Source organism: Leptolyngbya sp. PL-A3 (assembly GCF_039962325.1).
In the GTDB taxonomy this organism is placed as follows: domain Bacteria; phylum Cyanobacteriota; class Cyanobacteriia; order Elainellales; family Elainellaceae; genus Vacuolonema.
In genome coordinates this window covers 288,358-346,028 of record NZ_JAMPLB010000001.1, presented here as the reverse complement: position 1 = coordinate 346,028, position 57,671 = coordinate 288,358, and the positions used below count along the sequence as shown (strand labels likewise).

The 57,671-nt window shown below is 50.5% G+C and carries 46 protein-coding genes and 1 pseudogene (2 of these 47 only partly in view); 23 read left to right on the top strand and 24 right to left on the bottom strand.

The window, feature by feature from the left end:
- Nucleotides 1-226 carry the 5' end (the start) of a hypothetical protein gene (locus tag NDI52_RS01445; protein WP_190774044.1) on the bottom strand. Its footprint begins 1,367 nt before the window's first position, so 226 of the gene's 1,593 nt are visible here — the first part of the coding sequence; it begins with the start codon at nt 224-226; the stop codon falls past the left edge of the window.
- Between the two features lie 89 nt (nt 227-315).
- On the bottom strand, nt 316-1,269 hold the full coding sequence (locus NDI52_RS01440; RefSeq protein WP_190774043.1) for a glycosyltransferase family 2 protein: 954 nt from the start codon (nt 1,267-1,269) through the stop codon (nt 316-318).
- Nucleotides 1,270-1,475: 206 nt separating this feature from the next.
- Between NDI52_RS01440 and NDI52_RS01435 the strand changes: the two genes are divergently transcribed.
- The 4 genes from NDI52_RS01435 to NDI52_RS01420 are packed head-to-tail and all read left to right on the top strand — an operon-like array spanning nt 1,476 to nt 5,502.
- Nucleotides 1,476-2,081, top strand: coding sequence for a DUF4129 domain-containing protein (locus NDI52_RS01435; protein ID WP_190774042.1), 606 nt, complete (start codon nt 1,476-1,478; stop codon nt 2,079-2,081).
- A complete protein-coding gene (locus tag NDI52_RS01430) occupies nt 2,078-3,187 on the top strand; it encodes a DUF4350 domain-containing protein (protein ID WP_190774041.1) in 1,110 nt (369 codons plus the stop codon). The genes NDI52_RS01435 and NDI52_RS01430 overlap by 4 nt, the downstream gene beginning before the upstream one ends.
- A gap of 21 nt (nt 3,188-3,208) precedes the next feature.
- A complete protein-coding gene (locus NDI52_RS01425; RefSeq protein ID WP_190774040.1) occupies nt 3,209-4,159 on the top strand; it encodes a MoxR family ATPase in 951 nt (316 codons plus the stop codon).
- A 14-nt stretch (nt 4,160-4,173) separates the two neighbouring features.
- Nucleotides 4,174-5,502 carry a DUF58 domain-containing protein gene (locus NDI52_RS01420; protein ID WP_190774039.1) on the top strand — a complete coding sequence of 443 codons (1,329 nt, stop codon included), beginning with the start codon at nt 4,174-4,176 and terminating at the stop codon, nt 5,500-5,502.
- 144 nt (nt 5,503-5,646) lie between these two features.
- Here the strand turns inward: NDI52_RS01420 and NDI52_RS01415 are convergent, their stop codons facing one another.
- The 3 genes from NDI52_RS01415 to NDI52_RS01405 form a co-directional block, all read right to left on the bottom strand.
- Entirely contained in the window at nt 5,647-5,880 is a 234-nt protein-coding gene (locus NDI52_RS01415) for a chlorophyll a/b-binding protein (protein ID WP_190774038.1), read from the bottom strand.
- A gap of 12 nt (nt 5,881-5,892) precedes the next feature.
- Nucleotides 5,893-6,906 carry a succinate dehydrogenase/fumarate reductase iron-sulfur subunit gene (locus NDI52_RS01410; RefSeq protein ID WP_190774037.1) on the bottom strand — a complete coding sequence of 338 codons (1,014 nt, stop codon included), beginning with the start codon at nt 6,904-6,906 and terminating at the stop codon, nt 5,893-5,895.
- A gap of 180 nt (nt 6,907-7,086) precedes the next feature.
- Nucleotides 7,087-7,245 (bottom strand): hypothetical protein, encoded by a 159-nt coding sequence (locus tag NDI52_RS01405; protein ID WP_190774036.1) that lies wholly within the window; start codon nt 7,243-7,245, stop codon nt 7,087-7,089.
- A gap of 1,127 nt (nt 7,246-8,372) precedes the next feature.
- Between NDI52_RS01405 and NDI52_RS01400 the strand changes: the two genes are divergently transcribed.
- The gene (locus NDI52_RS01400; protein ID WP_190774035.1) at nt 8,373-8,804 is read left to right on the top strand and encodes an AbrB family transcriptional regulator; all 432 of its coding nucleotides are present in this window, start codon (nt 8,373-8,375) and stop codon (nt 8,802-8,804) included.
- Between the two features lie 595 nt (nt 8,805-9,399).
- Here the strand turns inward: NDI52_RS01400 and cbiE are convergent.
- Both cbiE and NDI52_RS01390 read right to left on the bottom strand, forming a co-directional pair.
- Complete coding sequence (gene cbiE, locus NDI52_RS01395) at nt 9,400-10,713, bottom strand: precorrin-6y C5,15-methyltransferase (decarboxylating) subunit CbiE (protein ID WP_347280092.1); 1,314 nt, start codon at nt 10,711-10,713, stop codon at nt 9,400-9,402.
- Complete coding sequence (locus tag NDI52_RS01390; RefSeq protein WP_190774034.1) at nt 10,710-11,354, bottom strand: precorrin-8X methylmutase; 645 nt, start codon at nt 11,352-11,354, stop codon at nt 10,710-10,712. Before NDI52_RS01390 ends, cbiE begins: the two co-directional genes overlap by 4 nt.
- A gap of 363 nt (nt 11,355-11,717) precedes the next feature.
- Between NDI52_RS01390 and NDI52_RS01385 the strand changes: the two genes are divergently transcribed.
- The 4 genes from NDI52_RS01385 to folK all read left to right on the top strand — a co-directional run bounded on the left by NDI52_RS01385 (nt 11,718) and on the right by folK (nt 14,973).
- Nucleotides 11,718-12,128 (top strand): Npun_F0494 family protein, encoded by a 411-nt coding sequence (locus tag NDI52_RS01385; RefSeq protein WP_190774033.1) that lies wholly within the window; start codon nt 11,718-11,720, stop codon nt 12,126-12,128.
- Nucleotides 12,129-12,207: 79 nt separating this feature from the next.
- A complete protein-coding gene (cobQ, locus tag NDI52_RS01380; RefSeq protein WP_190774032.1) occupies nt 12,208-13,701 on the top strand; it encodes a cobyric acid synthase CobQ in 1,494 nt (497 codons plus the stop codon).
- Nucleotides 13,702-14,097: 396 nt separating this feature from the next.
- Nucleotides 14,098-14,337 carry a 2Fe-2S iron-sulfur cluster-binding protein gene (locus NDI52_RS01375; protein ID WP_190774109.1) on the top strand — a complete coding sequence of 80 codons (240 nt, stop codon included), beginning with the start codon at nt 14,098-14,100 and terminating at the stop codon, nt 14,335-14,337.
- A 96-nt stretch (nt 14,338-14,433) separates the two neighbouring features.
- The gene (folK, locus tag NDI52_RS01370) at nt 14,434-14,973 is read left to right on the top strand and encodes a 2-amino-4-hydroxy-6-hydroxymethyldihydropteridine diphosphokinase (RefSeq protein ID WP_190774031.1); all 540 of its coding nucleotides are present in this window, start codon (nt 14,434-14,436) and stop codon (nt 14,971-14,973) included.
- A gap of 175 nt (nt 14,974-15,148) precedes the next feature.
- Here the strand turns inward: folK and NDI52_RS01365 are convergent, their stop codons facing one another.
- A complete protein-coding gene (locus tag NDI52_RS01365; RefSeq protein ID WP_190774030.1) occupies nt 15,149-15,445 on the bottom strand; it encodes a hypothetical protein in 297 nt (98 codons plus the stop codon).
- A gap of 18 nt (nt 15,446-15,463) precedes the next feature.
- Entirely contained in the window at nt 15,464-16,435 is a 972-nt protein-coding gene (locus NDI52_RS01360; protein ID WP_190774029.1) for a DnaJ C-terminal domain-containing protein, read from the bottom strand.
- 774 nt (nt 16,436-17,209) lie between these two features.
- Between NDI52_RS01360 and gpmI the strand changes: the two genes are divergently transcribed.
- The 6 genes and pseudogenes from gpmI (at nt 17,210) to NDI52_RS01330 (ending at nt 24,746) form a co-directional block, all read left to right on the top strand.
- Complete coding sequence (gpmI, locus tag NDI52_RS01355; RefSeq protein ID WP_190774028.1) at nt 17,210-18,808, top strand: 2,3-bisphosphoglycerate-independent phosphoglycerate mutase; 1,599 nt, start codon at nt 17,210-17,212, stop codon at nt 18,806-18,808.
- A gap of 110 nt (nt 18,809-18,918) precedes the next feature.
- Nucleotides 18,919-19,143, top strand: a pseudogene (secG, locus tag NDI52_RS01350) (preprotein translocase subunit SecG); the annotation flags it as partial.
- A gap of 853 nt (nt 19,144-19,996) precedes the next feature.
- Nucleotides 19,997-21,040: a D-Ala-D-Ala carboxypeptidase family metallohydrolase gene (locus tag NDI52_RS01345; protein WP_190774026.1), complete on the top strand. Its 1,044-nt coding sequence runs from the start codon at nt 19,997-19,999 to the stop codon at nt 21,038-21,040.
- Nucleotides 21,041-21,288: 248 nt separating this feature from the next.
- A complete protein-coding gene (locus NDI52_RS01340; protein WP_190774025.1) occupies nt 21,289-23,058 on the top strand; it encodes an ABC transporter transmembrane domain-containing protein in 1,770 nt (589 codons plus the stop codon).
- A 313-nt stretch (nt 23,059-23,371) separates the two neighbouring features.
- Nucleotides 23,372-24,064, top strand: coding sequence for an AIM24 family protein (locus NDI52_RS01335; protein ID WP_190774307.1), 693 nt, complete (start codon nt 23,372-23,374; stop codon nt 24,062-24,064).
- Between the two features lie 181 nt (nt 24,065-24,245).
- Nucleotides 24,246-24,746, top strand: a complete 501-nt coding sequence (locus NDI52_RS01330; RefSeq protein WP_206754980.1) for a sterol desaturase family protein — start codon at nt 24,246-24,248, stop codon at nt 24,744-24,746.
- 44 nt (nt 24,747-24,790) lie between these two features.
- Here the strand turns inward: NDI52_RS01330 and NDI52_RS01325 are convergent, their stop codons facing one another.
- The 6 genes from NDI52_RS01325 to NDI52_RS01300 form a co-directional block, all read right to left on the bottom strand.
- Nucleotides 24,791-25,405 carry a hypothetical protein gene (locus NDI52_RS01325; RefSeq protein ID WP_190774308.1) on the bottom strand — a complete coding sequence of 205 codons (615 nt, stop codon included), beginning with the start codon at nt 25,403-25,405 and terminating at the stop codon, nt 24,791-24,793.
- A 9-nt stretch (nt 25,406-25,414) separates the two neighbouring features.
- Nucleotides 25,415-26,503 (bottom strand): chorismate synthase, encoded by a 1,089-nt coding sequence (aroC, locus tag NDI52_RS01320; protein ID WP_190774309.1) that lies wholly within the window; start codon nt 26,501-26,503, stop codon nt 25,415-25,417.
- A gap of 365 nt (nt 26,504-26,868) precedes the next feature.
- On the bottom strand, nt 26,869-27,273 hold the full coding sequence (locus NDI52_RS01315; protein WP_190774310.1) for a polymer-forming cytoskeletal protein: 405 nt from the start codon (nt 27,271-27,273) through the stop codon (nt 26,869-26,871).
- Between the two features lie 39 nt (nt 27,274-27,312).
- Nucleotides 27,313-28,149, bottom strand: coding sequence for a M23 family metallopeptidase (locus NDI52_RS01310; RefSeq protein WP_190774311.1), 837 nt, complete (start codon nt 28,147-28,149; stop codon nt 27,313-27,315).
- Nucleotides 28,150-28,323: 174 nt separating this feature from the next.
- A complete protein-coding gene (locus NDI52_RS01305) occupies nt 28,324-28,458 on the bottom strand; it encodes a hypothetical protein (RefSeq protein ID WP_277874872.1) in 135 nt (44 codons plus the stop codon).
- 62 nt (nt 28,459-28,520) lie between these two features.
- Entirely contained in the window at nt 28,521-30,134 is a 1,614-nt protein-coding gene (locus tag NDI52_RS01300) for a Ppx/GppA phosphatase family protein (RefSeq protein WP_242036027.1), read from the bottom strand.
- A 673-nt stretch (nt 30,135-30,807) separates the two neighbouring features.
- Between NDI52_RS01300 and hslO the strand changes: the two genes are divergently transcribed.
- From hslO to NDI52_RS01285, 3 genes are all read left to right on the top strand, one after another.
- Nucleotides 30,808-31,710, top strand: coding sequence for an Hsp33 family molecular chaperone HslO (gene hslO / locus NDI52_RS01295; protein WP_190774313.1), 903 nt, complete (start codon nt 30,808-30,810; stop codon nt 31,708-31,710).
- A 198-nt stretch (nt 31,711-31,908) separates the two neighbouring features.
- Nucleotides 31,909-33,273 carry a S8 family serine peptidase gene (locus NDI52_RS01290; protein WP_190774314.1) on the top strand — a complete coding sequence of 455 codons (1,365 nt, stop codon included), beginning with the start codon at nt 31,909-31,911 and terminating at the stop codon, nt 33,271-33,273.
- A gap of 465 nt (nt 33,274-33,738) precedes the next feature.
- Nucleotides 33,739-35,610 (top strand): diguanylate cyclase, encoded by a 1,872-nt coding sequence (locus NDI52_RS01285; RefSeq protein ID WP_190774315.1) that lies wholly within the window; start codon nt 33,739-33,741, stop codon nt 35,608-35,610.
- Between the two features lie 114 nt (nt 35,611-35,724).
- Here the strand turns inward: NDI52_RS01285 and malQ (NDI52_RS01280) are convergent, their stop codons facing one another.
- The 6 genes from malQ (NDI52_RS01280) to treS all read right to left on the bottom strand — a co-directional run bounded on the left by malQ (NDI52_RS01280) (nt 35,725) and on the right by treS (nt 49,075).
- The gene (malQ, locus tag NDI52_RS01280) at nt 35,725-37,230 is read right to left on the bottom strand and encodes a 4-alpha-glucanotransferase (RefSeq protein ID WP_190774326.1); all 1,506 of its coding nucleotides are present in this window, start codon (nt 37,228-37,230) and stop codon (nt 35,725-35,727) included.
- Between the two features lie 30 nt (nt 37,231-37,260).
- Nucleotides 37,261-38,244, bottom strand: a complete 984-nt coding sequence (locus NDI52_RS01275) for a TIGR03885 family FMN-dependent LLM class oxidoreductase (protein ID WP_190774316.1) — start codon at nt 38,242-38,244, stop codon at nt 37,261-37,263.
- Between the two features lie 18 nt (nt 38,245-38,262).
- Complete coding sequence (gene treY / locus NDI52_RS01270; protein WP_190774317.1) at nt 38,263-41,067, bottom strand: malto-oligosyltrehalose synthase; 2,805 nt, start codon at nt 41,065-41,067, stop codon at nt 38,263-38,265.
- 34 nt (nt 41,068-41,101) lie between these two features.
- The gene (treZ, locus tag NDI52_RS01265) at nt 41,102-42,961 is read right to left on the bottom strand and encodes a malto-oligosyltrehalose trehalohydrolase (RefSeq protein WP_190774318.1); all 1,860 of its coding nucleotides are present in this window, start codon (nt 42,959-42,961) and stop codon (nt 41,102-41,104) included.
- 67 nt (nt 42,962-43,028) lie between these two features.
- Nucleotides 43,029-45,152, bottom strand: a complete 2,124-nt coding sequence (gene glgX / locus NDI52_RS01260; RefSeq protein ID WP_190774319.1) for a glycogen debranching protein GlgX — start codon at nt 45,150-45,152, stop codon at nt 43,029-43,031.
- 557 nt (nt 45,153-45,709) lie between these two features.
- Complete coding sequence (gene treS / locus NDI52_RS01255; RefSeq protein WP_190774320.1) at nt 45,710-49,075, bottom strand: maltose alpha-D-glucosyltransferase; 3,366 nt, start codon at nt 49,073-49,075, stop codon at nt 45,710-45,712.
- 306 nt (nt 49,076-49,381) lie between these two features.
- Between treS and malQ (NDI52_RS01250) the strand changes: the two genes are divergently transcribed.
- The 3 genes from malQ (NDI52_RS01250) to NDI52_RS01240 all read left to right on the top strand — a co-directional run bounded on the left by malQ (NDI52_RS01250) (nt 49,382) and on the right by NDI52_RS01240 (nt 53,181).
- The gene (malQ, locus tag NDI52_RS01250; RefSeq protein WP_190774321.1) at nt 49,382-50,890 is read left to right on the top strand and encodes a 4-alpha-glucanotransferase; all 1,509 of its coding nucleotides are present in this window, start codon (nt 49,382-49,384) and stop codon (nt 50,888-50,890) included.
- 432 nt (nt 50,891-51,322) lie between these two features.
- On the top strand, nt 51,323-51,562 hold the full coding sequence (locus NDI52_RS01245) for a ketohydroxyglutarate aldolase (protein ID WP_190774322.1): 240 nt from the start codon (nt 51,323-51,325) through the stop codon (nt 51,560-51,562).
- 452 nt (nt 51,563-52,014) lie between these two features.
- On the top strand, nt 52,015-53,181 hold the full coding sequence (locus NDI52_RS01240) for a site-specific integrase (protein ID WP_190772768.1): 1,167 nt from the start codon (nt 52,015-52,017) through the stop codon (nt 53,179-53,181).
- 135 nt (nt 53,182-53,316) lie between these two features.
- Here NDI52_RS01240 and NDI52_RS01235 read toward each other — a convergent pair whose 3' ends face one another.
- Nucleotides 53,317-54,261, bottom strand: coding sequence for a glycosyltransferase (locus NDI52_RS01235; protein WP_190772769.1), 945 nt, complete (start codon nt 54,259-54,261; stop codon nt 53,317-53,319).
- A 5-nt stretch (nt 54,262-54,266) separates the two neighbouring features.
- Entirely contained in the window at nt 54,267-54,800 is a 534-nt protein-coding gene (locus tag NDI52_RS01230) for a DUF4330 domain-containing protein (protein ID WP_190772770.1), read from the bottom strand.
- 247 nt (nt 54,801-55,047) lie between these two features.
- Here NDI52_RS01230 and NDI52_RS01225 point away from each other — a divergent pair, with 247 nt between their 5' ends.
- Complete coding sequence (locus NDI52_RS01225; RefSeq protein ID WP_190772771.1) at nt 55,048-55,899, top strand: M48 family metallopeptidase; 852 nt, start codon at nt 55,048-55,050, stop codon at nt 55,897-55,899.
- Nucleotides 55,900-56,049: 150 nt separating this feature from the next.
- Here the strand turns inward: NDI52_RS01225 and NDI52_RS01220 are convergent, their stop codons facing one another.
- On the bottom strand, nt 56,050-57,003 hold the full coding sequence (locus NDI52_RS01220; protein WP_190772772.1) for a stage II sporulation protein M: 954 nt from the start codon (nt 57,001-57,003) through the stop codon (nt 56,050-56,052).
- Between the two features lie 109 nt (nt 57,004-57,112).
- On the opposite strand from NDI52_RS01220, the gene NDI52_RS01215 reads away from it, so the two are divergent.
- Nucleotides 57,113-57,671, top strand: partial view of a glycerophosphoryl diester phosphodiesterase membrane domain-containing protein gene (locus NDI52_RS01215; protein WP_190772773.1) — the 5' portion only. 431 nt of this gene lie beyond the right edge of the window; 559 of the gene's 990 nt are visible here — the first part of the coding sequence; the start codon lies at nt 57,113-57,115; the stop codon falls past the right edge of the window.

Below are 57,671 nucleotides of genomic sequence, written 5' to 3'. Positions count from 1 at the left end.
TAACATCTTGTTGGTAGAAGGGGTTGCTGGGTAAATCGGTCTGATAAGCCAGGGTCAGGGGAAGGACGAACTCCTGCGCCATGCCACTGGGGAAGTCGATGATTTTGTAATGCCAGAAGTTGCGATCAAAACAGCCGTAAGTGGGGCTGTGGGGGTTGCGATCGCACAAGGTCAAAATAATCGGGATCTGAGCCAGGGCTTCGCGGGCAAAAAGGTCTCGCAACATGGCGTTTATTATCGTTACCAAAAATTCAGACTTTATCTTAAAGCATCATCGAAAACCCGTTTCGGGAAGCTCAACCCACGCAAGGGGGCTTACTCGTGCTGATCGAGGTCGCGACGACGGAGCCGTAGCTGAGTCTCTTCAAGCAGTCGGCGGTTGGCTGAGAGCAAGTCTGCGATCAGGCCAAACATCCAGAGCTGAAAGCCTATCAGAATCAGAACGGCAGCCAGAATCAAGCTAGGTGCACGGGAACGGGTTGGGTCTACTAAAAAGAATAAGAGCAACCAGCGTAACCCCAGAGCACCCCCTAGAAAGAGGGGTACGGTGCCCAACCAGGTAAAGAACCGGAGGGGCTTGTAGAGCATAAAGATCCGCAGAATTGTGACGGCGGAGCGGAAGACGTAGGAGGGGATGCTGCGAACGAGACGGGATTTCCGTAACTGACTATTGGTTCGAATGGGCACGGAAACCACAGCCATCCCTCGCCGTCCAGCCTGGATGATGGTTTCCAGGGTATAGGTGTAATTGTTGAAAACGTTTACCTGAATGGCAGCTTCCCGACTAAGAGCGCGGAAGCCGCTGGGAGCATCGGGAATTTTTGTGTTGCTGGCAAGTTGAACCATCCAGCTACCGAGGTTTTGGAGCAGCTTTTTAATAAAGGAAAAGTGCTGAGTATCCCAGATGGGACGTTCCCCGATGACAATGTCTGCCTGCTTACGCAGAATGGGTTGAATGAGGGTGGGAATATCATCGGCACAATACTGGTTATCGGCATCCGTGTTGACGATGATATCGGCCCCAGCCTTGAGACAAGCTTCGAGCCCTGCCATGAAGCCTCGTGCTAACCCCTGGTTCGTTGAGAAACGAACAATATGGTCGACACCATAAGTCTTGGCCACTTCGACGGTGCGATCGCGGCTTCCATCATCAATGACAAGCCATTCCACCTTATCCACACCCGGTACATGGCGGGGCAGTGCTGATAGGGTAATTCCCAGAGTTTGTTCCTCGTTGTAACAGGGAATTTGGATGATGAGCTTTGTCATAGGGAAAGGGCAGGGTTGATCGAGCCCAGCCAGTGGCTAGCCGGGGAATACTGTGTAACACTCTACCGTGAAGTGCGAAGTTCCGTATTCTGTTATGTGCACTGCGCTTGGATATACCCAAATAGTTATGCTTTGATGGGCACAGTGCTCTGTCAGAACGCACCTCCCTTTGATCTGTCCGATCGCCCATGTTCTCCCCAATCGCAATGCTTCCGATCTCCCTGGCGACCGAATTTCAACGCATCAACCCCGGGTGGGTGATCCAACGAGAAACGCGACGGGTGAGTGAATGGCTGAATTTGATCTTGTTTGGGGGCGATCGCAACCCGAATGACTATATTCCCAACTGGGCAATCCCAGAATGGCTTCTACGAACCATCTTCTGGACCTTCACGGTAACGTTGGCGACCTGGGCAGGTTGGCAGCTCTATCGCTTATTGGCTCCCTATATTAATGAATTGCGATTAGCCCGTACGGATTATGTCGTTGTAGGAGCTACAGCACCGGAGGTCGGAACGCCTGTCGAGGAGTGGTTGCGGCGATCGCACGCCGCCCAACAGCAGGGCAACTATCGGGAAGCCTGCCGTACCCTCTACATGGCCGCTCTGCAAAAACTCAGCGATGCCGACCTGATCCGCCAGCAATCCAGCCGTACCGATGGCGAATACCTATCGCTCTTATCGGAGCTACCCCAGCCCCAGCCCTATGAGGAACTGGTGCGGGTGCATGAGCTGTTGTGTTTTGGCGATCGCCCCATCACTGCCGAAACCTACCAGCGCTGCCAGCGGGCATTTCAGGAGATCAGTGCATGAAAAAGCGGCGCAATTGGATTGTCGCTATCGTTCTGGCGAGTCTCATCGGCCTGACCTTATTAGCTCCCCGCAATGCCTTACAGCAGCAGGGTTCTACCTACAATCGTGCCCCCAATGGATACGGAGCCTGGTATGCCTACCTGGAAGAACAAGGGATTCCAGTCCGTCGATGGCAACGTCCGGTCGAGGAGTTAGGGCTGGCAACCGAAGACCCAACGGATGCAACGGCACCTGTAACGCGATCCATCACCTTTGTGCAGATTAACCCTGTCCCCAGGTCTCCTTCCCCAATCGAGCAGGAATGGGCCAGGGTTGGGCATACGGTTGTGCTGGTGGGAATTCAAACTCCGGTCACAGCAGCCCCTTTTTCCTCGGTACTGGATAGCCCTCAGGGTAAGGTGCGGATTGAAACCCGTCGCCGCTATCCCGAAGCGGGAGGTGCAGATAAAAGCCGCTTAGGGGATGACGAGGGCAGTGTGGTCTGGGAACAAGCGGTTGGAAAAGGGCAAGTCATCTACATTAATACCCCTTACTTTGCTGCCAATGCCTACCAGGATGAAGCGGGGAATATTCCATTCCTGGCAGCTCTGGTAGCAGAGCCCGGCCATCCCGTTTGGGTAGACGAATATCTGCATGGTTACCGTGACCCCGACATTCTCGCCGAGGAGAAACGGGGAAATGCCTTCGCCTATTTGGTGCGCACGCCGGTGCTGCTTGTGGCGATTCAAGCCTTGGTATTGCTGTTATTGGCCGTTTGGGGCGATCGCCGCCTTGGCCCTCCCCTCCGAGTAGAACCTGCTAAGACGGACAGCAACGCCACTTATATTGGTGCGTTGGGAAGTGTACTCAACAAAGCCAAGAGCAGTGAGTTTGTGATGGAAACGGTGGGGCGTCATGAGCAGGAGCAGATTCAGCGATCGCTCGGCCTGGGTGTTGACCCAGTTGAACCGGATCAACTGCTAGAAGCCTGGACTCAGCAGACCGGACAACCCGCCACTGAATTGCAATCCCTCCTGGCGCCTGTTGTACAAAAACGTCGTCTCCGCGAACGAGAGTTGCTACTCTGGTTGGAGAACTTGCGCCAGGTGCGCCGTCATCTACCCTGATGCCCTATCGTCTCCCCTCTTATGACTTCCTCTAAAGCTGCATTTGTGGATTTGGCCCAGGCTCTTGGTACTGTCATTGTGGGGCAGACAACCCTGGTGCGGCAATTGCTGGTGGCCTTACTCAGCGGTGGACACGTCATTCTGGAAGGAGTGCCGGGGACGGGAAAAACCTTGCTGGTCAAGGTCATGGCTCAGTTGATGCAAGCCGACTTTCGCCGGATTCAACTGACGCCTGATATTCTCCCCTCAGACATCCTGGGCACTAATATTTTTGACCTCAACAGCCGCAATTTCACCCTCCGCAAAGGCCCCATCTTCACCGAAATTCTGCTCGCAGATGAAATCAACCGCACCCCTTCTAAAACGCAGGCGGCTTTGCTAGAGGCGATGGAGGAACAACAGGTGACGATTGACGGAGATAGCTTGCCATTACCAGAGCTGTTTTGGGCGATCGCCACGCAAAACCCACTGGAGTTCGAAGGCACCTATCCCCTGCCTGAAGCTCAGTTGGATCGGTTTTTGTTCAAGCTGGTGGTCGATTATCCCGACAGTAAGGCAGAGCGGCAAATGTTGCTGAATGCGCAATCTGGCCTACAAACTCGGCGGCAAGATCTCGCCCATCTCAAGCCCATTCTCACGGTGGCCCAGGTTCTCGCCGCCCGCCAAGAAGCCCGCCAGGTAAAGATGACCGATGCGCTACTAGATTACCTGCTGAGTTTGGTTCACCGCACGCGCCAGCATCCTGATCTGGATCTGGGGGCATCTCCTCGTTCTGCAGTGGCCTGGATGCACGCCAGTAAGGCACATGCCTGGTTGAGCGATCGCGACTATGTCACCCCTGACGATATTAAAACGGTTGCTTCACCTCTGTTGCGTCATCGCCTCATTCTTCGCCCCGAAGCCCAATTAGACGGTATGAAAATTGATGGCGTGATTACCGGATTGCTGGGACAGGTGGCAGTGCCCAGGTAAGGGAAATAGAGATTATGGTACCTGCAGCTCGGCTTTATCAATTGGTGTTACTGGGTACGGCGTTGGGGATGGCGATCGCCCTCTACAACACCGACAACCTACTACTGTTGCAGGGGGCGATCGCCTTCACCCTATTCTTCGATCTGATACTCCTGGGGTTGGGATTGGTGGATGTTCGACGGGGGCGATCGCAGCGCCTTCAGATCACACGAGATGTGGCCCAGAAGTTATCTATTGGGCGGCATAACCCTGTAAACCTGCATCTGCAAACCACCCATACAAAACAGCCTCTTCGAGTCCAAATTCGGGATCATTTTCCAGCTCAATTTCAGGCCAGCTCGCCCCTGCTCAAGTTGTCATTGCCACCAGATACAGAAGAAACAGTCAACTACACGGTCTTCCCGGCTGAGCGTGGAGAGTATCCATGGGGTGACTTATATATTAGACAGTTGGGACCATGGGGTTTGGCCTGGCAGGAATGGCGCGTTCCCCAATCCACAAAAGTTTCTGTCTATCCTGATTTGATGGGGTTGCAGGAACTTTCGATTCGGCTGGCCGTACAAACTACGGGCAATATTCGTAAAACCCGTCGCGCTGGCATGGGAACTGAGTTTACCGAATTGCGCGAATACTATACAGGTGATGATCCACGGCTGATTGATTGGAAAGCAACCGCTCGCCGCAGCCGTCTTCTGGTGCGTGTGCTGGAGCCAGAGCAAGAACAAACGGTGATTGTGCTGCTTGATCGGGGACGGTTGATGACCGCTCAGGTAGCAGGCATCAGCCGTTTTAACTGGGGATTAAATGCAACGCTTTCTCTCGCATTGGCGGGGTTGAATCGGGGCGATCGCGTGGGGGTTGGCGTCTTCGATCGCGATATGCAAGTATGGATTCCCCCGGAACGTGGTCAGCATCACCTGACCAAGCTCATTGAACGGCTTACCCCTCTACAACCCGCTCTTCTGGAACCGGATTACTTAGGAGCCATCACAACAGCGACAACTCAGCAACACCGTCGTGCCCTAGTGGTGATGTTGACAGATTTAGTGGATGAAACCGCCTCAGGGGAACTGCTTTTGGCAATGCAGCGGCTCACTCCGCGTTATTTGCCATTCTGCGTCGTGTTGCGCGATCCAGCGGTGGATGCGATCGCCCACACCCCCAGCACTGACATTTCCGAAACCTATAACCGCGCGGTTGCGTTGGATCTGATGAATCAACGCAAAGTAGCCCTTGCCAAACTCAAGCAACGGGGTGTCCTAGTACTGGATGCTCCTGCCAACCAAATCAGCGAAGCTCTAGTGGAACGCTACCTTCAAGTGAAAGCTCGCAATTTGCTGTAATCGGGCGAATGCTTAAATTGTGGGATGCGAGACACCCGGTGTTTTCAAAACACCAGGTGTCTAAATTTCGGCGATCGCTCCGTAACACGAAATCCCCAGTTTTTTAGGAAAAACCGGGGATTTAGACCTATTCAGGAAAACGGATTAGCGCAAACCCAACCAGGTAAAGAAGTCTTGACCTGAAAATAATTCCAACAGTAGCAGGGCCACAAAGCCGATCATGGCGAAGCGCCCGTTGATAATTTCTGCGTACCGTGTCCAGCCAAAAGCAGGTTCTGCTTCGGGGACTGAGGGCGTCCCCACAGGAGTTGCCGTTGGGGTAGGAGCCTTGGCTTCAGGCGAGGATTGGGGGGCGGTATCTGGAGAATCTGAAGGCATAGCAAATTCGCGTTATTGCGTATCTAATTTTATCGCTTTCACGGATTCGATGAGCGATCGCACTTCCGCCGCCCCCTCCGACGGCTCGAAGGTGAGGGGGAACTTGCCATGCACCAGCATCCGCACACCTAAAGGCCCCAGGCTAGCAAGACCCCGCAAATCCCGGAAGTTGTTGCCTACAACCCGTAGACCAAACTTGCGTTCGTCCACCCAACCGCCTTCCTTCACCAATTCCACCAGGGTCTTGCGGTGACGGATAGAACGGCTAGCCGTGGCTTCCTTGCGATCGAGGATTTCTTGCTTAATTTTGCTAATCTGATCCATCGGCGCAACATCCATAGGGCACACGGAGTTGCAGTAGTAGCAACGGGTACATCCCCAAGCACCAGCCGTACCTTCGTTATATTTTTCCAGGCGGTCTTCGGTGCGAGCATCCCGTGAATCAGCCACCATGCGGTAGGCTTTCGCTAGAGCATGGGGACCGACAAAATCAGGATTCGTTTCGCGGGCATTACATTCTGAGTAGCAGGCTCCACACAGGATGCAGTTGCCCATCTGATTGAGGCGATCGCGCTCCTCAGGGGTCTGCAAAAACTCCCGCTCGGGCACTTGGCGTGACTGAGTGCTGACGTAGGGATCCACAGCTTCCAGGTTGTCCCAGAAGCTTTTCATGTTGACAACGAGATCTTTGACTACGGGCATGTTGCCCATAGGGGCAATAGTGATAGTGGGAATGTCTGAAAGGGTGCCATCAGGAGTAGTCGCGGCGATCGCCTCCAAGCGAGCTACCTCGTCCGCTACCTTTTCTTTACACGCTAAAGTGGAGCGGCCATTGATTCGCATAGAACAGCTACCGCAAATGGTGTTTCGACAGTTCTTACGAAAGGCTAGAGTGCCATCCTGTTCCCACTTGATGCGATTGAGACAATCCAGAATGGTATTACCGGGGTCAGCATCCAAGAGATACTCTTGTATATGAGGAGCTGAACCAGCGGTTTGCCGAACAATCTTAAATTGAAGTTGCATCAGATTGGTCTTTCTAGGAGATATAAAAGCCAGAAAACCCTATATCTCATTATTACAGGCGATCCCAAACGCATGTGCTGAAAAAGATAAGGTTTTTAAACCATTTTGCGAATTTCATTTCATACGTAGCAGGAGATTTATTGTTGCTAAGGAACTCAACTTGCAACGCTTTTTAAGCGCTTAAAATCTGGTTGTTTTTGTGAGAGCCGCGCGGAGCGTGGCTCTCACAAAAACAATCGTGGCTGATTCAAGCGCAAAGCGCTGTAATGAAAGATAAAACTGAAAATGCTGTGCCGTCCGTTTCATGAGCAGCACAGCATTTTCAGTTTTATCTTTCATTATGCCCACCTCCTGATAAACACAGCATACACAACATTAACCTTGTGCATAACGCCATTTATGATAGCCAGTGAATCATTGCAATCAGGGACAATACAGCTCATTGCACAGCAACATCCCTAATTACAATGATTTACCTGAATAAAGTACGAGGTATAAAAATAAACAACTCGGGTCTCGGTCTCGGTCTATGAAGAGAAACTTACAATAGAACCCTCCTTTGTAACGAACCATTTTTGCCATTCTACTTCTGTAATGATGTCTACCTTCGACAGGTCCAGGGAGGAGGTTAGGCCTATGCAAGCTCTCTATATTTGGTGCATTTTTGTTGTGTATGGTGTGCTTCGTACACCATACACAACAAAAATGCGTCAGCCCCAAAATCCATCCATCATTTGCTGCGCTTGTCCTATCAATTAGACCGTTCAATTGCATTGTGGCAGGAAGGAGGAGAGACCAGGTCCGAACTCTCCTCTCACAACGAAACTGAGCGTGGCCCTACTCACGTCTTACGCCCAAACCTTAGATCTTGATTTTGCCATTCAAAGTAACAGCAGAATCAAGATTCTGGGTTTTAGTTTTGAATAAGTGCACAATATAAGCGCATCACTGGGAAGAACTATCCCGTAGTTTTGCCCGGTGAAATATAACAGGTGTGTTTGTTAGGCGTCCGTGAGGGAGTTGAGAGGAACCACTCTCAACTCTCCTATATACAAAAGAAACGGTGAGTTTCTTGAGAGTATATAGATTGACGAGTATGGAAGCATAAGCTCTTCCTGGAGGGCTATATTTTTCCCAAAATCCAAAAACGGTTTTACAATTTCTACCCATCGATTGAAAGAATAGATTTCAGACCCAATTGGGAGTAGCGATTAACCGATAAGTAGTACAGACAAAAATAAACAAAGAACTCGAAATCCCTATACTGCCCCCATACTAGATAGTGTGAAGATTCTGGATTCTTCACCAACGCAGAGGAGCTTACCTCGAATATTTACGCTCAACTTTGCGATTTTTTTTTCTGATTTCAGTTCTATAATTAGGAGCTATATTTCAAGGTATGGATGTCATCAGGTTGATCACCAACACTCAGAAATCCATTTGCAAGCAGGGGAATTTTTAGGGCAATGACGGATACTGCAAGCGCACCACTGACAGGGAAAGCATTATTGCAAAAAGTCAAGGAGCTTTCCGACCTAACTCCACGGGAAAAAGCCCGTCGTTGTGGCTATGAAACCGTTGGGAAAAATGGTCAGTCCCGGGTAAATCTGTCGGCTTTTTACGAAGCACTGTTGGCAGCTCGGGGTATTTCTCTTGGTAAAGAAGGTGACAAAGATGGCCGTGGCCGTGAACCGACCTATCGGGTGAGTGTCCATAAGAATGGCCAAATTGTAATCGGTTCTACTTACACCGAAAAGATGGGCTTGCAACCGGGAGACGAATTTGAGATTAAGCTCGGTTACAAGCATATTCATCTAATTCAAATTGATCGCGACCGGAACGGTAGTATTGATTTCATTGATGAGGATGAAGACGAAGATGAGGATGATGAGGAGTAAGCCTTTGAACCTTTTGTGGTTGCGACTCAGAGCGCTGAGCCTTCAAAGTCCTTTTATTTCTTCTATAGCTAGCTAACAAGTGCGACGGGCTTTGTGAGACTGTGTTTAGGTCATCGTCCAGCCTATCCCATAGGTAAAAATCATTTGAAGAATTGACTTTTCGTGCTCTTACGAAAAGTCAATTCTTCGCAAACTATTTCAAACAGCACTAAGAGCAGTTTGATTTTTCCAAAAAGGGATGTTTGAAGAAACATCCCTTTCGGCAAATCACTGGACTGAAACGCCGAATCTTACACGCGCAGTATTTTCATGAAGACCAGGGAAAAGGGTGAGCGCAAAATGCTCACCCTTTTCCCTGGTCTTTGCTTGTTAATACAAAAGCGTAGCGTAATGCACTTTATCCCTTGGGCTTTGTATTAACGAGTCTGGTGATACAGCATTTTGCGATTGGGCGAGGTACGAGGGATAGTGTGACCCTATCCATCTCTCGTACCTCACCCAATCGCTGAGCTCCTTAGAATCACAAATAAAACAACCTGTAATTCTTTGTATAAAAGGGGGTAAAACCGTCCTCTTTTATACAAAGAATTACAGGTTATTCAATGCATGATTCTGCGCGGGAGATGCGTTCTAAACGCACCAACGTGACTGGATTTAGGGGTTGCAACCGAGTGAGAGAGCCAACAGGAACCGAGCGAGCCAGTTGAGTTTGAAGGGTATGAGCATGCCATTGGTCGGCATGGTTAGAAGCTTTTAACCAGTGAATTAAAGTACTGAAGTGTTCCAACGTGGCGAATGCTGCCACAATGACCCCATCAGGTTTCAGTACAGGGGCGATCGCCTCCAAAATCTCCTCCAATTGCCCTCCGCTTCCCCCTAAATAAACCCGATCAGGGGCGGGGAGAGTATCCAGGCCTTCGGGAGCTTTGAACTGGCAAGGTATGACCGAAGGCGTCTGGAATCGCTGCACATTGTCTTGAATCAAGCTAATTCCCACAGCCGTCTGCTCAATAGCAAAGACTTGGGACGTCGGACAGAGACGAGCAATCTCTACAGAGACGGAACCCGTTCCAGCTCCCACATCCCACACGACCTGCCCTGGACGCAGGGCCAATTCCCCCAGAGCCAGCACTCGTATTTCCCGTTTAGTTAAGAGACCAGGGCGATCGCTAAAGCTTGCAAAGGCCGAATCAGGAACTCCTAACATCGGCAACTCAGATATATTTTGAAACCCAGTCTGGTGAGCCTGGCGCAGCAATACCAGGACATTGAGGGTCGTAAAGCGATGGTTGACCAGATCCTCGGGGGCAAACTCTCGGATCTGCTCCTGAACACTGCCCAAATTTTCGCAAACCCAGACCCGGTAGGTGACGGGCAGTTCTAACTCTTGTAGGAGAGTGGCGATCGCTCCTGGCGTATGGACCTCATCTGTCAATACGGCAATTTTTTCGACGCCCTGTTGAAGAGCCCGAATTAGGGTATCGGGGGATCGCCCGTGGACGCTCACCAAACAAGCATCCTGCCAGGGTACTTTAATGCGATTAAAGGCCAGTTGAATTGAGCAGAGGTGGGGGTGAAACGTCAATTGCTCTGCAGAAAACTGTTGCAGCAGTAAGCGCCCTAACCCAAAAAAGAGAGGATCACCAGACACCAAAATGACGACCGGAGTTTTGGCTTCAGCCGAGCTGAGATAAGAGCGAATTTTATCAAAGGTAGATTGAAAGTCTCCCAACCGCAGCTGCGGGGCCGGGTGATCGGGAAAATAACTGAGATGGCGATCGCTTCCGACCAGCAAGGCAGCTTGCTGAACCATCTGTTGAGTGGTTTGAGACAGGCCTACAGGCCCATCCATGCCGACCCCAACGACCTGAATAGGTGTGGGGTTCTCCTTTAAATATGGGGGGATCACAGGAAATTCTCTCCTTCGGGGCTCTCCCAGGCCAAGAGCAACAATGCATTTAAAATAGCTGCTGCCACGGCTGAACCGCCTTTGCGCCCCTCCACCCGAATTTGTGGGACGGGAGTTTCGGATAGAGCCGCCTTCGATTCCAACACTGAGACAAAACCAACGGGGGCTCCAATGATCAGGGCAGGAGCCGGGTTTCCTGCATTTTTAGCTTGCCGAGAATGGTTGCAAAGGGTCAGTAGAGCAGTGGGGGCATTGCCAATGGCATAAATTCCATGGGGTACTTTCTGCCAGCACTGATCCATTCCGGCTTCGGTGCGGGTTTTGTGAGAGGGTACCTCGCGAGGGGCTTGCTCAATAGCAACCCAGATGGGATTTTGAAAGGTTTGGGCTACCTTAGTCGCAATGCCCTGGCGCACCATGCTGACGTCGGTGATAATGGGTGTTCCCTGGCGGATCGCGGCGATCGCCCCCTCAATCGCTCCGGGACTGACCTTTAGTAATTGCAGAAAGTCAAAATCTGCAGTGCTATGAATAACGCGTCGTGCGATCGCATAAGCTTCAGGGGACAAATTGTGGGTACCAACCTCGCGATCAATCATCGCAAAGCTTTGCAGCACAATAGGGTGATCCAGCGAGGACATAATCAAGACTATATCGTGAGTGCAGATTGGGTCAGCCTGGCATTTTTAGAGCGTGCAACGGTAAAGTTAATGCTCTTGCCTCAAAAGTAGCTCCATTTCGTATGGAATTATTGTGAGCTTTGCGGTTGACATGGGTAATCTAAAGCCAATAGCAGCAGGTTAGCGTTGGCTTTCCTGCTTGACGGGCCTAGCATCTGTTTACGCACCTTCGTTTGAATTTTGACAAATTCTGCATCAGGATGAACCCGTACGATTTGTGAAGAATTGAGAAACAATCCACTACCATAGACCGTAGAGGAAAACACCGTCATCCTTATATTTGTATTGGTTCTTACGGGATTGTTCTCTTTATTCGGAATCATTATGTCCGCTGCTCAGTCCTCACACTCATCGATTACCTATCTGCCTCGAACCCTTCAACGGGCCGAGCAGGCTGTTCGTTGTGCTCCATTTCGCCCGCTGTTGTATGAGGCGATGGGGCAGGAAGGGGTTTCTTTGAAAGCGATCGCTGGTTCAGCCGGAGTAAACCATCAATTTACCCGTCGCGCTATCTCCGAGTTAGCCGTCGAGAATGATTTGCTCTGGCTGATTCAAGTCGGGGTTTTGCGGCGGGAAGTAGACGGGCAGGGGCTAACAGATAGCTTTCGCCTAACCCCTTTGGGGCGCGCATTGTTGCGTCAGTGGGAAAGGGATGGGTTTCCACGCCCGCCGTCCTGGTTGATGCGGCTGCGGAATTTCATCCTGCGTTGGGTGCCAATACCTGGAATACAATGAAGCAGCGCCAGCCAAAGAGTTCTTGCTTTGTGATTCCATCTACCGTGGCTGATTATTCTTGGGTTTCTGGAGGTTTTGGATGAAAGCCATCATGGTCGTTGGGACGACATCCCATGCCGGGAAGTCCATGGTAACAACGGCTCTATGCCGCATTTTGAGCCGGCAGGGCTGGCAAGTGGCCCCCTTTAAGGGGCAAAACATGGCCCTGAATGCCTACGTGACCAACAATGGTGGCGAAATTGGTCATGCTCAAGCGGTGCAAGCTTGGGCGGCAGGGATCACGCCCCGGGTTGAGATGAACCCAATTCTGTTAAAGCCTCAAGGCGATATGACGTCCCAGGTGATTCTCAAGGGCAAACCTGTGGGCCGCATTGGAGCCGCTGAGTACTACGAGCAGCTTTTTGAACCGGGATGGCAAGCCATTGAAGAATCGCTCAAACGACTAAGCGAAGAGTTTGACCTGCTGGTCTGTGAGGGGGCCGGTAGCCCAGTAGAGGTCAACATCAAGCACCGCGACCTGACTAATATGCGGATCGCTCGTTACTTGAATGCACCCACCATCCTGGTAGTGGATATTGACCGGGGGGGAGCTTTCGCCCAAATAGTAGGCACCCTGGAACTGCTGGAGCCCGAGGAGCGGGCACTGGTGAAGGGGATTGTGATCAATAAATTTAGGGGGCAGCGATCGCTCCTCCAACCCGGTATCGAATGGCTGGAGAACCGCACAGGTATTCCTGTCATCGGTGTCATTCCGTGGATGGATACCGTGTTTCCAGCAGAAGATTCCCTATCCCTGCTCGATCGCCCATCGTCTAAGAGCACTGGAGAAATCAACATTGCCGTTGTCCGCCTCCCTCGAATTTCCAACTTCACAGATTTTGACCCCCTGGATTCCGAACCTAGCGTCAATGTGCGCTATGTCGGCTTAAAAGAATCTCTGGGTTATCCCGATGCGGTCATCTTACCGGGATCGAAGACCACGATTGCCGACCTGTTAGCCCTCCAGAAAACCGGCATGGCCGAAGAAATTCAAAGCTATGCGGCCTCAGGTGGGACCGTCATGGGTATCTGTGGTGGCTTCCAGATGATGGGCAAAGTGCTGGCCGATCCCGAAGGGGTTGAAGGCCATGAGGGTCGTTACAAGGGGTTGGATTTATTCCCCCTAAAGACCGTGATTACAGGGCAAAAGGTTTCCCGACAACGGCAGGTTACCTCCAACTATCCTCAAACCGGGCTTCCTGTAGCAGGCTACGAAATTCATCAGGGCCGCAGCCACCTGGCAGAAGAGGAAGGAGCAGAAGGAACGCAATACTTCCCTCTATTTGATGACAAACCTCTAGGCACCGTCGATTCCACCCAATCTCTTTGGGGCACTTACCTGCATGGCATTTTTGACAACGGGGCTTGGCGTCGGGCCTGGCTGAATCGACTTCGTCAGCAGCGTGGCTTAAAGTCCCTGCCCACGGGGATCTCCAACTACCGTGAACAGCGAGAAATGATGCTCGATTCTTTGGCAGATGTGGTCGAAGCCTACATTAATCCTGCAGTGATTACAAGTTGGCTCAACTCCTAATCACTGCGACGTAAAGCCCCGTTGTGAGCGAGTCGTGCTAAGCGCCACTGCCTCACAACGGGGCTTTACAACCTCTAGAAACAAAATAAGCGCACTTGAACGTGCGCTTAATATCCCTAACCCTTTCGGTGCAACGTACCCGTTTATCCTTGAGTCATACAAACACGCTGAATTCAAAAAATTATTTGGACATTAAAGCACTATCTTTTGCCCAGGTATTGAATTTAGTGTGTTTTGCTGTATCTCGCTTTGCATCGTAGCATTGAGTAGAGAGGTAGATTCCCCCTATTGGCACGGGTGAAAGTAGCCTATTGGGGGGTTGTTGACTGGCTTTGGGCCGCTCAGCAAACGGCAATTCCGTTATTTCTTGATTTAGGAATTTTTCAGATTTTCGTTATGAGTGTTCATATTCGTTTTCTTCCCGATAATGTGGTTGTCGAGGCTGAAGTAGGCGAACCCCTTCTACAGGTGGCCAGTCGTGCCGGGATCTCCATCCCAACGGGTTGCCTGATGGGTTCTTGCCATGCCTGCGAGGTAGAACTGCCCGATGGCCAGATCATCTGCTCGTGCATCAGTGCAGTACCTCCCAGCGAAAGTGAATTAGCCATCAATTTGTTTGTAGATCCGACCTGGTAACATAGAATGCAGTCGAAGAACCGTGATGAGGAGTGCAGCGCGACGTGATGCACTCCTCATCACGGTTCTTTAAGTGGAATAGATACAGGAAACCTTATGCTAGAGCTTGACCCCCCGTCGGTGGGGCGATCGCCCGTTTCCCTTCACCGGGCTGCGATCGCCCTCGGCAGTAATTTGGGTGATTCCCACACTATCCTGCAAAGCGCGATCGCTGTTCTTGATGAGATCCCCGGTATCCAGGTCAATCAAATATCTAGTTTCTATCGCACCGCCCCCCTGGGGCCGCCACAACCCGATTACCTCAATGCCTGTGTGCTCGTCTCCACGTATCTTTCCCCGGAAGCTCTACTGGAAACCCTGCTAGAAATCGAAGCACAATTTGGCCGAGTACGTCATGAGCGTTGGGGTCCCCGGTTGCTCGACCTGGATTTGTTGCTCTACGACGGTTCGGTTGTAGATAGCCCTGACCTGCAAATTCCCCACCCTCGAATGCACGAGCGGGCTTTTGTTCTCGTACCGCTAGCAGAAATTGCCTCGGATTGGATCGTGCCCGTATGGGAAAGAACCGTTAACGAGTTGCTACAAGCTGTAGACCCTGGTGGAGTTCGGCTACTCGAACCCATTGCTGAGCATTAATTTATCCGTTTTTGATAGTACAGATCAAAACCTCTAAAACTCAGAGTTCTTTGTTGTGGGGGCGACACCCTCACAACAAAGAACTCTGAGTTTTAGAGGTAGTTTTATTGTTTGTTCCGTACTGAGGTACAAGACTTACACAAGCCTGCTGTACCTTGCACACCCCACAAAATTATTACCCATGTTTCAATAGGACAGGTTTAGCAACTAACTCAACGTCAGTTCGGGATAAGCCGAACCGCCCATTATTGCGTGCGCGACGCGCACGCAATAATGGGTTTTTTCGAGTGCCGCGCGAAGCGCGGCACTCGAAAAAACCCTTAACCCGAACTGAGGTTAACTCACGGTCATGCTGTTGGCTGAATAGCGAAACCTGCTGTGGCGATTGATAGCGATCGCCACAGCGGGTTTGCGTGGAAGTTCCTGAATAGGTCGTTAAGGTAACGTCAAAACTCGCCTCTACAGAAATCACCCAAAATCCGTATAGGAATTAAAGCTTGACTTGCCGTAGGTCCTGGCGGGGATCAGTGGTGCGGTTAGCGCGAATCTTTTCGTAAAGCTCCCGTTCCGTAGCGCTGATATCTTTGGGAGGGATAATGACGACCTTGGCGAGTAGGTCGCTGCGATCGCCCTTCGGGGTCACCCAGCCCTTCCCACGCAGCCGCAGAGACTGACCTGAACGAACTCCCGATGGCACATTCACGGTGACCATACCATCGGGAGTCGGAACTTCGATAGCAGCCCCAAGCACGGCTTCATCCGGGGCGATCGGCACATCACACGTCAGGTTATCCCCATCAAACTTAAAAAAGGCGTGGGGTCGAATTTCGATTTTTAGATACAGGTCACCCCGTGACCCGCCGTAGGGGCTGGGTTGCCCTTTGCCACGAATACGAATTTTGCTCCCCGGTTTTGCCCCAGCAGGAATTCGTACATCGATCACCTCATTGCCAACACTCAGGCGTTTCTGGACGCCATGAAAGGCTTCTGAAAGGGATAAGGCAAAATTGGATTCCAGGTCAGCTCCACTCGTACTGGTGCGGCCACCGAAGGCATCATCTACCCCAAATCCACCAGGGCCTGGACCATAACTACGCCCTCCCCCTGGTGTTGTAGAAAAGCGCCCCAGCAGTTCATTAATAAAGTCGTCGAAGTTGCGGTATTGACCAAAATCAAACCCACCAAAATCTGGTTGCCCGGCTCCACCGCCACCCGGCCAACTGCCAGCCTGCTTCCAATATTGGCCGAACTGGTCGTACTTCTGGCGTTTTTCAGTGTCAGATAGTACCTCGTAGGCTTCGCTGACCTCCTTGAACCGGGCCTCGGCGGTTTTATTCCCAGGATTCATATCGGGGTGATACTGACGGGCCAGCTTTCGATAAGCCCGCTTGATTTCATCGGCGCTGGCACCTTTACTCACGCCTAAAATCCCGTAATAATCCCTAAAATCCGTTGCGGCCATCGAGTTCATCTCCTCCTGCACAGTCGCTCAGGCTGCCTGGGCCGCAGCCTGTAAAGCCCGTTATCTCTTAAGTCTAGTGCATGCCCTTTCATTCAACCCTACCAAAGGTGAATGACCTACGAAGTACGGTTACAAGACTCAAAAGGGAGAGATTTCCCTACCTGAGCGATCTACAGTCACTTTCGCTAGGGCAAAGAGAGGGGAAGCAATTGTTAGGGCCTACCCTCCTCTGCTGCAATATTTATACATTTCACAGTATGCAGAGTATTACCAGGATGTATTTATACAGAAAAACTAAAACCTGGTGTCAAAATCCTTTTCGTGAGTTACTTGTGGTCCGTCAATGTTTAAGTGTGGGGTAATCCCGCACTTAAACATTAAATTTAAGAAGTTTTTAAGGGGCTATAAACCCCTCAAAAACTTCTTGACATGCTAGTCCACAAAAAGGATTTTGATGCGCTAGCATGGCGTTTTCATGGGTCCTTTTAGCTTGTGACACCACTGAATCATCTGGCGTTTTCTTGAAAGGCTTAATTTTGCATGCATATAGCATGACCAAAATCAAGCCTTTCAAAATAGGACATGCTGATATATCTACAGCAACTCAAGCTATCGGTCTCCTTTTCCCAAAACAAGATTTGGCAAGATTTACCCGAAATTCTTAAATCTTTCGGAAAAGGCGGTTGTCATAGGCATGACGACCCAGGCGGAAGTGCGAAAGTGGATGATATGATTGCTGAGAAAATTCTTACCGATAAACCAAGGGCTATCTAGATGGCACAGATGCCTGTCTCTCCAGTTGTTCTGATAATTCTAGACGGGTGGGGATACCGCGAAGAAACGGACGGCAATGCGATCGCCGCCGCTAACACGCCAGTAATGAATAGCCTGTGGGAAGCCTATCCCAGTACGCTGATTCATACCTCCGGGAAGAATGTTGGGCTACCCGATGGGCAAATGGGCAATTCTGAGGTGGGCCACCTAAATATTGGTGCAGGCCGTATTGTGCCCCAGGAGTTGGTGCGGATCTCCGATGCTGTTGAAGATGGCTCAATTTTGGGCAATTCAGCCTTATTAAAGGTGTGCCAGGAAGTCCGGCAAAGTGGCGGAAAGCTCCACTTCGTTGGCCTTTGCTCCGATGGGGGGGTACACTCCCACCTGAGCCACTTGGCAGGTTTGCTCAAACTGGCGAAAGAACAGCAGATTAACGATGTGTGCCTCCACGTCATCACGGATGGGCGCGATACGAAGCCCACAGATGGCTTGGCGGCGGTACAGCAGATTGAGGACATGATTGTCAAAATCGGCATTGGTCGCATTGTGACAATCAGCGGTCGTTATTACACCATGGATCGCGATCGCCGCTGGGATCGTACAGAGAAAGCCTACAAAGTGATCACCCAGGACGGTGACGGCGATGGTCGTTCTGCCCTGGAAATTCTTAAGGCCTCCTATGAGGCAGAGATTACTGACGAGTTTGTTGAACCCACTCGGGTTGCTCCGGGTGCTGTTAGCGCTGGTGATGGTGTTATTTTCTTCAATTTCCGTCCCGACCGCGCTCGCCAACTGACCCAAGTGTTCGTCGATCGCAATTTCAACGGCTTTGAGCGAGAATTCATCACGCCCCTTGCCTTTGCGACCTTTACTCAATACGATCCCGAATTTCCGGTGCTGGTAGCCTTCGAGCCCCAAGATCTCACCAACATTTTGGGTGAAATTGTTTCTCAACAGGGGCTGCGGCAACTGCGTCTGGCAGAAACCGAGAAGTATGCTCACGTCACCTACTTCTTCAATGGCGGTATTGAAGAGCCTTTTGCAGGAGAAGATCGAGAACTGGTTCCCAGCCCTATGGTGGCGACTTACGATCGCACCCCACCGATGTCAGCCGATAAGGTAACGGAAGTGGCGATCGCCGCTGTCGAAAAGGGCATCTATTCCCTGATCGTGATCAACTACGCTAACCCGGATATGGTTGGCCATACGGGCAAAATTGAGGCCACGGTAAAGGCTATTGAAACCGTCGATCGCTGCGTTGGTCGTCTCCTCGAAAGTATCGTTAAGGCCGGAGGCACCACCCTGATCACCGCTGATCACGGCAATGCTGAAATGATGTGGGATGACCAAGGCAACCCTTGGACAGCCCACACCACCAATCCCGTGCCATTCATTCTGGTAGAAGGAGAAAAGCGTAAGATCCCCGGCCATGGGGCCGAGGTTCGTTTACGGGCAGGCGGTACCCTAGCCGATATCGCACCAACTATTTTGCAAATTCTGCAAATTTCCCAACCCACTGAAATGACGGGTACCTCCCTGATCGATACCGCTGAAATCGAAACCCGAGCAAACCGCACGCCGGTACGAGTTTCCCTATAAAGTTGTTTTTGTGCGCAATGCGCACAAAAACAACCCTCTTGGGACAAAGCCTTTTAGTACAATAATTAAGGGACGTTCGCCGCTCCCATGACATCTCCGCTGGTTTATCTATGACACTCGAAACGATCGCTCATATTCTCTGGGGTCTTACCGCCTTTGGTCTGATCGTCCTGGTATTGCTACACAGCCCCAAGGGTGATGGTCTAGGCGGATTGGGCGGCCAAGCTCAACTGTTTACTAGCACGAAGAGTGCTGAGTTAACCCTGAACCGTATGACCTGGACTCTGACAGCTCTGTTTTTGGCCCTAACCGTGGTGCTGAGTGCCCAGTGGTTGTCCCCGGTAGAAGCGGCACCCGGCGCTCCGGCAACTTCCGCGCCTCTAACAGCTCCGGCTCCTGATGCTCCGGCAAATCCTGCTCAGTAGAGTTTTGACAGTGCTATGAGAAGAGCGTGGGGACATATCCCCACGCTCTCTTTTTTTGGCTTTGCTAACAAGCGGTTACGATTGCTAGTACGCTGAGGCGGAAATCCATCACCTATGTTTTTGTGTAGGGTGCTTCGCACCCTACACAAAAACATAGGTTGCGAACTTAGGCCGCAGCCTACTAGTGCCGCGTTAGTTAGGACATCCAGAGCGGGCTCCCACTCGCTCCGAATGTCCTAACTAACGCGACAAAAGCTATACAGGGCTCTGTCACACGCCGATCCCGCATACATCACCAGACTTAGGAACGGTTACAGATTTGTAAGATTATTATTTTTCACTGGATTCTTTCTTTTGGCAGAGGTACGCTGAACGATATTCATTCTTAGCCAAAAGTTTCATGCTCTGGCGTTTGTTAAACCTGGGTTCAAATCAGGGTCTTTTCGAGGGCCATGTATCGTATGACGGTCTCCAATTTGGCGAGGTACGAGAGAGCGACTGGGATAAAATCCCACATCCTTCTCGTAGCTCATCAGATTGGAAAGGGGTATAGGTAGCCCTCGAAAAAACCATTTTTGAGTACAACTCAAACTTACATAAAGGTCTTTTCAAACTGACATTACCTAAAAGGTTTTTAGCAAGCCGGAGTGTTGCAAATCTAAACGTCAAGGTCGGCACATGAACTTCCTTTGCTTCAGGGAATTCTAAGTTCGACTCTTGATTCAATAAACAACTATCTCGTTCAATCACGGAGCATCTCTCCATGGCACACATCCTGAAGATTACCGACCAGCGCGCTGTTCTCAAGCGCCGTCCTGTCTATGTTGGTGAACTTCCCGAGGCGGATAAATTCCCGATTAACCAACTTACCCAATACGAAATTCAATCGTATGCTTATGCCGACTCCTTCGGTGATTTCGACGAACACATCAAATTCACACTCAAAGACGGAAACCTTAAAGGGTTTAACACCTGGTTTATTTTCAACCGATTTGCCGAGGTTGAATTTGATGGGCAAGTCGTTTATCCCATGGAAGAACAAACGGCTGCGCAGATATTGGAAATCACTCAGGATACGATACTGAAGCGCCGGCCCGTAGCATCTTCTGAACTCGCTGAAGAGGAAATGTATAAAGCTACGAAAGGAATGACCTTTGAGCTACATTCTTATGCCTATGCAGATGCAAAGGGTGAGTTCAATAACCATATTCGGTTTGCCATTAATAACCAGGAGCAGTACATCCGAGGTTTAAGTACCTGGTATGCCTATGAACAGCATGCCCAAGTCAAATTTGATGACACTGTTGTGTACCCCGTTCCCAATGCACCGGCCGATTCTCCAGCGCCAGCCAAGACCACAACGTCATCTTCAACACAATACAAGGGCAAAGCTATTTCAGTTCCTGGTAAAGGAACGGTCTATACGGATCAACCCATTATTTCCGGTGGCAGTTTCACGTGGGGTGATGCAACCCACGGTGGGGTTCGCGTTCCCCAAAGCGCTCAACACGCTAACAATATGGTCGCACTGGCGACTCAACTTCAGAAGGCACGCAACCAAATTGGTAAACCGTTCCGAGTAACTTCCTGGTATCGTCCCAACCCCTGGAATGCAAGAGCTGGGGGCGCAAAACGCAGCCAGCACCTGGAAGGAAAGGGCGTTGATATTGTTGTACAGGGTTTTATGGGAGCTGACCTAGCGAGACAGTTTGTCTCATGGTGGCCCGGTGGTTTGGGCATCTACCCAGGCAACCGTCGCCACATTCTGCACCTGGACGTCGGCCCCAAACGGAAGTGGGGCTTCTAAGTCGCAACGTTAGCAAGTCATCTGTGAGAAAAAGCTCGGCACTTTGTGCCGAGCTTTTTCTCACAGCCTTAGTTCGGAGAGTTTTTCTAAAGCCCTTGATTTGGTGTGCGCGAAGCGCACACCAAATCAAGGGCTTTAGAAAAACTCTCCAGAGTATTGTCATAGATGACTTGCATTTATTCCCCAGCCCACGATCTATAGCCTTTCCGCTATAGTCGGAATATTGTTTAGTCTAGGTATTTCGAATCGTGCATCGTCCGCACCCACTCCGTCGCCTCTTTGGCTACGCCCAGGCTTATCGTCGTCGCTTCTGGCAAGCCACCGTCTGTTCTATTTTGAACAAGATTTTTGATTTGGCTCCACCGCTATTGATTGGTATGGCTGTGGATGTGGTGGTACAGCAGCAAGATTCCTGGTTGACGCAGTTTGGGTTGGAGAGCGTACGGAGCCAGTTGGTGGCGATCGTCCTCGTCAGCTTTGTCATCTGGAGTTTAGAGTCGCTGTTTGAGTATGCCTATGCGCGATTGTGGCGTAATCTGGCCCAGCATATTCAGCACGACTTGCGGTTGGATGCTTACGCTCACATCCAAGAGTTGGAGTTGGAATACTTTGAGAGCCGCAGCACAGGGCGGTTAATGTCGATTCTCAACGATGACATTAATCAGTTGGAGCGGTTTTTGGATTATGGGGCGAATGAGGTTTTGCAGGTGAGCGCCACCGTGGTGATCATTGGTGGCATCTTCTTTTACCTGGCTCCGGGCGTGGCAGGATTGGCGATGTTGCCCATGCCCTTTATTTTGTGGGGAGCGATCGCCTTTCAAAAACTCCTGGCTCCCCGCTATGCTGACGTGCGAGAGAAAGCTAGCTTGCTCAATAGCCGCCTGTCTAACAACCTGGGCGGCATTATGACCATCAAAAGCTTCACCACTGAAGCCTATGAAATTGAACGCATTCGCCGGGAAAGTGATGGGTATAGCAAGAGTAACCAGCATGCGATCGCTCTGAGTTCTGCCTTTGTTCCGCTGATTCGCATTCTCATTCTGTTAGGTTTCACAGCAACGTTGTTCTTTGGTGGATTAGCGGTTGTTAACGGCAATCTTTCCGTTGGTAACTACAGCGTCATGGTTTACCTGATTCAGCGATTACTTTGGCCGTTAACGCGTCTGGGTGAAACTTTGGATCAATATCAACGGGCAATGGCGTCTACAAATCGGGTATTGGATTTGTTAGATACGCCTCTTGCCATTCACTCTGGTCGTACACCACTACCTACCAATCGTGTTCAAGGTGATATCTGGTTGAAGGATGTGACGTTTGCGTATCGCGATCGCACTCCTATCATTGAAAACCTGACTCTGCATATGCCTGCTGGGAAAACGACAGCGATCGTTGGTTCCACGGGTTCGGGTAAGAGCACTTTGGTGAAGTTGCTGCTGCGGCTCTATGAAATTGAGTCGGGCGAGATTACCCTCGATGGTCATGACATCCGCGATTTGCAGCAACGAGATTTGCGAAAGGCAATGGGGTTGGTGAGTCAGGATGTGTTCCTGTTCCACGGTACTGTTTGGGAAAACATCACCTACGGCACCCCTGACGCAACATTCCGTGAAGTGGTGGAAGCTGCCAAGATTGCCGAAGCCCACGATTTTATTGAGCAGTTGCCCCAGGGCTACGACACTATTGTGGGGGAGCGCGGTCAGAAGCTCTCAGGTGGGCAACGACAGCGGATTGCGATCGCCCGCGCCGTTCTCAAGAATCCTCCCATTCTGATTCTCGATGAGGCGACCTCAGCGGTTGATAACGAAACGGAAGCAGCCATTCAGCATTCCCTGGAGCGCATTACGCAGAACCGAACGACAGTGGCGATCGCCCACCGCCTCTCTACCATTCGTAATGCCCACTGCATTTATGTCATGGAGCAAGGCCAACTGGTAGAACGGGGCACTCACGAGGAACTGCTCGAACGAGATGGTCTCTACGCATCTCTCTGGCGTGTCCAGATGGGCATGCGTGGCTAAAGTAACGTCAGTTCGGGATAAGCCGAACCGCCCATTATTGCGTGCGCGACGCGCACGCAATAATGGGCTTTTTCGAGTGCCGCGCGAAGCGCGGCACTCGAAAAAGCCCTTAACCCGAACTGAGGTTAAAGTAGGTGGGTGAAACCCCAAAATATTGAGCCGCCTGCGAAACGGGCGGCTCAATATTTTGGGGCTGGAGCTGGGCAAGGGATAGGCCATCACACCTAATCCGGAATTTAAGCCTCGCACTTTGAAGCATATGACGTGAAGGGGTTAAGCAACATCCCATGACACTAAACAATTACAAAATACGATGTCTCGCTACTCACTGAATGAGTTTCTACAAGCTACATCTCAAAAGGAACATGGCCAGGACACCTTTGAGTTAGAAAGCCCTCACTTATTAGAAGTGAAGCTCAATGGAAGAGTTTGGGCTAAAGTTGGGGCCATGATTGGATACCTGGGGAATATCAACTTTAAGCGAGAAGGTATCCTCGAACATGGTTTAGAAAACCTGATGAAAAAGATGGTTTCCGGCGAAGGCATGTCCCTCATGAAAATGGATGGAGCAGGCCGCGTTTACCTGGCCGATCACGGCAAGCGGATTCACATCTTGAACCTTAACAACGAAACGATTTTTGTCAATGGCAACGACATTCTGGCGATGGAAGACTCGATTAAATGGGACATTAAACTCATGCGCCGAGTGGCGGGGATGATGGCCGGAGGGCTTTTCAACATCCGCCTATCGGGTAGCGGCATGGTCGCCATCACCACCCACCACGAACCTTTAGCCCTACCCGTCAAACCCAACATGCCCGTGTTTTGCGACCCCAACGCTACGGTTGCCTGGTCGGGTTCACTCTCCCCAGAACTAGCGACCAATTTTACCGTGGGCACTTTGTTTGGACGCGGCAGCGGTGAGTCCATCCAACTCAAGTTTCAGGGTAATGGCTGGGTGCTGTTGCAACCTTACGAGGAAGTTTACTTCCAAGCCGGAAGTTGATCTATAGCCCCCACCCGGTTGAAATAGGACTAACGCCTTCTTGTGCGATGTGTTTTGCACACTCCACAGAAGGCGTAAGCCCTGTAGAAAATAAACCTGGATTCTGCGACAGCTTAGTGGCGGCAAAATCCAGGTTTTAGTGCAAGATCTGAATAGAGTGATGTGAGGTGTCAGAGACAGAATGGGTATCGGAGGAATGTTGGGTCTGGGCCTGGTATTTGTGGGAACGTTCTTGTTCAGCAGCCTGGTAGAGTATTGGTTACATCGTTTGATGCATGTGCGGCCCGACAAATGCCAATTCCATGTCGACCACCATGCCGAAAATACAGGCCAGGGGGTCTTTAAAGAATTTCTGGAATACATGAAAGTCGTGGTGCCAATTCCACTCATTCTCCTGCTATTTTCCTGGAAAGTTTCCTTAGCTTTTTTCCTCGGAGCGGTAACATACGCGATCTTTTCGGCCTACGCTCACCAGCTTCAGCATGACAATCCCACTAAGTGCTTCTGGATGCCGATGCCCGTTCACTATGTCCATCACACCTACGGACAATGGCATCACAATTTTGGATTAGGGGTTGATTGGTGGGATCGAATCTTCGGCACCTACAAACCTACTGATTGGGAAACTAGCATAGATCCCACCGAACCTGAACGGAGTGCTTTACAAGTTCGCTGGTGGTAGTGAGCCTAAAAAAGAAGTGTGTTGCAGAGCAACACACTTCTTTTTTAAGCCTGAGCTCGAACCCAAACGGCTAAGCCACCGCCTCGCCCTCGAGCTGCGATGTAGTCCTCAGTGATGCGAAAGAAGGCAAAGAAGGGCAGCTTGGCAACGGGTTTCTGAGCAAATTCCTGAGCTTTGGTTGAGCCTCCACGAATACCGCCTTGATAGAGGGAGCGATCGCCCACCCTTATCTCCATCTGCGTAAAATCAAACACCAGCAAATTTTTCTTGCCAGGGTAGCGGCAAGGCCCAGTAAGGGTAAGCGATAAACCTGCCAGGGAAATCTGATTGCGAATTTCCCCCAACAGCGTCTCGCCCTCCGGATAAAAGCTGATGTAGGCAGGCGTAAACCCTGGCATATAAAAACCTCGGGTCAGCCGCACGCCGCCCCCCTTGCGCTTCTGAACCCCTGTCGTGAAACAAAGCCGCCACTGTCCCTCTAGAGCTGAGAAGGGATAGGTGATGTGGTCACGTTTGGCGGTCGTTTCGGCCTGGAGGAGGGCTTCAACCATGGCGACCGCCCCCGGTCGGCTACCCTGTCCTGTGCGGAAAATCTGCACAGCCTGGTCGAGGGTTTGGGCAAAATCCGTAGGGCGATCGGGGGACAGATCAGCAGTCATAAACAAGCTCTAGAACAGTTCACACTGTCCATGTTGCCGCATGAGATGGTCACATAGCACGAGGGCCATCATCGCCTCCACCATGGGCACCGCACGGGGCAGCACGCAGGGGTCATGCCGGCCTTTTCCAACCAGCAGGGTTTCCTCACCTTCCTTGGTCACCGTCCGCTGCTCTTTGCGGATGGTAGCCGTGGGTTTAAAGGCAATGCGAATAATGATGTTTTCGCCGTTAGAAATGCCTCCCTGCACGCCGCCGGAACGGTTGGTTTCCGTTCGCACATTTCCCTCGGCATCCGTAATGAAGGCATCATTATGTTCGCTCCCGCTCATCAGGGTACCTGCAAAACCAGAGCCAATTTCAAAACCCTTGGTAGCAGGGAGCGACATCATCGCCTTTGCCAGATCGGCTTCCAGCTTGTCAAACACAGGTTCCCCCAAACCTCTGGGAACGCGACGCGCTACACATTCCACCACTCCGCCCAGGGAATCCCCCTGGTCGCGGTACTTCTCCACCAGATCCAGCATGCGTTGGGCCGCTTCGCTATCAGGACAACGAACGATGTTGCTTTCCACCTGGCCCAGGGTGACGGTCTCCGGATCAATGACCCCTTCCAGATCCTTAATACGCTTCACATAGCCGACGATTTCCACCCCGGCAACTTGTTGCAGGATTTTTTTGGCGATCGCCCCTGCGGCTACACGCCCAATGGTTTCCCGTGCCGAAGAGCGCCCACCCCCCTGCCAGGCGCGAATCCCATACTTCGCGTCATAGGTCGCGTCTGCATGGGAAGGGCGGTACTTCACCGACATCTCGTCGTAATCCTGAGAGCGTTGGTCTTTGTTGCGCACCAGGATAGCGATGGGTGTACCCAGGGTTTGCCCGTCGAGCACCCCGGAGAGAATTTCGCACTGATCAGCTTCTTTACGGGGAGTCGTGATTTTACTTTGGCCCGGTCGCCGCCGATCCAGCTCAAACTGAATTTCTTCAGGTGTGATGGGCAAACGAGGAGGGCACCCATCAATCACAACACCGACGCCCCCACCGTGGGACTCGCCAAAGGTCGTAATGCGAAATAAATGCCCAAAAGTGCTACCCATGAACCGTAAGTTCCATAAATGTTGACATGGCAAACGACAGAATGCCTGTGCGATCGCCTGTCAGAATCCTAACCTGTTCCTTTCACCAACGGCACTACTCTATCCCCCCCGGTTTATGGCAGATTTACGGTTCGAGAAAAGCACTTTATTTCCCCTAAACAAACCATGCAATTTGAGTCGGTGTTTTTCAGGATCTAGCCTTCGTCAACAGCAGTTCAGGAGAAGTCGAAGCACCCAATAGTGCTTCGACTTATCCTGTCAGGTAACGTTCGTTTCTGAAATGAATGGCAGAGCAGAGTAGCGGCGTTACCTGTAACGCCGCTACTCTGGCCTAGCACTCACTCAACGATGGCTAAGCGAAAATTTTACTGCGGCTCGCCGCCGATTAATTCGGGATACTTGCCAGTGCCAGGGAGCACCTTATCCTCAGTATCAGAGGTCGTCATATGGCCTAGATAGAAGGCACCCGCTTCAATATCAATGGAGTGGGCAGTAACATCCCCCTCTAAACGAGCGGTGCGGCTCAGGCTGAGGCGACCTTCTGCAACAATACGGGATTTAACAACCCCATGAATGATCAGGTTACGGGTATGAATTTCTGGCCCTTCCACCAAACCTGTATGTGATACTTCCATGTCGCCTCGAACTTCTACGGTGCCATGGATGACGCCATCAACCCGTAGATTTCCTTCAATATGCAATGCCCCTTGAAACTCACTTTTCTCGCTCAGATAGGTGAGTGAATTGTTGCTTTGCTTTCGGCCGAACATACCTCGCTCCCTAGCGATGAATAGGTGAAATGCGATCGCTCAGTCCAAATAATACTTGGGATCCACCGGCTGATCATTCCGGAAAACCTCGTAGTGTAGATGCGGACCTGTCGAGCGGCCTGTATTGCCCAGATAGCCAATGATGCGATCGCGATCGACCGTCATACCCGAAGTTACGGCTAGCCCTGACATATGACCATAGAGGGTTTTATATCCATAACCATGGTCAATGACCACATGATAGCCGTACCCACGAGACATTTCTGCTCGAATCACTTTCCCAGGAGCCGTAGGATAAATCGGACTGCGGAAAGCGGCCACAAAATCAAGACCACCATGGAACTCTGAGCCACCACCGAAGGGATTACGCCGAAACCCAAAACCTGAAGTCTCCCGATAACTGGCCTTGAGCGGAAGGCCCTGAGGCCTTGCATTTTCTCGTTTTAGAGTAGCTTCCAGAGCCGGTTGAGTTCCCTCTAGATCCTCCATCAGCTGAGGTAACTGTTCCTCAGCAACAGATAAAAAGAATTTGCCTTCTACAGCCAAGGGTACGCCCCCCTGAGGTAGCCGGGATTGGTTCTCCGAGCCAGTTTCGGGCATCCCAGCCCGCCGTTGCAGGGCGTCAATTTCGGATTCCAATTGCTCCATGCCTTCCAGAATTTCCTGAGCCTGCTTATTCAGGTTGCGGTTCTCGTGAGTCAACTGCGAGTTGCGGTTGGTCATCGTCTGAAAGGCTTTGGCAACCGACACCACCGGGAAGGAAATAGAGCCCAATAGAATCGCTACCAAAATCAGGGGGTGAATGGAGATAGTCAGCGGGGTCTTACCTGTACAAGCGATGAAAATCGTAAAGCGTTGGGGGATACGGCGATGCATGATGTCTCAGCGGTTGTCCGTCAGTGGCCCACAAAACCGTCCAGGCTTAAATCGGAGGTACTTGTCGCTCCAGGTGCCAATCAAAGAGATTCGTTCTGCGGGTGAGATATATGCTTAAAAACCAGCGATATTCAAAAAATTTGAGCTTTTAGACACTTCTTGTAAAACAAGCCACTAAAGTATCAACAAACGGTTGATCTCGCAACGGGGATCGCTGATTTCCAGGTTGCAATTGTTGCTGCGGTTGTTATGCGATCGCCCTCCACCCCAGCAAAATGGAAGAACCCGATTCCACGACTGAGTTGCCATCGAAAATCGGATTCCTCGGTTTTGTTATGTTTCCGTTTTGTTACATTAATGAGCGCGTGACGTTAACCCTTTGCATCCGGGTGAAGAATAGGAACCAGTTTTAAGCCGTACACCTCTTCAAAGCATCCCTTCTTATAATCGAGGCTCCACAGTTCCAGGGCACAGTCATCCCCTGCATGACGGGGGTAGAGGTGCAGCCGCAGTTCTCCGGCTTCGGGACGGGGCTCACAGGTGAATTGAGCGATCGCTCCAATCTGCCGTCGATCCATTGCGACCGCCAGCCGTAGCAGCGGGCTGAGCTGATCTACAACCCGTCGGTACTTCTTGCTGCTGATATTACGATAGCTCTCGTGTTTCTTCTTAGGACAACTCTTGCGATGGTAGCGGGCCAGGTTTGCGATCGTCTCAATTTCGACCTCGGTGAACCCCAGCAAATCGCTGTTGCGGATTAAGTAATAGGAATGCTTATGGTGGGATGAGTGGCTGACAAAGTGGCCGCAGTTATGAAGCATGGCCGCTGCCCAGAGCAGATCCCGTTCTTCAACACCCCAGGGGTGCAAGACTCCCTGGGTCTGGTCGAACAGGTTGATGGCATGGCGGGCGATGCACTCGGAGTAAGGCATCTTGGTTTCAAACTTCTGGGCGGTACGCAGTACACTGCGTTCTCGAATCGAGCTTTGAAAGCGTAGCCGATCTTCAATCAGGCCGTGGGTCAACATCCAGTCGACGACCACCCCTTCCCGCAGCGCCCGTTCACAGATAAAGATGGAGTTCATGCCCAGCAGGGTCATCGCTTCTTGCAGAATGACCGCTCCTGCAACAATGATTTCAGCACGGCGCTCGTTCATGCCCGGAAGTTTCGTGCGCTCAGCATAGGGCATACGGCGCAGGCGATTGACTAACTCCCGTAGATCTTCCAGGGTGAGGCTGTAGCCATGCATGGGGTCGGGAATCATGCCCAGCTTCTCACGGGCATGGAGCATCGCAACCGCTTCAATGGTGCCCGATGTGCCAACTAGTTGGCAGGTTTCTCCCGGTTGCAATTGAGCTAATAACTCCTCAACGGGCCGCTCCAGCATCCCACGCACATAAGCTTGAAGGTAACCAAACTCAGTAGAACTGATGGGGTCTGTAGTAACAAATTCGGCGGTTAGACGAACGGCTCCAATTTTCGTGCTGCTCAGGCTGCGGGGTTCGTGTCCATCGCCCAAAATCAGCTCCGTTGAGCCACCGCCAATGTCGATGATGGCGTGAGGCTGGTTGTTGAAGGACATCCCCGAGAGCACGCCCAGGTAGATGCGTCGGGCTTCTTCCTGCCCAGCGATGAGGTTAATGGTGAGCCCCAACTCTTCTTCGATTTGTTGCAAGAAGTCACGACCGTTCGGGGCTTCTCGGACAGCACTCGTCGCAACAGCGACAATATCCTCGGCATGAAGACGATTGGCTAGTTCCTGGCAGCGACGGAGCGCCTGGGTCGCACGATCCATCGCAACGGGGGTGAGGCAGCCAGTTTTAGGGTCGCGATCGCCCAAGCGTACAGTTGCCTTCTCTTTAGAAATCACCGTAAAGGTAGGCAGGGACGGTTGAATGTGGACAATCACCATGTGGATCGAGTTCGTCCCCACATCAATCGCCGCCAGAATGCGATCGTGCGTCAATGCGGGAACGCTGAGCATATTTTCCCTGCGTAGGTCAAACATTAAGCCAGTCATCCAGAAGCCCTGTGTAGTCAGTGTATGTTAGAGAACCGCAGGCCAGAGAAATACATCCGAAAAATTCAGAGAAGTGAGAAATTCAAGGACTCTGTAGAGCACGGCACTCCTGGAAAAAATTCCGTTCAGCCAAATACTCGATCCGGGTCAAATGCCAGAGTTGCCAAGCCACCGGGCTTTTCGAGCGGACTATGACCTAATCTGCCCAACCGGCTCAGGGGTCAACCATTCCCTAACCTATCCCGTTCTCCCTTGCAACCTAAGGCTTGAGCCTAGTAAATTTCACAATGATTTTATCTTGCAGTGTAGTTTTTGTGACTTAGATCACAGGTTGTTTTGCAGGGATTTTACAAGAGCTTCGATACCGTGGCTGCCCAGCTTTTCTCGCAGAGGTCGGCTAGCTACCTACTTCATACAGAATCATTAATTCGGACCGTTTTTCTGAAACCCTTAATTTTTGTATGCGCAAAGCGCACGCAAAAATTAAGGGTTTCAGAAAAACGGTCCAGAGTATTGCAAGATTAAGACCCACAAAAAACATACAGATGGGGCTGGTTATTGGTTTGAGCTGACTTCACCCAAGCAGGAACTGCAATATATAGAATGGAGTGAGGATTTATGAAGAACTGTTTAGGTTATGGCCGATCAATTGATTCGCGCAACGGCGGCAGGTGGGGGAATCCGGGTGGTCGGTGCTGTGACGACACGCCTCACGGAAGAAGCTCGTCAACGTCACTCACTCTCCTATGTCGCCACCGCTGCCCTCGGTAGGGCAATGTGTTCAGGCTTGCTTCTTGCTTCCAGCATGAAAAAGGAAGGCTCCCGGGTGAACTTACACTTTCGGGGGAACGGTCCAATGGGGATTGTTTTTGCAGATGCGGGATTGGATGGAACCGTGCGGGGCTATGTGCAAAATCCCTCTGTGGAACTGCCTCCTAACCCTCAAGGGAAATTGGATGTGGGTGGAGCGATCGGCCGGGAAGGACGACTCCATGTATTACGAGATATTGGTTACGGCTACCCTTACTCCAGCACGGTAGAACTGGTTTCGGGGGAGATTGGTGAGGATGTGGCCTATTACCTGGTCACGTCTGAGCAAACACCTTCAGCTTTGATGGTGGGTGTTTTTGTTGAACCTGAGGGTGTGACAGCCGCCGGAGGCCTGTTGGTGCAAATTCTTCCCAAGGCAGCTCGGGGCGAATCGTTGATTCAAACTCTCGAATCTCGTCTGAGTACCCTGGCAGGCTTTACTCCGCTGCTCCAGGCTGGGAAATCGTTGCCCCAGATTTTGACCGATCTGCTGGGAGATATGGATCTCAATATTTTCCCAGAAACGCAACTGTTGCGGTTCCACTGCGGTTGTTCGTTCGACCGGATGCTGGGAGCACTGAAGCTGCTAGGGGAAGACGAACTGCGAGACATGATCGAGAAAGACAACGGGGCTGAAGCGACCTGTCATTTCTGCAACGAAGTGTACCAGGCAGAGAGCGGCCATCTAGAGCAGTTGATTTCTGAATTGCAGACCGAGGGAGTTAAATAACGCCATAGCTTCCGTTATTACCATGACTCAGAGGGGGGAGTGCGTTGCATTCCCCCTCCTTGCGTAAGGGCAGGGCTGGCTGCGTAAGTCTTGAGGGAATTAAAGTCTGCCCATCGGATGAAATCCTTAGATTTTGCGGAAATCCTTCAAATACAGCCGTAGACTCAGGATGAATGCAATCAAGGAAAAGTCCCGTCTATGACTAGCTTCCCCCGGATCCCAACTGGCCCACAGACCACGGGTCGGTATCTGGTGCTGCTGGATGATGAAGATATTGGTGCTGGCATCCAGGCCCTTGGCAATAATGCGGGCGTCACCGCATTTGCCCACTCCGGTGATTTTGAAGACCATGCCGTCATTATTGACGAGGTGGAGGAATCCACGTCGGTCGTGTTTGACGAATTAGGGGTCGCAGTGGTGGCTCTGGATAGTGATCAGGTGCGATCGCTCAGCACTGTCGCCGCCAGCCCCAACCCTCCCATGATCATGGAGCCCGAGCGAGTCGTTTATGCGTTGCCCGATGCTGAGCAGTTTCGGCCCACGATCCCTACGCCCCCACCGGCAGTAAGCGACAGCGTGAATGTTTCTCTGGATTATCTGAGGGGTTATCGGGATGCCATCCAACAACTCATTGACCACCTCACGAATGGAGACGTCAACAGTAGTTTAGTCGGCGCGCCACCCGGGGTAGGAGCCGCTACAGATGAACTCACCTGGGGTTTAATGGCAACCCATGTCAATACATCGCCCTACAGTGGTGCCGGAATTCGTGTTGCTGTGCTAGATACAGGGCTCGATTTAAGCCATCCTGACTTCGCTGGACGCAAGATCACCAGCAAATCTTTCGTTGAGGGAGAAGAGGTGCAGGATGGCAACGGCCACGGCACCCATTGCATTGGAACGGCCTGTGGCTCGAAGTTGCCAACCTATCCTCGTTATGGTGTGGCCTACGAAGCCGAAATTTTCGCAGGCAAAGTGCTGAGCGATGATGGCGGCGGGGTTGATGGCGGCATTCTGGCGGGAATTAACTGGGCGGTCGCCAGCGATTGTCAGATCATCTCCATGTCCCTGGGTGCCCCTATTCAACCCGGACAAAACTTCTCCCGTGTATACGAGCAGGTCGGTAAACGTAGCCTGCGCCGGGGCACGCTGATTATAGCCGCCGCCGGGAATGATAGTTTTCGTCAGTATGGCTTAGTGCAACCCGTCAGCCATCCGGCGAACTGCCCCTCCATTATGGCGGTGGCGGCTGTAGATTCGAGGTTAGCGATCGCCCCCTTCTCCAATGGCGGTTTAAATCCCCGGGGTGGACAAGTTGATGTGGCAGCACCAGGGGTGGATATTTACTCGTCCTGGCCCATGCCGACCCGGTACAGCATCATTAGCGGTACCAGCATGGCAACTCCCCACGTAGCAGGCGTTGCAGCCCTCTATGCCCAGGCAACGGGAGCCCAGGGTAATGAGCTATGGGCAAGGCTGATACAGGGTGCTAAGCGGCTTCCTGGCCCTTCACGAGATGTGGGCAGTGGTTTAGTTCAAGCCATTCAGCAGAGTGTGGGCTAATCCACTGAAATTGTTTTTTCGTGCGCTTAGCGCACGAAAAAACAAGGGGGCATCCAACAATATTTTTTTAGATTGTGGCAACCTTTACAGCTTGAGTCAGTACAGAAAGATCGGCTGAAAGGGCTATTTCTTCTATACAAAGCGCACAAAAAAATGGCTTTTAAAACAAGCCTTAGAATCCTCTTTTTACTGACGCTTTGCAGCCGTGAAAAGAGGATTCTAAATTTTGGCATAAGATTTGAAAATACCGATAGATAGAGAAACTATTATGTATTGGTCAAAAACTGGTTTACAGACCTAGCCCAGACAAATATTTCGCCTGTTGTTTGGTTCAAGATTCGAGATTATTAAAACTCACAGTCTGGGTGGATCGTGCAGGATACAATTGAAGCTTGAAAAAATAATCCTCTCATTAGAATGCTGGCTTGATGCTATTCAACTCAAGGTTAGATAGCTGTGTGATGTATGGTATTTGGAAAATGGATTAGAAGGCTCAATCCACGGCAGAATTTTAAGCAGCGATTGGGATTAATTATTGCCACAACAATTCTCTGCTTTTCTCTGTTGTTGTCATGGATTGTTGGCAATACCAGTAAAGCTCAAATTAAAGCCGGTAATGGTCAATTTATGGAAGAGCTGGCTTATCAGATGGCCAGGAATTTGGACCGGGGGATGTTTGTTTACTACCAGGAAATTCAAACTCTCGCGACACTGAACGCTATTCAAGATTCTCGTCAATCTCCTGAGAGTAAGCGATCGCTCCTCCAGACCCTACAGAACGCCTACAAAGACTATGCCTGGATTGGTTTAACGAATTCTGATGGTATCGTTCTGGCCAGCACAAACCGCGTATTAGAAGGAAAAAATGTTTCACAGCGTCCCTGGTTCATTCGAGGCAGATGGGGGGCGGTTGTTGAAGATGTTCATGATGCCAAGTTGTTGGCTCAGCTCCTTCCTAACCCCAACTCCAGTGCCGAACCCACTCGTTTTGTAGATATTGCCACCCCTGTATTTAATGCACAAGATCCAAACAAATTTGAAGGGGTACTGGGGGCCCATCTTTATTGGGAGTGGGCAAAACATGTACGGGATGATTTGTTGAATCCCCTGCACGATCATTACAACGTCGACGTGATGGTTCTCTCTAAATCTGGAGAGATGTTGCTGGCCCCGGCCAGTGCCCCTGATAGTGACGAACCCCTGACAGGTCCACCTTCACCCACTCTTGGCTCTCAGCCGTTGATCAGTGTGCAGTCAGCGCAGCAAGGGAAGAGCGGTTCTCTAGTCGAGCAATGGTTCGATGGCACTTCTTACCTAACAGGATTTGCCGCGACTAAAGGGTGTGACCAGTATCCAGGTTTGGGCTGGATAGTTCTGGTACGCCAGTCTGCAAAGGAAGCTTTTGCCGAAGCTGTAGCGTTGCAAGAACAAATTATCATCTGGGGAATTGCGCTTGGTGTCACTAGCGGTGCCCTGGTCTGGTGGATTGCAGGATGGTTGATAAACCCGGTACTGCAAATTGCGGCGGCAGCGGATAGCATTCGCCAGGGAGATACAACCGCGCGGATTCCTGTTTTCTCCGGTAGAGATGAAGTCGCCAAGCTGTCCAGAGCCGTCAATTCATTATTCATAAGCTTAGAAGAGCAGAAACAGCTCTTGATGGCATTTAATGCAGAGTTAGACCAAAAGGTGAAGGAACGAACTGCCCGGTTGAACTCTCTCAATGAACAGTTGATGGCAGAGATCAGCGATCGCAAACAGGCAGAAGTCGCATTGCAGCAAGCCAATCAGGAACTACATCGGCTGACAATAGTTGATGGTCTAACGGGAATGGCTAATCGTCGCCACGTTGATCAACACCTGGTGCAGGAGTGGCAGCGTTCGATACGGGAGCAATTACCGCTGTCGCTGATTCTTCTGGATGTGGATTATTTCAAGCGCTATAACGATTTCTACGGTCATCTGGCTGGTGACCATTGCTTGCAGCGGATTGCCAGAGTTTTGAGTAGCCAGGTTCAGCGATCGCACGATTTAGCCGCCCGTTATGGCGGTGAGGAATTTATTGTCGTTTTACCCAATACCGAGCTTGAGGGAGCCATCCATCTTGCAGAAACCATTCGCCAAGCCGTTAAATCTCTGCAAATTCCCCACGCCAATTCCCCAGCCAGCCCCTATGTAACCTTGAGTCTGGGTGTGGCCACTGGGTTTCCTGCACCCGGGTCTTCACCTTCTGCGCTCATTGAGAGCACTGACCAACAGTTGTATCGCGCCAAAGCTCTGGGGCGCGATCGCGTGATGTCTCATTCGCCAGATTCAACAAGCTCATCTGATCATTAGATTGCAACAGGAATGTTTGTGGTGTGCTTCGCACACCACAAACAAAAATACGTAAGTCTTGTGTAAGCTCAAAACCCTGTGAGGAGAGCGATCGCCACACTCCTCACAACAGTTTTAGTGGTGGTGATGGGAGGGAGCGCGATCGAAAAAGTGGGTAATGTGTTTGAGGCGATCGCGTACATCCTGACTCAAATCATGCTCCCGATACCGCCATTCCCAGTTGCCGTCCTGTTTGCCAGGAAAGTTCATGCGGGCTTCGGTTCCCAAACCAAGGACGTCTTGCAGAGGAACGATGGCGAAGTTGGCGATCGAGCTGAAAGCCAGACGAATCATGTCCCAATGAATGCCGTCCTGACTGGCACAGCCCAGGTAGGTCAGCACATCCTGGCGTTCTTTGTCGCTGAGGGTGGTGTACCAACCGATGGTGGTGTCGTTGTCGTGGGTGCCCGTGTAGACCAGGAAGTTGCGATCGTAGTTGAATGGCAAGTAAGGATTTTTGGGACTATCCCCGAAGGCAAACTGCAAAATTTTCATGCCAGGGAATTCAAACTTATCGCGCAGGGCTTCCACTTCGGGGGTGACGCTTCCTAAATCTTCGGCCAGGATGGGTAGCACACCTAACTCTTGCTGAAGTGTGGTGAATAAGGCGTCTCCGGGAGCCTTGGTCCATTGTCCACTTCTGGCATCGCTAGATCCTTTGGGAATGGCCCAGAAAGACTCAAACCCAATGAAGTGATCCACGCGAATTAAGTCCACATAATCCAACATGGCGTGGAAGCGCTGAATCCACCATTTGAAATTGGATTGCTGCATGTACTCCCAGTTGTAAATGGGATTGCCCCACAACTGGCCTGTTTCGCTAAAGTAATCGGGTGGCGCTCCGGCCATTAGCGCAGGTTCATTGGTTTCCTCATCTAGATGGAAATTTTGGGGATGTCCCCAGACGTCAGCGCTATCCTGGGCCACATAAATGGGGATGTCTCCAATGATTTGAACGCCCCTTGAATTGGCGTAGTTTCTGACATCAGACCACTGACGGAAGAACTCGAACTGGAGGAATTTTTCAAAGAAAACTCCGTCAGATAAGCGCTCTTTCGCGGCTTCTAATGCCTCAGGATGGCGGCTGGCGATCGCATGGTCCCAGGTGTGCCAGGCTGTGCCATTGTGCTCATTTTTGAGTGCTATGAACAAGGCAAAATCGTCCAGCCAGTAAGCCTTGCTCTCACAGAATTGGTGGAATTTATCTTTTTGTTCTGGGGTTGCGTGGTGTTTGAAGTTGTCGCTGGCTTTTCTGAGCAGCGCTAGTTTGCTCTGGATAACAGCGTCGTAACGCACGCGATCGAGGTCGAATTCCGGCAATCCCTCAAAATCATGATCGCTTAGTAAACCATCCTGTTGCAGCCGCTCAGGGCTGATCAGCAGAGGATTTCCGGCCATCGCAGAGTAACACATGTAGGGGGAATTCCCCGACCCTGTTGGCCCCAAGGGAAGAATTTGCCAGAGTTGCTGTCCCGTCTCAGCCAGGAAATCGATAAATCGATAGGCTTCAGTGCCAAGATCGCCAATGCCAAAACGTCCGGGGAAGGATGTGGGATGCAGCAGAATTCCACTGCGGCGCATTTTCAAGGTAGTAGGTTTTGCGGTCATAGCTTATACCTGTGCGGGGATTTTTGTCTGCTTGAGAAAGGGGACGACCTGTTCACCAAACACGTCGATAAATAGCGACTGATTGCGATTCACGTTGTGAAGTATCAGTTCGTCGAAACCCATCTCCAAATCCCGCTGTAACCACTCCACATGCTGCTGAGGCTCTGCGGAGATTCGGACAGATTCGTCTAATTCGTCAGGCTGGACAAACTTTCCGGCAGCATCAAACATGGCCGGGGTTTGCAACTCGGTCAGTAAGTGACTGTCAAAAATATTGTTGCGCCACTGATCGTAGGCTCCCTCGCGAGCCGTCGCTTCGTCGCGATCGTAGGAAAGCTGCACTTTGAGAATCATGGGTTTGCCTTCGCCACCGCCCCGTCGAAAGGCATCCACCACCTGCTGCAGTTTTTCGGGAGGCTGGGAAATGGTGATTAATCCATCGGCCCAACTGCCGAGCCATTCAGCGGTTTTTGCTGTAACAGCAGCCCCAATGAGCAACGGTGGCGTTTCTGGACGGGTGTAGAGTTTTGCCTCTTCGATAGTGATAATGCCGTGATGAGTAACGGTTTCACCTGCCCAAAGGGCGCGAATGATGTCTACGCACTCTTTGAGGCGGGCATTGCGATCGCCCTTCACCGGCCACTTTTGCCCGGTAATTCCCTCATTCATCAACTGACCACTCCCCACCGTCAGCCAAAAGCGCCCCGGAAACATTTCTGCCAGCGTTGCCGATGCCTGGGCAATAATGGCGGGATGGTAGCGTTGCCCAGGCGCACACACCACACGGAAAGGAAGTTGAGTCGCCTGCATCGCCGCCCCCAGCCAGGCCCAGGCAAAGCCGCTCTGCCCCTGTCGCTCACTCCAGGGATGGAAGTGATCAGAGGAGAGGGAGGCCGTAAAGCCCGCCTGTTCGGCCCGTTGCACATAGGTGAGCAACTCACTGGGCTTAAATTGTTCGTGGGATGCGTGATAACCAATTTTTGGCATGGGAGAACCCTCCTTGTGTTAGGTACCCGAGTGAACCAGAAGGGCCACCGGGAAGTGCTGGAAGGTTTGGGCGATCGCCAGCTCACTACCATCCATTTCTACAGTTTGATTCGTCATCAAATTGGTCCAACGGGATGGCGCTTGAGACGGTAATTTCAGGTGCGTATCGGCCCAGGCGGGCTCACCCAGGGGCAATTCATCAAGTTGAATGACTCCCGTAAGAAAACGGGGCACAACGACTAGAAGAGTGGTATTCCCATGCTGTTTCATGAAGGCAATAATGTGGTCTTGAAACTTGCCACTTGCCTCTAATGCTTGATAGGAACCCTTCTGGAATACAGGAAGGTGCTCCTTACGCGCCTTCAACGTCTGAGCAACGAGAAACAGCTTGATTCGACCATCCTCTTTGTTAGCCAACAGTTCTTCGATGAACGGCAACGGATCAGATTGCAGACGCTCTTGAACCTCTGTGAGAAACGCCTGTCGCTGTTCAAAATCAACGGGACGGCGATTATCTGGATCAACCAGGCTCAAATCCCACAGTTCAGTACCCTGATAAATGTCAGGGATGCCGGGAGACGTCAGTTTAATCAGGGCTTGGGATAGTGAATTGAAGATGCCGTAGTACGCAACACGCTTCTGAAACGGAATGAATTCCTTGAGAAACTCGTTCTGTTCGGGATTCTCCAAAACAGCCTGCACGAAGTTGATACAGGCTTCTTCGTAAGCGCTATTCTGTCGCAGCCATGCGGTGTAAACTTTGGACTCGCGAATGGCTTTGAGCATGTAATCTTTGACGCGATCGCTAAAACTTCCATACTCACGTTCGTTGAAAGGAAACGCGCCGACAAGCGTTTGATAGAAAGCATATTCGTCGTTGCGATCGGGCATGAACGCACCCCGCAGTTTCTTCTTATGGCGACGATTGATGTCACTCCAGCGGCGCACCTGCTGAAGCCATTCGTCGGGCATCTCAGAAAGCACATGAATGCGGGCTCGTGTGTCTTCCCCGCGCTTCGTGTCGTGGGTCGAAGTGGTACTCTGAGCGTTGGCCCACTTCTCCTGGCGCACCCTGTTAAATTCATGGAATTCGGCCAGGGAAATGCCAAAGCGCTCCGGGTTACCGCCCACCTCGTTGAGGGAAATGAGACGGTTGTAGATATACAGCGCCGTGTCTTCCACACCCTTTGCCATCAATGGCCCGGTATACTGCTGAATCCGCATCACCAGATAAAGCCATTGATCTTTTTCGGCCTGGGTCAGCGTATCTTCGAAGCGCAACTCCATCAGCTTCTCAATGAAATTCAGCTCATTAATCAGCATCGAAGCATTGTCTTTAGCCGCCTGGATGACGTCTTGGATGTAGGGGCGATCGCTCTCCAACACCCCATCCGCCGTCGTATATGTCCGGTAAATGGGGAAGCGTGACAACACTTCAGCTAGGGCACGCTTCAAACCATTCACCGTGAAGTCGTTGCCATAGCGATATTTACCCGCAATCTTTTTCATCAACTGGGCCAGGTTATCAATATCCCCCGCCAGGTTCTTATCGATGATGAGATGCTTTTTCTGAATCGCTAAGTCTTCAAAGGTGGAATTAAAGCCCGTTAATTCAGAGTAAATTTGATTAAATTTCTCTTCATTGTCTGCTTTGCAGAAGATACTGTTCACAAAGGTTAGATAGTCGTAACCAGAGGTTCCTTCAATCGGCCAAACTGAAGGGAGGCTCTCGCCCGGCTGCAGAATCTTCTCAACTGAAATGTAGACATCGCCTATCTTCTCTCGCAGGCGTTCTAAATACTGCGTCGGGTTATACAGCCCATCAATATGGTCAATACGTAAACCTGTAAACTTCCCTTCTTGAACTAACTTGGCGATTAAATCATGGGTTTGATTGAAAACCTTTAACTCTTCAACTTTGACTGAAATCAATTCATTAACCGTGAAGAATCGACGGTAATTAATTTCTTCAGCTCCTACCTTCCAATAGGATAGGCGGAAGAACTGATCCGTCAGGAGAGCATCCAGTAAATTAAAGCTTTCTGGTTTACCAACCTCGCCGTTAAAAGTTTCTAGATTGTTATCCAGAAATTCTCTAATTTCTGAACAGTCGTTATACAGCTCCCAGAGCATTCCTTTGACAAAGTCAGCCTGGTCTTCTCGCTGCTTACCTACAATGTCGTCTGAGGAAAGGTTTTTAAGTAGGTAAAGTATCCCTAACAGCCGGATAAAGTAGGGATGCTTTCTGCCTAGAACCCTCACTAAATGCCCCAGGTTTTGGGTCAAGAAAATACTATAGGACTCCAGCCTGAGTGGGATCTTGAGGCTATAGTAATTAGCACTTAACCCATTCTCGTCATATTGCAGTTGAATTTCGCCATTCTCCAAACAATCCCCATAGAAATTCCCTAACAAAGGAACCAGAATCGGTTCCTGCGTCGCCTCAAATGGAGAATTCCAGGCAATGTCGAAGTACTCAACATAACGGGAACTTGGGCCATTTTCCAGTACGTCCATCAACCACTGGTTCTGGCTGTTGTAGGCCATGTGATTGGGAACAATATCCTGCAACCAACCCATCTCATGTTGCTGCAGTTGCCCAACCAACGTATCGAAATCCTCTGAAGTTCCTAGCTCAGGATTCAGTTGAGTTGGATTGGTTACGTCATAGCCATGGGTACTGCCTTTTGTCGACTGAAAGATAGGGGAAGCATAGAGATCCGAAATACCCAAATCCGCCAGATAATCAACAATTTTTTGAGCGTCTTCAAAGGTAAATTCAGAGTTGAATTGAATGCGATAAGTGGCTGTAGGAATACGCATAGGAGGTTAGAGAGTATAGGAATGGGTAGTTGCTTTAAACCTTCTCGGACTCGTACAACACAAAACTCAGAGGGGGTAAATTAGCTTGTTTTCCAGGCTCCAACTGCTCAGGAGCCGACGATCCCGGGCCTGCCCATTTCTGCTCGGCTGAATCCAAAATTTTGTGTCCCCTCAAGACAGTTAGCAAGGGCTCAAAGGTAATGGCTTCCTGATTGAAGTTCAGTAAAGCAACGAGCTGGCGAGTTCCATTCCAACGACGCCACCAGACCAGTTTCTTGTCTTCATCACAGCCCGCTTCAATACTGTCAAAATCGCGTTGGAGAAGCGGCGGAAGAGAGTTACGAAGCTGAATCAGATGTTGATAGAAAGACCACAGGGTTTGATGCTTACCCTCCTTGCGTTTTTCCCAATTTAGTTTGCATAGAAGATAAGTTTCTACCGCTTCTGGATCTAGCGGTTCTCCTTCGGCATGAAAGTCAGCAAACTCCCGCTTTCGGCCTTCCCGAACAGCTTTGATGAGGTCTGGGTCGGAATGGCTCACGAAATAGGTAAAGGGCAGTTCCTCACCATATTCCTCGCCCATGAAGAGCATGGGAGTATAGGGAGATAGAAGAATCGTTCCGGCTGCCAGCTTTAAAGCTTCGTAGGAAACGAGCTTGGATAGGCGATCGCCCATCATCTGGTTCCCAACCTGGTCATGGTTCTGAATACAAACTATAAATTGTGAGGGTGAGCAACCCCTGGACGATCGCCCATGATTTCGTTGGCGGAATGGCGAATATTGCCAGTCATAAACGAAGTTGTTCTGAATAGCTTTTGCTAGATGTTCGCACTTGCCGTAGTCCTGGTAGTAACCGGAGCGATCGCCCGTCAGCAATGAATACAACGAGTGGTGCAAATCATCGCTCCACTGGGCATGCATTCCATATCCCCCTGCATCAGCGGGGCGGACAATTTGAGGGTCGTTTAAATCACTCTCAGCGATTAAGTACAGCTCACGCCCCATCTCTTTTGAAAGCGCTGCAACATTCTCAGAAAGCTCCTCCAGAATATGAAATGCGCCCAAATCGTAGATGGCATGAACGGCATCTAACCGCAGCCCGTCAATGTGATAATGCCGCAACCAATGCAATGCATTCTGAATGAAGAAATTACGAACATCCGGACTATGTTTGTCGTCGAAATTAACCGCACTTCCCCAGGGCGTTAGGTAGACTTCAGTAAAGTAAGGCCCATACAAACTGATGTAATTTCCTTCAGGACCAAAGTGGTTGTAAACCACATCCAGAATCAACGCAATTCCTTCCTGGTGGCAGGCATCAACCAGGCGTTTCAGCCCTTCAGGGCCACCATAGGAATTTTGGGACGAATACAGATAGGTACCGTCATAGCCCCAGTTGCGGTAGTCATGCCCCTGGTTCGCTTCATTGGGGGGATGGTCGCCCGGAAACTGGGAAATGGGCATGATTTCGATCGCCGTTACACCCAGTTCCTTCAGGTCTTTGAGCCGGGGGATAATGGCTTCGAAGGTGCCTTCGGGCGTGAAAGTGCCCACATGAAGTTCGTAGACAATCATGGATTCCAGAGGAACACCTTTCCAGTTCTGATCTGTCCAATCAAATTGGTGATCAACAACCTGGGAAGGGCCATGGACGCCTTCGGGCTGGTAGTGGGATGCCGGGTCGGGTCTTCCATCTCCACCATTGAGTTGATAGAAATAGTTGGTGCCCGGTTGGATGGAGGCGATCGCCTTCCAATATCCTCCCTCCTGCCGCTCCATGGGAATCAAGCGATTATTGTCAGAAACCAGTTGCACCGCAACGGAGTCTAAATTGGGCCCCCAAAGGGTAAATTCGCACTGGCCTTGACCTAAATAATTAGCTCCAACTTGCATGGTGAATAGTGTTCCTTGGTGAATGAGATATAGGGGTGATTTCCGTTGAGATGGCTTAGCCAATCACCTAAATTAACTGCTGCAAAACAACAATCGATCGCCCCGTTAGAGGAACCGCTTGATCGGCACTGAAAATTCGCTCTTCTCGGATGAAACGAGGCTCTTTTGTATCAATAACCATCTGCCAATGTTTATCCGGCATGGCATGGGGAAGGGTAAATTCGATCGTCTCCCAGTAAGCATTGAACAGCAGCAAAAAGCTGTCGTCCCTAATTTTTTGTCCCTGTGGGCCAGGGCTAGGAATGCGATCGCCATTCAGAAAAACGGCAATGATCTTGGTATATCCTTCCTGCCATTCCTCTTCGGTGTGCTCGGTTCCATCAGGGTCATACCAACCAATATCGGATACTCCACGAATCGCTTGTCCCTGGAACCATTTGCGGCGGCGAAAAACAGGATGCTGACGGCGGAAGTGAATGAGTTCACGACAGAAGTTAACTAATTCTTCATTGCCGGTTGCTAACTCCCAATTGAACCAGGAAACTTCATTGTCCTGGCAGTAACCATTGTTGTTGCCCTTTTGCGATCGCCCTAGCTCATCGCCTCCCAGCAACATAGGAATCCCCTGCGACAACATCAACGTTGTGAGAAAATTCCGCCGCTGTCGTTCCCGCAGTTGCAGCACTTCCAGGTCATCCGTTTCCCCTTCAACCCCACAGTTCCAGGAACGATTATGATCCTCTCCATCCTGGCTATTTTCACCATTGGCTTCGTTGTACTTTTGGTTATAACTAACCAAATCATTCAACGTGAAACCATCGTGGGCCGTAATGAAGTTAATGCTGGCATTGGGACGCCGACCATTCTGTTGGAAATAGAGGTCAGGGCTGCCCGTCAAACGATAGGCAAATTCTCCCAATGTTTCATCTTCACCGCGCCAAAAGTCTCGTACGGTATCACGATATTTACCATTCCATTCAGACCAAAGAACCGGGAAGTTTCCAACTTGATAACCACCATCTCCCACATCCCACGGCTCGGCAATCAGTTTCACATCGGCCAATATTGGGTCTTGATGGATGATGTCAAAGAAGGCAGCCAGACTATTGACTTCGTACAACTCTCGAGCAAGGGCAGATGCCAGGTCAAAGCGGAAACCATCCACATGCATTTCCGTCACCCAATACCGCAAGCTGTCGGTAATGAGTTTCAACACCTGAGGATGGCGCATATAGAAGGAATTACCACAGCCGGTAAAGTCCATGTAATAGCGCTCATCACCTGGCACCAGACGGTAATAATGGCTGTTATCAATACCCCGGAATGAAAGGGTCGGGCCGTTATGATTTCCTTCCCCTGTATGGTTGTAAACAACGTCGAGAATGACTTCGATACCTGCACGATGCAGGGCCTTAACCATCTCCTTAAATTCTGTTACCTGCTCCCCTAACGTGCCACTTGCACTATAGGCTGCATGAGGCGAGAAAAAGTTAAGGGAATCGTAGCCCCAGTAATTTTTCAATCCCTTATCTGCTAGGTGACCTGGGTAGGATAAGAAGTGGTGAATGGGTAGTAATTCAACAGCACTAACTCCCAACTTTTGCAGGTGTTCAATCGTAGCCGGATGGGCCATGCCTGCATAAGTTCCCCGTAGTTCTTCAGGAATATCTGGATGCAGCTTTGTAAAACCTTTGACATGAACTTCGTAGATAATTGTTTCATGCCAGGGAGTACGCAAAAGTTTATCGCCTTCCCAATCAAATGATTGATCAACAACAACCGATTTGGGAACAAGAGGAGCGCTATCTAAGTCAGAGAAAGATAGGTCTCTATCTGGATGGTTCCAATCATATCCAAAAATTTCTGGCCCATTTTTTACATCCCCATCAATGGCTTTAGCATAGGGATCAATTAAAAGTTTATTGGGATTAAAACGGAAGCCTCTAGCGGGATCATAAGGGCCATGAACCCGATAGCCATAACGTTGCCCAGGCCCTATTCCTGGCAAATAACCATGCCAAACAAATGTATTAACTTCTGTTAGGTGAATTCGAGTTTCTTGATCATTCCGATCAAACAAGCACAATTCAACTCCAGTAGCATTTTCAGAAAAAAGAGCAAAATTTGTTCCTTTACCATCCCAATAGGCCCCTAAAGGATAGACATTACCAGGCCACAGAGGTACATACATAGGGATACTTTCCGGCAAGAATTTGAAGTGTTAAAAGTAATACAACGAGGTAGATAAAGAGCTAAAGAGCGAATGCTTCTAGGTAGCATTCACATTAACTAGAGCGCTTCTAACATCACGGAAAACCTACCCTAGAACAATAGCGATCCCCGCTCGAAATGCCTATCCGTCTACAGTTGTAATAAGATTTCTATTAGAAGTTCTGACTACTTCTTTATATGTATCTAAGACTTATCGAATGACCCATTAAGATGAAGGTTGCGACCTGTACCTTTAGGTCTATGCCCGAGGTTTTAAAGATTTTTTTTGTGCACGAAGCGCACGAAAAGACACCTCCTCCAGCCAGATTCAAAATACACAGTAGTACTCGGCAGCTTAAGTTTACCCGTGTTTAGTGGTGTGAGGGCTTTACCCCCAGACCACTAAACGTAAGGAGGTTTCTGCATAAGAATTTACCCAGAATGTTGGTGCTTTGCCCGCTTCGCGGGCAAAGCACCAACATTCTGGGGGTAATTTCATTACTGTAAATCTCCTAAGTTGATTTACATCATGAAGTACTAGAGTTCTAGAATTCGTTGCAACAGGATTGTTGTACTTTCCGAAGGGCGATTCAGTTCATATCCCAGATCATAAATTGCTTTCTCCAAGAGATAGTTATCCAACAAAGCTTTCAACTCCTGCTGAGTCTTTGGCAAGAATGTTCCATTACGAGCTGTTGTCAGATAGGAATGGAGAAATGCAGCACTAACCCACGAAATCCAGAATTGTACCCACTGCTGCATTTGAGCAGATTGCTCGGAATGAATGATGCCACTTTCTAACTCACTTTGGAACGCGACGCTAGCAGCATAATAGAAGGATTGCAGCATACTCGCGACGTCTCGGAGGGGCGATCGCTTCATACGCCGCTCACTCACATTTCGGCTTGGGTCTCCCTCGAAATCAATAATAAAAAAGTCTTTTCCTGTGTAGAGAACCTGACCTAAATGATATTCACCGTGATAACGGGTTCGCATCGCACTAATCTTTTGATCGAGGATTAGCCGAAAGCGATCCAGGTAGTTCTGGTGCTGCCCCAAAATCTTTTGAGCTAAGGTCTGACCATGCTCAGGTAGTGCGGGTAATTGTTCCTTAAGTTGCCAAAAAACCTGGCCGACTAGATTCCGAGAATACTGATAAATAGAGCGTTGATAAAATCCGCTGAATGGCTCAGGCGCAAAGTCTGGATCATTAACATCAGATGCCAGTGCAACATGCAACTCTGCCGTCCGTTGCCCTAATAATTGGACATTTGCTAGATAAGCACCAATTATTCGAGATGCCGGAAATTCCGCAATGATTTCAGCCGGGTCTCGCTCAAATATCGCTTGTAATTCCAGGAGATTCGTCGGCAAAATAGGAAAGATATCAAGATCGGCTTGATGTACAATAATCTGTTCAAAGTAATCGCGTAGGCTGTCTAGAGTATAGTCCCAAGTATTCCGTGCATCAGGAATATACTGTTGCAAAATACCGATGGTTGATACCGGGCCGCTGGGTCGACGGTACTCTAGATAGCCAGCAATAGATGTGATGTTTTCAAAATTGTGTTTGTCCAGGAAGCGGCGAATCTCCAAATCTGGATTAATGCCTTCCTCGACCTTGCGGAATAATTTCAAAATTAAGTAAGAGGAAGCACTGCCTCCAACAGAGTCGCAGTAAATTATGGAGGTATTGCAATGCTCTCCTTTAAGGAGAAATGCATCTCCATTTTCATGACCTTGACTTAACGGTTCAAGTAATTCTGTGGCCTTTGCGGTCAGGCCTCCAGCCATTCCCTTAAAGGTGTGATTTTGGGTAATGCTGCTGAGTAAGGATGTGAGGAAGAGTTTGTCGGCGATCGCATTGAACAACACGGCAACTCCTTCACTATCGGAAGTTCGCAACCTTGCAACAACCGACTCTGGGCTTTCCGCTAATAAATGAATTGCCTGTTCATCCTCGGCGTATCCCAAAAACAGCAAATAAGTTTTTGAATCGCCCTTGATATAGTCAATCTGTAATGAGACCATATAGGCCGCACTATCCTTATAGGGAAGGGCGATCGCCTCGTTGATATGGGCAGCTTGCACGGCCTGATTTGCCGTATTAAACCAGCGAAAACCAGACAAATATTCGGGTAAGTATGTTTCTAAGCGATTCTTCAAGTCCGCTTTCAAGAATACCGATTGCCACTGGCCTGCGATTACCCAGGTAGGAATTTCTGTTTGGGGTTTGGCGGTTAATGCGGCCGGTGTCAGCTTCAACGTGAACCAGTAAATTGCATAAGGACCAACACTCAGGAAGTAAGGCGCGTCGTGAATGGGCGGAAACTCTGTTCGCCCAAATACTTCGATGGGAATTCGCCCTTGAAAAGCCGTTAGATCCAGTTCTGCAGTTTGAACAAATCGCGAAAGATTAGCGACTACAAGGATTTGTTCGTCTTCAAAGGTTCGCGTAAAGGCAAAGACTTTACGGTTGTCTGAATGTAATAGCTGAAAATCGCCTCGGGTAAATGCTTGAAGACGTTTGCGCGTCGCAAGCAAGCGTTTCATGGAATTCAAAAGCGAGTTTGGATTAGCCCGCTGAGCCTCGACATTGACGGTGTTGTAGTGATACTCCGACTCCACAATTAAGGGCAGGAAAAGACGATGAGGATTCGCACGGCTAAAGCCTGCGTTGCGGTCAGGAGTCCATTGCATGGGAGTGCGAACACCGTTGCGATCGCCCAAATAAATGTTGTCGCCCATGCCAATCTCATCCCCGTAATACAACACGGGGGTTCCGGGTAATGAGAGCAGCAAACTGTTCAACAATTCGATTTGACGGCGATCGTTCCCTAGCAAAGGTGCGAGTCTTCGACGAATCCCCTGGTTCAACCGCATCTCGGGATCCTGGGCATAGACGCGATACATGTAATCCCGATCTTCATCGGTGACCATTTCTAGCGTTAATTCGTCGTGATTTCGCAGAAACAAACCCCACTGACAATTATCAGGAATTTCAGGCGTTTGCTGCAAAATATCCACGATTGGGAAGTTATCTTCCATCCGCAATGCCATGAATAACCGTGGCATCAACGGAAAATGGAAATTCATATGGCACTCATCGCCATTACCGTAGTAATAAGCGGCATCTTCTGGCCATTGATTGGCTTCCGCCAATAGCATCCGGCTGGGAAATTTCTCATCAACATGCTTGCGAAGTTTCTTCAGAAACGCATGGGTTTCTGGCAGGTTTTCACAGTTTGTACCCTCTCGTTCATAGAGGTAGGGCACCGCATCCATTCGTAAGCCATCCACCCCCAAATCCAACCAGAAGTCCAGAGTGTCAAACACAGCCTGGTGAACCGCTAAATTATCATAATTTAAGTCGGGTTGGTGAGAATAGAAACGGTGCCAGTAATAGGCTTTCGCAATAGGATCCCAGGCCCAATTCGATGATTCGAAATCCTGAAAAATAATTCGGGCTTCTGAATACTTTTCGGGAGTATCACTCCATACATAAAAGTCTCTTTCGGGGCTTCCTTTTGGTGCTCGACGGGCACGTTGAAACCAGGGATGCTGATCGGAAGTATGATTAATAATCAGCTCGATAATGATGCGAATATCTCGCTGATGAGCAGCATCTAAAAGTTCTTTGAAATCTTCCAGGGTGCCGTAGATCGGATTAATACTGGTGTAATCAGCAATATCATAGCCATCGTCTCGCAGTGGCGAAGGGAAGAATGGCAAGATCCAGAGCGCGGTAACTCCTAACTCTTGCAGATAATCTAGTCTTTCAGTGAGGCCGCGGAAATCTCCAATACCGTCCCCATTACTATCAGCAAAAGCTCGAACGGAGATTTCATAAATAACGGCATCCTTGAACCAGAGGGAGTTATCTTTCAAGATTAAGCCTACCAATGCGACAAAAAAATTTCTGGTAGAACAATAGCTGAGATTTTCGAACTACCCATCCAGCAAAAGTAAGAGAAGTTTTTTAGCAAAGAGGCGTGAAATTATATCTATGGACAATCGCGCAGATCCCCACCCTGTCATTAAGCTGAAGCAGAATCAATAATCGTGGATTGCAAGACGTGAGCGATCGCTTGGGCGTTGCGATCGCGAGAAGCCTCGTGCTCTCATAAGTCGGAGTTCTTTAGAACTCCGACTTCTACCTGTAAATCCGTAGTTTTAACACGAAGTCAACCTGGGGCATTTCCTAACACTATGCGTTTTCAACGAGCCAGCGGAATCCTGCTACATCCAACCTGTTTACCCAGCCCATTCGGAATTGGCGACCTGGGAAAATCAGCTTATGAGTTTGTGGATTTTCTGGAGCGGAGTGGTCAAACCTTGTGGCAAGTGCTCCCTCTGGGTCCGACAGGTTATGAGCATTCCCCTTACATCATGAACTTCAGTACGTTTGCGGGAAACCCGTTGCTGATCAGCCTGGAGCAGTTGGCTGACGAGGGTTTGCTGCAAGCGGATGAGCTGTCCCCCCTACCCAATGCCAATGCTGACCGGGTGGAATTTGATCAAGTTATTCCTTATAAATTCAACTATTTAGAGTTAGCCTTTAAGCACTTTCAAAAAAGTCTGACAGGTCATCAAAAGACCCAATTTGAGCAGTTTTGCCAGGAACAATCCTGGTGGTTAGATGATTTTGTACTGTTCATGGCGTTGTTGGAAGCCAATGATGGCAAGCCGTGGAGCCAATGGGAGAAGGCGATCGCCCGTCGAGAGCCTGATGCCCTTAATGCTCAGCGCCAGGCGCTAAAAGAACGCATTCAATTTCAACAATTCCTGCAATTCAAATTCTTTGAGCAGTGGTCGAAATTACGGGAGTACGCCAATTCTCGCAACATCAAGATCATTGGCGATATTTCCATCTATGTGTGCCACAACAGTTCAGACGTTTGGGCCGATCCAGAGCTATTTAAACTTGATCCCCAAACTTTAGAACCGGCTTACATTGCTGGAGTCCCACCCGACTACTTTAGCGAGACGGGGCAGTTGTGGGGCAACCCGGTATACGCCTGGGAGCGATCGCAAGAAACCCAGTTCGATTGGTGGATCAAACGCTTTAAAGCAACCCTCCAGTACGTCGATATTGTGCGAGTGGATCACTTCCGGGGCTTTGAAGCCTACTGGCAGGTTCCCGCTGGCGAAGAAACAGCCATTAATGGCGAATGGATTCCGGCTCCCGGCTATGAGTTCTTTGAAACGCTAGGAAGCCGATTAGGAAAACTGCCAGTCTTAGCCGAAGACCTTGGAATTATCACGCCTGAAGTGGAGGAGATGCGCGATCGCTTCGAATTCCCAGGGATGCGCATTCTCATGTTTGCGTTTAGCGAAGACTCTAAGAGTACTCACTTGCCCCATCACTACATTCAAAACTGCGTTGTTTATTCGGGTACCCACGATAACGATACGGCCCTTGGATGGTGGGCTAACGCAAGCGCTCACGAGAAAGAATTCCTGGCTACCTATTTTGGCTATCCCAATGTTGATGCAATTGAGGAAGTCAACTGGGTTCTGATCCGCGCCGCTCTAGCCTCTGTGGCGGATTTAGCCATTATTCCGCTGCAAGATATCCTGAGCCTGGATGGCCGTGCCCGCATGAATGACCCCAGCACCAATGCAGGAAACTGGCGGTGGCGTTATCGTAGCTCTGATTTGCTGACGAAGGACGTGAGCGATCGCCTCCTCACGCTCACCCGGCTCTATAGCCGATAGTGTGCAGTGTTAGCACAGCCACATCAAGCCATTGAGAACTAAAGCTCCCCCTTTGTAGTCGCTTTACAGCGACTACAAAGGGGGTTAATTGGCATAAGGTATAAGTGCCTTAGGATTGTGTAGTTAACCTGAGTTCGGGTTAAGGGCGTTTTCGAGTGCCGCGCGTTGCGCGGCACTCGAAAACGCTCATTTTGGCGTGCGCTTTGCGCATGCCAAAATGAGCACTTCAGCTTATCCCGAACTGAGGTTACTTAGTTATTTATTGATCTGAAACATAACTTTCCTGTTACTAAAATCGTTCAATCAGGGGATTGAGAGTTAGAGTCAAATTAGGGAAGATATTCTTTACAACAAAGTCGAGCTATTGGCATTAGCCCCTGGGTTGTATTTCTAACTCCATCTCACACAAATCTTCGAAAGAAGGCTAGTTCTATGAAAAAAACAGCGATCACCATAGCGGTAGCCGATAACCATCTCGACAACATCCTGGAAGTCGCCCATCTTCTGCAAGAAGCGGGCCTGAAAGTTGAGCATATTATGGATGCGGTTGGGGTCATTACAGGTTCTTGTGAAACCTGTGAGGTTGAAAAGATAGCCCAAATCGATGGGGTGGAAAGTGTCGAGGCACAGGATCAATATCGGTTAGCTCCGCCAGACGCTCCCATTCAATAACCCTTAGTCAACTCGTAGGATTTCAGGCAAGGAATGCGCGGGCTAAGTCCACCCGTTCCTCGCCTGAAATCGCATCAACCGACTGAGGTTTCACCGCAGCAATGTTGACAGGGCCTGTTCTATAACGCTACGCGTTTAACCAGACAGTGTATTTTTGGAAAGCCCACACCGCGCGGCTTTTCAAAAATATACTGTTCCAAGTGGATTGCAATGGCTATATCAGAATTATCTCAGCAATTCTCATTTTGAAATCAGGCCCGAAAACCGCGCGCCGAAGGCGCGCGGTTTTCGGGCCTCAAAGCCAAGAGTTCACGCCCGTAGGGCGTGAACTCTTGGCTTTGAGGCCCATACTGAGAATTGCTGGAATTATCTAGAACAGATGATCGGGTGCGCTAGATTGATTTATCCTGAGTAGGTAATTGTGGTAGCCGGTTAGCCAATCTCGTTTCCCAATGACCGATTTTGAGGCTATTGATAATCGCATTGCTCAAACGAACCAGCGTCTTAAGGCCGCCCGCTTGGGCTTGAAAATTGAGCGACGAGGGCAGCAGTTAGCCCTGCGGGGGACCCTTCCTCCCCGGCCCGGAAGCCACCGCCTCAACCCGCATCAGCAGCGCATTCCCCTCGAACTGCCTGCCACTCCCACTGGGCTGAAGGAAGCCGAGCAAACCGCCAAGGTGATTGCGGCTCAACTCATTCAGAAAACCTTTGAATGGCGTACCTATTTGCCTGTTGCAGGGGGAGGTCGCCTGTATCAAATGGAGTTACCGCAAAAAATCGCGGCCCTTCGTGAACATCTTCTAAGGCAATCCCAGGAAGCCCATGAGCTAGCCTCTGCCAAAACAACTTGGAGCAAGGCTTACGCGCCTTATATGCGGAAGCTGGAAGCGATCGCCCAGGAACGCCCCAACCTTCAACTGGCCGAAGCGATCGTGCTCACGGTACAACAAACCCGTCCCAATACTCGCAGTCGTCAAATCTGCTGCACCGCTCTGAAAGCCCTGGCCGATTTTTTAGAAATTGAATTGCCAGAAGACTTCAAGGATCACTGGGGTAGTTATGGTACTAGCCGCACACAATTACGCCACCTTCCCTCGGATGCCGATATACTGGCGGCCTATGAGCGCATTCCCAACCCGGCCTGGCGCTTTGTCTATGGCCTGATGGCAACCTACGGCTTACGGAACCACGAAGTTTTCTTTTGTGATTTTTCTGCATTGGAACGGGGCGATCGCTCTCCCGTCATCGAAGTGTTGGAAACCACCAAAACTGGAGAGCATCAGGTGTGGCCTTTCCCGCCGGATTGGGTGGAGCAGTTCAACCTGTGGGAGGTCACGCTCCCTTCACTCAAAACAGATCTGACAGAAACGACCCTTCAGCGTATCGGTCAGCAGGTGTCGCTTCAGTTTCAGCGCTACGGCCTACCCTTTGCTCCCTACGATCTGCGCCATGCCTGGGCAGTTCGCACCATCCATCTGGGCATTCCCGACACCGTCGCCGCTCGCATGATGGGCCACTCCGTCGCCATCCACAACCGCACATATCACCGCTGGATTGGCCGTCGCGACCAGCAGCAGGCTGTCGAAGCAGCTTTAGCCCGGCGATCGCAAAGCCTTTAGAACTGGATGAATGGGCAATATTAGCCCCCGCATTTTATGCTGAGGGTTCTTACAAAATAGTGTGCATAGCTTTTTTAGGAGAGTGCGGTGCCGCACTCTCCTAAAAAAGTACGGGTATTAAATTTGTCAGGATCCTTATTGTTCTGCGCGGAGCAGCTCGGCCTGGGCGGCGTACACACCTTGAACGTTATACCAGTTGAGAAAAACCCGGGCTAACTCCAGAGCCAATTGAGGCTTGCCCTGGTCAATGAGCCATTGCAAAAGAGGAGCAAGAGTACGCTCATTCAGAAGGCCACCCAAAGAGAGTACACCCCAGAGAATACGGTGCAGCCAGGTCATCTGAATCATTAGGCGTACATCCCATGTGGGGTGCTTCTGATAGAACAGAACGCCCATGCGACCCCGCTGAATTTCTTGATCGATCAGTTTGGGAATTTGGGCCAGGGAAAAGGGAGGATGCCAGTGGTAGCCCACCGCTTCAGGGCACTTCACCAGCTTCAGCCCTTGTTGTTTAAGACGAACCCCCAGTTCCAAATCCTCCCAGCCATAGAGTTGGAAACGGGTGTCAAACAAACCCACATCTTCAAGCCAGTGACGGGCGATCGCCACATTCCCTGTGGCAAAGTACGCCGCCGAAAAATCTGTCAGCTTGTAAGGTTCAGCAGTGGGGTCGTCAAAATTGCAGGTGTTGATGACACGGCCATAGGTGAAGACGCGATCGCTCCCCAACCGCTGCTGTTCCTGCAACAGCGTGGCAGCATGAGCTTGCAAAAAGCCATCCAACACGACCAGATCGCTGTCAATGAAAATAATTACGTCTCCCCAGGCAGAATCCACCCCCAGGTTGCGAGCAGCGGCTGGCCCCCGATGATTTTGCTCAACGAGCCGCACATGAGGGTAATCAGCCGCCTGCTGTTGTAACCATTGCACCGTGCCATCGGTTGAGCCGTCATCTACTACAACCACTTCATAGCTTTGAATTGGGCTCGATTTGGGGATGTGCTGCTGTTCCAGTGCTTTGAGGCACTTCTCCAAAATCGGCTTGCGATTGTAGGTAGGAATGACGACGCTAATAAACACAGTTGTTATTCTTTAACCCGAACGCCAACAACCGGAGCATTGAACCGGAAGGTTTCTCCTTCCAATTCTAGCGGTGTGCCGACTTTCACTTTGTTATTACCCAGCACGGGGCCATCGTCAGTAATCTGCGCGTTGCCACCCAGGGTAATCAGCATATCGACGGTGTATTCTAGCTCGGGGCGAGGATCATTTTCGGCTTTGACACCACCATCGGGTTGAGGTACGGCGACAGTGCGAGGCAACGATTTCACGCCAACGACGCTGAGCTGACCATAGGGTTGATTTCGGATAATTACATTGACGGTTTCTGACTGGCCAACGTCCGTCAATAGCTGTTGTGGATTGCTAGCGGTCAAACCGCGCACGATGCAATCTACTTCTACGGGTTTGCTGGTTGCCCCGATCTGAGCCACCGAGGAACCAGAGCCACCCGGGAACAGAAAAATTCCGGCAACCACCATCAGCATCACCACGCCGGCCGCGAGATCGAGGATATTAATCTTGCCAAACAACCGACCCTTAGAGTCCAAAATAGCCATAATTCAACCGTTGCCGCCAATGGGCGAAGAGTTTCATATCCAAACAGGGATAACTTTAGCAGCCTATCACGTCTTCCGATCCCCCATTTTTTTGGAACTGACGTAAGGACATTAGTTTCGGCAACCTATTTGGGAAAACTTGCGTCAGGATCCTCAATAGTTCCCGGAGGTTTCACCCATCCTTCCGGATCGAAAAAGCTGATTTAATTGTTTGTTTACGCTCTCATTACCCTCACTCGAATTAGCCATGTCTCTTCTACTCACGGGCGTATCCCGCTTCATTCGCCGCCGCTGGTTGTATGGGATGGTCTCTGCCTTGATGGCAGTTAGCGTCATTGTCATGACCCCAACCCCCTCCCACGCCCAGGGGCGGTTATTGGATTTGATTTTTCGGGGAATTCAAGTCATTCAACTTTCCAACTTATCGAGCCGCCAAGAAGTTGCATTGGGACGGCAGATGGACGATCAGTTGATGAGTCAGCAGTTTCGGCCTTACCGCAACTCTCAGGTGAATGACTACGTTAACGAGATTGGGCAGCGGTTGGTACCCGTTAGCGATCGCCCCGATATTCCCTATACGTTCAAGGTGGTAGAAGACAGACAAATTAATGCATTCGCCACAATGGGCGGTTACGTCTATGTCACTACCGGGCTTCTCCGAGCTGCAGACAACGAGGCTCAAGTTGCTGGGGTTCTAGGCCATGAAATTGGCCACATTGCTTCCCGTCATGTAGTCGAAAACATGCGAGAACGGGCCATACAGGCGGGAGTTGCCTCCGCTGCCGGTTTGGATCGAAGCACGGCTGTGGCCCTTGGGATCGAACTGGCTGTGAACCGACCCAATAGCCGCGAAGCAGAATACGAAGCCGATGAGCGGGGCCTGGCGACTATGACCCGAGCGGGCTATGCTCCCCGAGGCATGGTGGACTTTATGGAAAAACTACGGGGTCAAAGATCGCTTCCCTCGATCCTCAGTACCCACCCCGGCGCGGGCGATCGCGTCGAGCGACTACAGCGTATGATTCCTGCTGGCACCGCAGACAGCGGCGGAGGATTGGATAACCAGGCTTATCGCACCCGCATTAGTCCACTGCTCTAAGCAAGGGCTGATTGCTCAAATCTAAAGAGGGGAGGTGCTGCGCGCCTCCCCTCTTCTTTACGACCAGATGTTAACCTCAATTCGGGTTAAAGGCTTTTTAAGGGGCGCGTAAAGCGCCCCTTAAAAAGCTCTTCCAAGCTCGGGTAGATGCTAAGGACGTCGTTGGCCTAAATAAACCACCAACCCAATTAACAAACCAATCCCCACTAAATATTTTGCCGCGTCAGGAATAGCCGGGTTAGGGGAGAAAAAACCTTCAATCAACCCTGCAATCACCAGCATGGGCACAACCCCATAGACAAGACGAGCGGCCTGCTGCCCGTAGATCTTCAGGGCATCCATACGGCGGTAGCGGCCCGGAAACAACAGCGCTCGTCCCAGAAGTAAGCCACTTCCCCCAGCCATAAAAATGGCAGGCAACTCCAGGGAACCATGGGGAAACACAAAGGCCCAGAAGGGAAATGCCAGATTACCCTGGGCAACAAGCGTACCGATCGCCCCCAACAGGGCTCCATTCAGCAGCATGATGTAGGTCGTGCCAAGCCCTGCGACGATGCCCCCGGCGATCGCCGAGAAGCAAACACGAATATTGTTAATCATGATGCTGCTGGAGGCGAAAGGCTCAACACCAACAATTGAGCCCATCCATAACTGCTGCTCGTCGCGAACCTGGCTAATAATATTGGCCGGCACCACCAGAGGCAGAAAGGCTGGATCAGTCCAGGCAAACCACCAGGCGACCAATGCCCCAATCAGAAAGAGGGCGATCGCCACCGCAATGTACCCCGCCGACGCTTGCACCACCTCAGGCAAACCCCAGCGGTAAAAGTCCAGCACGGCCTGCCACTCCTGTTTGCGTGACCCCTGATAGACCTGGTTGTAACTACGGGTGGTCAAGCTCTGAAGATCTTGCACGATCAGGTTGCCGACACGGTGGGTGCGAGCCCGAGCGAGGTCAGCCGATACCGAGCGATAAAGGCTGGCAAGACGCTGGATATCTGAAGCAGAGAGCGTGTTCAAACCCCGTTTTTCAGCCCGGTTGAGTAGTTCTGCCAATTGCTTCCAATTGGGTTCTCGCCGGGCTACCCACCGCTGAATGTTCATAGGAGCAAGTGACTCGTATATTCATGTTTTGTGACGAAAGGCTGGAAGACTGCTCCTCCCGTAGACTAGGATAGCCTCAGATTTGCATCCTTTTTGGTACCAGATATTTATGGATTCCACTTCGGATACCCACAGTCCTCTACAACCCATGACCGTGGGGAACGTCGTGAACACGGGAATTCGGCTCTATAGCTCTAACCTGAAGCCATACTTGAGGGTGGCGGCGATCGCCACGGGTTGGACGGTGATTCCCTGGGTTACGCTGGTGCCCATTGTGCTGTTCTACACAACGGTGCAGCAGTACTACAGCTTTCTGGGTTTGCTGATACCTGCCTGGCTTGTACTCCTGTTCATCTCTCTGTCCTACTCCTTGGCAGACTCAGCGGCGATCGCTCGCCTCGCGTTTACCGAGTTGATTAACCAGGCTGAAGATTCTAAACAAGCCCGGCGCTATACCCGATCCCGCCGCTGGAGCTTTTTACAGTTAGGGGTTTTGATTAACCTGATCTTGCTTGGCACGTTTGCCGTGATGGGCATTATCGCCCTCATTTGCACTTCCGTTATTTTTGCGGCTATGGGTGGGGCCGATTTCCTGCGTAACCCGGCCTCTGCCGCCCTGGTGAATCCAACCCTCATCGTGCTAACGGTCCTCATCTTTTTTGGCGTTG

Bases quoted from the DNA above. Each gene is read 5' to 3' on its own strand.
- NDI52_RS01440 (WP_190774043.1), bottom strand. From the start codon at position 1,269: ATGACAAAGCTCATCATCCAAATTCCCTGTTACAACGAGGAACAAACT.
- NDI52_RS01435 (WP_190774042.1), top strand. From the start codon at position 1,476: ATGCTTCCGATCTCCCTGGCGACCGAATTTCAACGCATCAACCCCGGG.
- NDI52_RS01430 (WP_190774041.1), top strand. From the start codon at position 2,078: ATGAAAAAGCGGCGCAATTGGATTGTCGCTATCGTTCTGGCGAGTCTC.
- NDI52_RS01425 (WP_190774040.1), top strand. From the start codon at position 3,209: ATGACTTCCTCTAAAGCTGCATTTGTGGATTTGGCCCAGGCTCTTGGT.
- NDI52_RS01420 (WP_190774039.1), top strand. From the start codon at position 4,174: ATGGTACCTGCAGCTCGGCTTTATCAATTGGTGTTACTGGGTACGGCG.
- NDI52_RS01415 (WP_190774038.1), bottom strand. From the start codon at position 5,880: ATGCCTTCAGATTCTCCAGATACCGCCCCCCAATCCTCGCCTGAAGCC.
- NDI52_RS01410 (WP_190774037.1), bottom strand. From the start codon at position 6,906: ATGCAACTTCAATTTAAGATTGTTCGGCAAACCGCTGGTTCAGCTCCT.
- NDI52_RS01405 (WP_190774036.1), bottom strand. From the start codon at position 7,245: ATGAAAGATAAAACTGAAAATGCTGTGCTGCTCATGAAACGGACGGCA.
- NDI52_RS01400 (WP_190774035.1), top strand. From the start codon at position 8,373: ATGACGGATACTGCAAGCGCACCACTGACAGGGAAAGCATTATTGCAA.
- NDI52_RS01390 (WP_190774034.1), bottom strand. From the start codon at position 11,354: ATGTCCTCGCTGGATCACCCTATTGTGCTGCAAAGCTTTGCGATGATT.
- NDI52_RS01385 (WP_190774033.1), top strand. From the start codon at position 11,718: ATGTCCGCTGCTCAGTCCTCACACTCATCGATTACCTATCTGCCTCGA.
- cobQ (WP_190774032.1), top strand. From the start codon at position 12,208: ATGAAAGCCATCATGGTCGTTGGGACGACATCCCATGCCGGGAAGTCC.
- NDI52_RS01375 (WP_190774109.1), top strand. From the start codon at position 14,098: ATGAGTGTTCATATTCGTTTTCTTCCCGATAATGTGGTTGTCGAGGCT.
- folK (WP_190774031.1), top strand. From the start codon at position 14,434: ATGCTAGAGCTTGACCCCCCGTCGGTGGGGCGATCGCCCGTTTCCCTT.
- NDI52_RS01360 (WP_190774029.1), bottom strand. From the start codon at position 16,435: ATGGCCGCAACGGATTTTAGGGATTATTACGGGATTTTAGGCGTGAGT.
- gpmI (WP_190774028.1), top strand. From the start codon at position 17,210: ATGGCACAGATGCCTGTCTCTCCAGTTGTTCTGATAATTCTAGACGGG.
- NDI52_RS01345 (WP_190774026.1), top strand. From the start codon at position 19,997: ATGGCACACATCCTGAAGATTACCGACCAGCGCGCTGTTCTCAAGCGC.
- NDI52_RS01335 (WP_190774307.1), top strand. From the start codon at position 23,372: ATGTCTCGCTACTCACTGAATGAGTTTCTACAAGCTACATCTCAAAAG.
- NDI52_RS01330 (WP_206754980.1), top strand. From the start codon at position 24,246: ATGGGTATCGGAGGAATGTTGGGTCTGGGCCTGGTATTTGTGGGAACG.
- NDI52_RS01325 (WP_190774308.1), bottom strand. From the start codon at position 25,405: ATGACTGCTGATCTGTCCCCCGATCGCCCTACGGATTTTGCCCAAACC.
- aroC (WP_190774309.1), bottom strand. From the start codon at position 26,503: ATGGGTAGCACTTTTGGGCATTTATTTCGCATTACGACCTTTGGCGAG.
- NDI52_RS01315 (WP_190774310.1), bottom strand. From the start codon at position 27,273: ATGTTCGGCCGAAAGCAAAGCAACAATTCACTCACCTATCTGAGCGAG.
- NDI52_RS01310 (WP_190774311.1), bottom strand. From the start codon at position 28,149: ATGCATCGCCGTATCCCCCAACGCTTTACGATTTTCATCGCTTGTACA.
- NDI52_RS01305 (WP_277874872.1), bottom strand. From the start codon at position 28,458: ATGGCAACTCAGTCGTGGAATCGGGTTCTTCCATTTTGCTGGGGTGGA.
- NDI52_RS01300 (WP_242036027.1), bottom strand. From the start codon at position 30,134: ATGCTCAGCGTTCCCGCATTGACGCACGATCGCATTCTGGCGGCGATT.
- hslO (WP_190774313.1), top strand. From the start codon at position 30,808: ATGGCCGATCAATTGATTCGCGCAACGGCGGCAGGTGGGGGAATCCGG.
- NDI52_RS01290 (WP_190774314.1), top strand. From the start codon at position 31,909: ATGACTAGCTTCCCCCGGATCCCAACTGGCCCACAGACCACGGGTCGG.
- NDI52_RS01285 (WP_190774315.1), top strand. From the start codon at position 33,739: ATGGTATTTGGAAAATGGATTAGAAGGCTCAATCCACGGCAGAATTTT.
- malQ (WP_190774326.1), bottom strand. From the start codon at position 37,230: ATGCGCCGCAGTGGAATTCTGCTGCATCCCACATCCTTCCCCGGACGT.
- NDI52_RS01275 (WP_190774316.1), bottom strand. From the start codon at position 38,244: ATGCCAAAAATTGGTTATCACGCATCCCACGAACAATTTAAGCCCAGT.
- treY (WP_190774317.1), bottom strand. From the start codon at position 41,067: ATGCGTATTCCTACAGCCACTTATCGCATTCAATTCAACTCTGAATTT.
- treZ (WP_190774318.1), bottom strand. From the start codon at position 42,961: ATGCAAGTTGGAGCTAATTATTTAGGTCAAGGCCAGTGCGAATTTACC.
- glgX (WP_190774319.1), bottom strand. From the start codon at position 45,152: ATGTATGTACCTCTGTGGCCTGGTAATGTCTATCCTTTAGGGGCCTAT.
- malQ (WP_190774321.1), top strand. From the start codon at position 49,382: ATGCGTTTTCAACGAGCCAGCGGAATCCTGCTACATCCAACCTGTTTA.
- NDI52_RS01245 (WP_190774322.1), top strand. From the start codon at position 51,323: ATGAAAAAAACAGCGATCACCATAGCGGTAGCCGATAACCATCTCGAC.
- NDI52_RS01240 (WP_190772768.1), top strand. From the start codon at position 52,015: ATGACCGATTTTGAGGCTATTGATAATCGCATTGCTCAAACGAACCAG.
- NDI52_RS01230 (WP_190772770.1), bottom strand. From the start codon at position 54,800: ATGGCTATTTTGGACTCTAAGGGTCGGTTGTTTGGCAAGATTAATATC.
- NDI52_RS01225 (WP_190772771.1), top strand. From the start codon at position 55,048: ATGTCTCTTCTACTCACGGGCGTATCCCGCTTCATTCGCCGCCGCTGG.
- NDI52_RS01220 (WP_190772772.1), bottom strand. From the start codon at position 57,003: ATGAACATTCAGCGGTGGGTAGCCCGGCGAGAACCCAATTGGAAGCAA.